Raw genomic sequence first — 56,424 nt, 5'->3', positions numbered from 1 at the left:
CCCGGCGATCAGCACGCAGACCGACCAGAGGTAGTGGTGCAGCAGCCGGGAGGCGGCCACGTGCGGACGCGGGGCCGTGGCGCCGCGCTCGGCGGCGAGCGGGGCGATCCGGGCGGCCTCACCGTCGAGCGCGTCGGCGAGGGCGGCCGGATCGGTCCCCAGCTCGGCGGCCGAGTACCAGCCCTGGGCGCGGGCCGGGGTGGGTTCGCCGGCTGCGAGCAGCCGGACCCGGAGCGCAGGGCAGAGGTTCAACAGCCTTTGGTAGGCGGCGTCCAGCGGGTTCCGGGCGCAGGCGATGGCGGCAGGCGCGGATGTCCCCGAGAAGATCATCGGCACTCCCGAGATCGCTTTAGGTGAGGCTAACCTTATAGGCACTCAGCAGCACGTTCGCGCCACCCCGGGCCGAGGTGCGCGGTATGGACCGACCTGATCAGGATTTGACGCGATTAGGCTTACCTAACCTAATATCTCGCCCCGTGCCCACCACCGATCCGCAGGCGTCCGCTCGCGAGGCTCCGGCGGCGCCGCGCCCCCTGCCGGCCCGGCTTCCGCTGCCGCCGGCCGCCGGGCCCTGCACGCTCCTGCCGGACGTCGCACCCGGCTTCGCACCGGGCTCACGGACTGCTCCTCCCACCACGGCACTCTCCGTCGTGACGAGACCTCAGCACGGCAGCCGGGCGCGCATCATGACGGTGGTTCGCGCTCCTCGGGCGCCCCTCGACCCGGCGACCGGTACCGCGCCCGGCCGGGACCGGCGGGATCCTGCCGAACCGGGGCACCCCGCTCCGGAGGACCTGGACTCCTGACGGCGAAGTGTCCACCATGCCGGGACGAGGCCAGGACGTCCGGCGGCGGCGTCCGGGTCGCCGGGGCGGTGCGCGGCGACCTCCCCGAGGCCACGGACATCGGCATCGGCATCGGCTCGACCGAGTACCGCACCTCCGGCCGGGGCCGGACGACATCGCGCCCACCCCGCCGCCCGCTCCCCACCAACCGGAGAGGACCCCGCGTCGCCATGCGGCTCTACCTGCTCGCCCTCAACCCCACCGACTCGGTGACCCTGGGATTCCTCCCGGCCGCCGACCGGCTCGGGCTCCCCGTCACCGTGCTCACGGACCGGGCCGAACCCCACCGGCTCGCCTACGAAGACCTGGAGTGCGCCACCGAGGTGCTGGAGTGCGAGGTCCGGGACTTCCGCGAGGTGGTGGGGCTGATCTCCCGGCACCGGTCGTCCGACCCGGCCGACCCGGCCGACGCCTCCGGCGGCCCGGACGCGGCGTTCGCGGTCTTCAGCAACAGCGACCACCTGCAGACCCAGACCGCCCTGGTCGCCGAGTACTTCGGGCTGCCGGCCAAGGACTGGAAGGCCACGCTCCGGGCCAAGAACAAGGGCGAGCTGCGGCGCCACCTCGCCGCCGCCGGCCTGGACACCGTTCGTTCGGTCGAACTCGCCCCCGGCCAGGACCCGTCCGGCCTGGGCGAGTTGGATCTGCCCTTCCCCCTGGTCGTCAAGCCGCGCGAGGGGGTCGCCAGCGAGGACGTCTCGCTGGTCGCCGACGGCGACGAGCTGGTGCGGCGCTGCGAGGAGGTCCGGCGCCGCCGGACGGACGCGGCCCTGGTCGTCGAAGAGTTCCTGGACGGGCAGCTGTGCACGCTGGAGACGCTCGGCGACGGACGGCGTCGGCACGTCCTCGGCGGGTTCCGGACGAGGATCTCCCCTCCCCCGCACTTCGTCGAGGAGATGCTGGAGTTCGTGCCCGCGCACCCGCCGGCCGTGGTCGCCCAGGTACTCGCCCAGCTCGACGCCCTCGGTGTCGGCCTCGGCGCCTGCCACACCGAGTTCGTCGTCCAGCCGGACGGACGCGCCCGTATCATCGAGGTCAACTACCGTGCCATCGGGGACCACTGCGATCTCATGCTGGCCGAGCTCCTCGGCATCCCCCTGTTCGAACACATCCTCGCCGTCCACCTCGGCCGTGAACTCCCCGCCGACCTCGGTGAGCAGTGCGCCGCCACCGCCCTGCGCGGCCGCAACGAACCGGTCTGCGCCGACCGCGCCGGCACCCTCACCGCCGCGCCCGGGCCGTCCGACGAGCGGCGGGACGGCGTCCGGCTCGCCTACCGACCGCTGCGCGCGGTCGGCGAGCGGCACGAGCACTACCGCACCAACCGGGACTACCTGGGCGTGATCTGGGCGATCGGCCCCGACCGGGCCGCCGTCGACACCGCCGTGGCCCGCTTCGTGGCCGCCAACCGCTGGGAGATCACCCCGTGAGCGAGCTCCCCCCGCACGAGGCCGCCGCAGCCGGACGCCACCCGCACGCCCACGGCGCGCCCGGGCACCGTTCCACCGGGCACCGTGCGGCCGACCGCCCCGGGCCTGCCCGTCCCGCAGACGCCGACCTGCCGGTCGCCGACCGGCTCGCCCTCCGGGTGCTCTCCGCGCTGCTGCGCGAGGACGTGCTCGGGCTCCGCACCCACGGCGCGGTGGAGCACCGCGCGGACGGCCCGTGGCTGGTGGCCTCCCGGCCCGCCGAGCCTCAAGCCCAACAGGCCCCACAAGACCCACAGGCGCCTCCGGCCGTCCTGGCCGTGCCGGTCACCGCCGAGGGCTTCCAGAGCGAGTACGCGGCCAGACTGCCCCTGCTCTCCCTCGACGGCCGCCCGATCGACGGGCTGGCGGACATCCTGGCCGCGCTCTCCGACCTCGCCGGCGCCGAGGACCGGCCCGGCTGGGCCGCCTTCGCCGAGGAGTGCCGGCAGACCCTCGCCACGATGGAGCTGCACGAACGGGTCCGGGACGACGTCCACACCGCCCTCACCGACCTGTACGGCGCCGACCCGGCCCACTGGACCGGGCCCGCCGCCGCGCTCGGCCACGACACCCTCGCCGCCTACCTCGACCACCCCGTCTACCCGACCGCACGCGGTCGCGCCGGCCTCGGCGACGCCCAGCTGCGCGCCCACGCACCGGAGTTCCACGCGGCCTTCGAGCTGCGCTGGCTCGCCCTGCCGGCCGGCACGCTCGTCCGGCACGGCGACCGACCGCTGCCCAGCTGGTGGCCCACCCCGAGCTGGCTCGGGCTCGTCCTGCCCGGCGGCGACCGGGCCTGGGAGACCCTCCCGGTCCACCCGCTCACCGTCGGAGCCTCCCTGGACGAGGCCCTGCGCGCCACCGGTCTGGCGGACCGTGCCGTCCTCGCGGACCGGCCGTACCTGACCGTCGTGCCCACGCTCTCGATGCGGACCGTCGCCGTCGCCGACGACCCCGCCCACCACCTCAAGCTCCCGCTCGCCACCGCCACGCTCGGCCGGCTCAACCGCCGCACCATCAAGCCCGGCACGCTGCTCGACGGCGCCGCCGGCCAGCGGCTGTTCGAGGCCGTGCTGGCGGCCGAACCCCGGTTCGCCGACCGGATCCTGCACACGGACGAACAGACCTGGGCGCACGCCGGCCACGAACTGCTCGCCGTGCTGCTCCGCCGCTACCCGGCCGGGCTGGACCGGTCGGTGACCGTCCCGCTCGCCGCCCTGCTCGCGCCCGCTCCGGGCGCCCCGGCCGGCAGACCGTCCGGCAACCCCTCCGGCGCCCCGTCCGGTCCGCGCGGCGGACGCCTCGTCGTCGACCACCTCGCGGACCGCTTCTTCGGCGGCGACCCCGTCGCCCTCTACGACGCGCTGCTGGACCTGCTGCTCGACTGGCAGACCACCCTCTTCGGGTACGGCATCGCCCTCGAATCCCACCAGCAGAACATCTCCCTCGTCCTCGACGAGGACGGCGGTCTGCGCCTGCTCTTCAAGGACGACGACGGCCCGCGGGTCCACACCGGCCGGCTCACCGCCCGGTTCGCCGCCGCCGGCGAACCCGGATCCGCAGCCGCGGAGTTCGACGACGCGAGGATCCGGGCCGCCGACGACGGGCCGCTCACCGACCTGTTCACCACCATCACCGCCCACCTCTGCACGGGCTCCCTCGCCTTCGGGCTCGCCGCCCACGGTCGCGCCGAACTCGGCTCACTGCTGGCCCTGCTGCGCCGACGGCTGACCGACGCCATCGACCGGATCGGCCCCGCGGGCCGACCGCTGCGCGCCGCCCTGCTGGACGCCGAGCGGCTTCCGGTCAAGGCGATGGTCACCGCGGGCACCCTGCTCAGCAAGCAGCGGTCGGGCGCCGCCGACATCAACAAGCACTACACCACCGGCCCCAACTACCTTCTTCCGCAGAGCTTCCCGCCCCCACGGGACAGCGGCAGATGACGGCCCGCCACCCCGGCGCCCCGGCCGCGGCGCCGGCCGGTCGGTCGGAGGGGCCGGACACCCGGGCGGACGGCCGGCGCCCTCGATCCCGCTGCCCGGGGTGACGCCGTGGCCGCCGCCGCACCAGCCCTCCCCTTCCGCCAGCGTTGGAGTCGCCCATGACCGACGAAATGCCCACCGCCGACCACGCGGTGGCCCACACCCTGCTCAACTGCCTGCTGCGCGAGGTCTCCGCGCCGGAACACCAGACCGCCGTCGCCGGCGGCCGTCTGCTGGTCCGCCTGCCCCGGCGCGGCACGTTACTGCGCGTGGCACTGCGCCGCACCTCCCTGCTCGGAGCACACCGGTTCACCGGTCCGGTCGAGGAGGAACACGCCGACGGCTGGCGCGCGTTGGACTGGCTCGACCTCGCCGGGTGCGTCCAGGACGAGCTGGAGCTGCGGACCGGCACGGTCAACGACGAGTTCCTCGACCAGCTGACCTCCAGCCACCGGGCGGTCACCGCCGGCCTGTCCGACCGAACCGCCCCCGGACCGGACCGCTACCTGGAGTCCGAGCAGGCCCTGCTCTTCGGGCACCGCTTCCACCCGGCCCCCAAGTCCCGCTCCGCGGAGAGCGGTGACTGGCGGGCCTACGCGCCGGAGGCCCGGGCGGTGTTCCGGCTGCGCCACCTCGCCGTCCGGGAGGAACTGCTCGCCGGGTCGTCCACCGACCCGGCCGCCACCGCCCTGCTGGACGGGCTCGGCGACGCCCCGGACGGCTACCGGCTGCTCCCCGCCCACCCCTGGCAGCACCGACTCGTCGGCGACCACCCGCTGCTGTCGGGCGCACTGCGGCGCGGCGACGTCCTCGACCTCGGCCCCGGCGGCGCGCCGTTCGCCGCCACCGCCTCGGTCCGCACCCTCTACGGCGCGGACGCGTTCCTCAAGTTCAGCCTCAACGTCCGGATCACCAACTGCCTGCGCAAGAACGCCGCCTACGAGCTGGCCGGAGCCGTCGCCCTGACCCGGCTGCTGGCCCCGGCCCTGGCCGACCTCGCCACCCGCTTCCCGGACGCGGTGATGCTCCGCGAACCCGCGTTCCGCACGCTCGCCCTGCCCGGCGCCGACGGCCGGCCCGACCCGTCGCTGTACGAGGGGTTCGGCCTGATCGTCCGCGACGGGTTCGGCGGACTGCTGCGCCCCGGCGTCACCCCGCTGCTGGCCGCCGCCGTGGCCGACGAGTACCCGACCAGTTCGGCGCACGTCTCCCGGCTGCTCGGGGGCTCCGCGGACGCCGGCCGGGCGCTGGACTGGTGGACGGCCTACCTGCGGCTGCTCGTCCCCCCGGTGCTCGCCGCCTACTTCGACCACGGCGTGGTCCTGGAACCCCACCTGCAGAACGTCCTGATCGGCGTGGACCCGGCCGGGCGGCCCGTCCAGGTGCTCTTCCGCGACCTGGAGGGCACCAAGCTCGTGCCCGACCACCACGCGGCGCCGCTCGCCGCCCTGCCGCCCGAGGTGGCCGGCCCGATGGCGTACGACGCCTCGCGGGGCTGGGACCGGGTGGTCTACTGCCTGCTGGTCAACCACGTCGCCGAGCTGCTCGCCGCGCTCGCCGATCTGCACCCGGAGGCGGAGGGAGCGCTCTGGGACGCCGTCCGCCGCGTCCTGGAGGAGTACGCCGCCGTCCACGGGCGGCCGCCCCGGCTGCGCGCACTGCTGGCCGGCGTGCCGCTGCCCGCCAAGGCCAACCTGCTGACCCGCTGGGAACGCAGGCGCGACCGCGAGGCCGGGTACGTCCGGCTGCCCTCGCCGCTGGCCCGCTCCGTCCTCGCGGAGGCGGCCCGCGTCCCGAACCCCGCCCAGGCCTCGCCCGTCACCGCCGGAAGGACCCGATGACCGCCACCGAGCGCGTCCGCCGCCACGTCGCCGACCTGGCCGCCGACCGACTTCCCTGCTACGTCTACGACCTCGCGGAGCTGCGGACGCACGCCGCCGGAGTCCGGGCCGCACTGCCCGAACGGGTCGAGCTGTACTACGCGGCCAAGGCCAATCCGGACGCTCCGGTGCTGGCCGCGCTGCGGCCCACGGTGGACGGCTACGAGGTCTCCAGCGCAGGCGAGTTGGCGCATGTCCGGGCCTCGGTGCCGGACGCCCCGCTGGCGTTCGGCGGGCCTGGCAAGACGCCCGACGAGATCGCCGCCGCCGTCGACGCGGGCGTGCACCGCTGGCACGTCGAGAGCGAACAGGAGCTGCGGCGGCTCGCCGTCGTGCTCGGCGACCGGCCGGACGCCTCGGTGGACGTGCTGCTGCGGGTGAACCTGCCGGTCGGCGCGGGCTCGCTGGGCTCGGCGGCGCTGGCGATGGGTGGCCGCCCGACACCGTTCGGGCTGGACCCGGACCGCGCCGAAGCCTGTGTCCGCCTCCTCACCGACCCGCTCGGCCCGCTCGGTCCGGTCCGCCGCCGCCTGCGGCTGCGCGGCGTGCACGCCCATCTGGCGAGCGGGCTCGCGGCCGCCGAACAGCTGGCCCTGGCCGGGCGGATCGTCGGCTGGTCGGCACGGCTCGCGGAGCGGCACGCGTTCCCCCTGGACGAGGTCAACGTGGGCGGCGGCATGACCGTCGACTACGCCGACCCGGCCGCCCGCTTCGACTGGACGGCGTTCGGCGAGGGCCTCGGCAAGCTGCTCGACCGGCACCCCGGGTTGACGCTGCGGATCGAGCCCGGCCGGGCGCTCACCGCGTACTGCGGCTGGTACGCGACCGAGGTGCTGGACGTGAAGCGGAGCCACGGCGAGGACTTCGCACTCGTCCGGGGCGGCACCCATCACCTGCGCACCCCCGCCACCCGGGGTCACGACCAGCCGTTCACCGTCCTGCCGGTCGACGCCTGGCCGCACGCCTGGCCACGCCCCGCCGTCACGGGCGGGCGCGCCACGCTGGCCGGTCAGCTCTGCACCCCGAAGGACGTCCTCGCGCACGCCGCCCCGGCCGCGGCCCGGCTCCGGACGGGCGACCGGGTGCTGTTCGACATGGCCGGGGCGTACGCCTGGAACATCTCCCACCACGAGTTCCTGATGCACCCGCGCCCCGGGTTCCACCATCTGGGGTGACGCGCACCGGCAGCCGGGCGGCGGGTGACGGCCGCCGGGTGACGGGCGACCGATCGGGCCGGCGACTTCCAGGTGACAGACTGCGGAATCCGTCACCCGAAAGTCGTCCGCGCCTTCCCACGGGGGGACGGCGCAGGCCGTCACCGTACTGACGTGCGAAAGTGGTAGCCGGTGAAGGGAGCGGATACGTGCTGATGGACAAGGTGGCGAAGATCCTCGTCGAGGCGTCGGCCGAGGTGGTGGAGCCCCGGTTCCGGGCGCTGGCCGCCGGAGAAGTGATGGAGAAGGCCCCCGGCGAGGTGGTGACCGTCGCCGACCGCGAGGCGGAGGTGATCATCGCCCGGCGGTTGCGCGAACTGCTGCCCCTCCCCGTGGTCGGCGAGGAGGCCGTCGCCGCCGACCCCGCCCTCGCCCTCGCCCTGCACTCCGAGCCCGCGGCCTGGCTCGTCGACCCGGTCGACGGCACCTCGAACTTCATCGCCGGCCGCCCCGAGTACGCCGTGATGGTCTCCCTGGTCCGTGACGGCCGGACCGTCGCCGCCTGGATCTGGCAGCCCGCCACCGCCACCTCCTACACCGCCGAACTCGGCGCGGGCGCCTGGCGCGACGGCCACCGCCTCACCCGCGCCCCGGCCGCCGCCGACCCCGCCAAGTGGCGCGGTTCGGTGAAGAGCCGCTTCCTGGACCCGGACCGCCGCCGCACGGTCGAGGCCAACACCATCGCCTTCGGCGAGATCACCGCCGGGCGCCACGCCGCCGGCATCGAGTACCCCGACATCGCCGACGGCGCGCTGGACTTCATCCTCTACTGGCGGACCCTGCCCTGGGACCACGCGCCCGGGTCCCTGCTGGTCAGCGAGGCCGGCGGGGTCTCCGCCCGCCTCGACGGCTCCCCCTACCGTCCCGAGGCCCCGGGTTGCGAGGACGGCCTCCTCGTCGCGGCCGACCCCGCCACCTGGGAGCGGACCCGGGACATCCTCCTCACCCGGTAGGACCGGGGGGCGGGCACCGCGGAGCCCGCGCCGGGCCTGCGCGGTCAGCCGCGCCACACCTCCCGGCCGGCCGAGACGACCTCACGCAGCAGACCGGCCACCTCCTCCGGGGTGGTGTGCGGGTTGAGCAGCGTCAACTTCAGCCGGACCCGGCCGGGCCCCTCGCCGGGCAGCTCGGTCCGCCCGACGACTGCCCGGCCCTCCCGCAACAGCACCCGGCGCAGCTCGGCGTTGGCCTCGTCGAGCGCCGCCGGCTCGCCGCCGGCGCCCGGCGGGCGGTAGCGGAACAGCAGGGCCGTGAGGACCGGTTCGGCGTGCAGCTCCAGCTCGGGTTCGGCCCGGACGGTGTCCGCGGCGGCCCGCGCGAGGTCGTGACAGGCGTCGACCAGGCGACCGAGGCCGGCCCGGCCGAGGGTGTGCAGGGTGACGGCGATCTTGAAGGCGTCGGCGCGCCGGGTGGTGCGCAGCGACTGACCCAGCAGGCTCGGGTAGCCGGCCCGTTCGTCGTCGGCCGGGTTGAGGTACTCGGCCCGGCGGGCGAGCGAGACGTACGACTCGGCGCGGCGGACCAGGAAGACACCGGCGGCGGCGGGCTGCCAGCCGAGCTTGTGCCAGTCCAGCGAGACGGAGTCCGCGCGGGCGATGCCGTCGAGGAGCGGGGCGAGCCGGTCGGAGAGCAGGGCGCCGCCGCCGTACGCGGCGTCGACGTGCAGCCAGGCCCCGTAGCGGGTTGCCAGGTCGGCGAGCGCGGGCAGCGGGTCGACGGCGCCGGTGTCGGTGGTGCCCGCGGTGGCGACGACGGCGATCGGGGTGTGCCCGGCCCAGCTCGCCCCGGCCAGGGCGTCCGCCAGCGCGGCCGGGTCCATCCGCAGGTCGCGGTCGACCGCGACGGGGACCACGGCCCGTTCGCCGAGCCCGAGCAGGGCGGCGGCACGCTGGACGGAGAAGTGCGCGGCCCGGGAGGCGAAGATCCGGGGAGTGGCGCCGGGCGGCAGGCCGTCCAGTTCGACGATGCCGTCGAGTCCCTGGTCGCGGGCGAGCATCAGGCCCATCAGGTTGGACTCGGTGCCGCCGGAGGTGAGGACGCCGGAGGCGTGCGCCGGGTCGTAGCCGACGAGGGCGGCGAGTTCGGCGAGCAGCGCGGTCTCCAGCGCGGTCGCGGCGGGGGCCTGGTCCCACGAGTCCTGGGAGGGGTTGAGCGCGCTGACGGCGAGGTCGGCGGCGACGGCCACGGCGAGCGGCGGGCAGTGCAGGTGCGCGGCGCAGTACGGGTCCGCGGGGTCGGCGGCGCCGTGGGCGAGCAGGTCGGTGAGCCGGGCGAGCGCGTCGGGGCCGGGCGCCGCGGCCAGCGCGGCGGTGACCCTGGCGGCGGTGTCGGCGGGGCGGCCGGCGGGCAGCGGCCCGCCCCGCCGGGTGGCTCCGGTCTCCAGCGCGTCCAGGACGGCGGCCAGCAGCGGGCCGAGCGCGGCCGGGCCGCCGACGCCGCCGGACAGGGCGTCGGCCGCCGGGCCCGGGGCGACGGGTCCGCCGCCGGCCCCGGGCCCGCCCTCCGCTCCGGCCGCGTTCACGCGGACCCCGCCACGCGCGGTCCCGCACCGGTGCCTGCCGCCGAAGCGGCGGAAGCCGCCGCGACGGCGTCCGCGAGCCGGTCCAGCACGGCCGCCACCTGCTCGTCGGTGATGGTGAGCGGCGGCAACAGGCGCAGCACGGCGTCGTGCCGCCCGCCGAGTTCGACGATCAGTCCGCGCGCCAGGCACGCCTCGCGGACCCGGACCGCCAGCTCGGGCGCGGCCGGGCGGGCCCCGCAGGCGTCCGGTTCGGCGGTGGGGTCGACCAGCTCGACGCCGATCATCAGCCCGCGTCCGCGGACGTCGCCGATCACCGGCAGCTCCCCGGCGAGCGCGCGCAGCCGTTCGACCATCCGCGCGCCGACCACCGCGGCCCGCTCCGCCAGGCCGTGGGCGGAGACGAACCGCAGGGTGGCCGCGCCGGCGGCCATGGCCAGGGTGTTGCCGCGGAAGGTCCCGGTGTGCGCACCGGGGCGCCAGCCGTCGTACTCCTCGCGGTAGACGACGACGGCCAGCGGCAGGCTGCCGCCGATCGCCTTGGAGAGCACCATCGCGTCGGGGACGATCCCGCTGTGCTCGACCGCCCACATCGCCCCGGTGCGGCCGACGCCGGTCTGGACCTCGTCGACGATCAGCGGGATGCCGCGTTCGGCGGTGATCCGGCGCATCGCCCGCAACCAGCCGTCGGGGGCGGGGACGACGCCGCCCTCGCCCTGCACGGCCTCCAGGACCATGGCGGCGGGCCGGACGACCCCGCCGGAGGGGTCGTCGAGCAGTCGCTCGACGTAGGTGGCCGACAGCTCGGCGCCGGCCTCGCCGCCGACCCCGAACGGGCAGCGGTAGCCGTACGGGTAGGGCAGGCGCGCGACCTCGCCACCGCTGGGCAGCGGCTCCTTGACGGCGACGTTGCCGGTGAGCGCGAGCGCGCCGGCGGTCATGCCGTGGTAGGCGCCGGTGAAGGCGAGGGCGCCGGAGCGGCCGGTGGCCGTCTGCATCAGTTTGAGCGCGGCCTCGACGGCGTCGGTTCCGGCCGGCCCGCAGAAGTGCACCCGGGCGCCGTCGGCGAACCCGGGCGGGAGGCTGTCGAAGAGGGCGGTGGTGAAGTCGTCCTTCTCCGCGGTCGCGAGGTCGAGCAGGTGCAGGGGCGCGCCGCTGTCCAGGGTGCGGCGGATCGCCTCCAGCACCACGGGGTGGTTGTGGCCGAGCGCGAGGGTGCCGGCGCCGGAGAGGCAGTCCAGGTAGCGGCGGCCGTCCGCACCTTCGACGGTCATGCCGTTGGCGCGCACCGGGACGATCGGGAACGACCGGGCGTAGGTGCGGGCGGCGGACTCGCGGACGCGCTGACGGCGCAGGACGGCCGCGGCGGCCGGTGCGGCGTCCGCCGCGGCGACGGCGGACGGTGCGGCAGGAGCGGTGGGTACGGGGACGGTGGGTACGGGGACGGTGGGGACGGTCGGACCGGTGGCGGGCTCGGCGGCGAGCGTCAAGGCGAACTCCCAGGAAGTTAGGTAAGCCTAACTTTAGAGCGGAGGCCGATCCGACCTCACCCTGGGGCCGTCAGAACCACCCGAACCGGTGACGGATCCCCCTCGGCCGGTGACCGCCCGATACCTCAACGACCAAGGCCGCCAAGAGGTTACGGGGACCCCCCGACGAAGTGCGGGCCCGACGGGCGAGGCCCCCCGGCCCGCCGGCGGCCCCGGGCCGCACGGTCACGAGTGCGCGATCGACGCGGCAGTCGCCGCCACCGCGACGGCACGGTCCCGGCCGCCCCGCGACGAGCGGGTCATGCCGATCCCGGCCCGATCCCCTCCCCGCCCCCGCCCCCGCCGGTCCAGCGGTAGCAGAGCTCCGGGCGGCCGACGGTGCCGTACCGGGGTTCGCGGGCGGCGAGCCCGGAGTCGACGAGGTGCTCCAGGTAACGGCGGGCGGTGATGCGGGAGACCCCGGCCGCGACACCGGCGGCGGCGGCGGACAGACCGGTGCGGGCCTCGCGCAGGACGGCGGCGACGGTGTCCAGCGTCGGGGCGCTCAACCCCTTGGGCAGCGCGGTGCGTTCGGGGGTGCGGAGCAGCGCGAGGGCCTGGTCGACCTCGTCCTGACCGGTGGCCTCGCCGGCCCGGGCGAAGGTGTCGCGGTAGCGGGCGTAGCGTTCCAGGCGGTCGTGCAGCGCGGCGGCGCCGAACGGCTTCAGCAGGTACTGGACGACCCCTGCGGAGACCGCCTGGCGGACCATCGCGAGGTCGCGGGCCGAGGTGACGGCGATGACGTCGGTGGTGTGCCCGGCCGCGCGCAGGGTGCCGCAGAGCTGGAGCCCGTGCCCGTCCGGCAGGTAGAGGTCGAGCAGGGTCAGGTCCACGGGCCTCCCCGCGGCGCGGGCGCGCTCCAGGAAGCGCAGCGCGTCGGCGCAGCCGTGGACGGCGCCGACCGCCCGGAACCCGGGTTCGCGTCCGACGTACAGGGCGTGGGCGGCGGCGGCCACCGGGTCGTCCTCGACCACCAGGACCGTGATCTCGGGCCGTCGGACGGGCCCGCCGGAGGGCCCGTTCGACGGCCTGCCCGACGACCTGCCCGACGACCCGCCCGACGGCCCGGCCGGTGGCGTCCGCGGGGCCGGGTTCACGGCGCCACCGCCGCGCGCGGCCGGGGCGGCCCGGGCTGCCGGACCAGCGGGAGCCGGACGGTGAGCACCGCGCCCCGGTCCCGGCCGACCTCGACGGTGCCGCCGTTGCGCCGGGCGGCCTGGGCCACCAGTGCGAGGCCGAGTCCGTGCCCGCGGACGTCCTGCTTGGTGCTCCAGCCGCGCCGGAACACGTCGTCCACGGCGGCCGGGTCGATGCCGGCGCCGGTGTCGGCGACCCGGAGCAGGAGGTGGCCGCCGTCGATCCGCGCGGTCACGGTGACCTCGGGCTGGACGGGGCTCTCGGCGGCGCCGGCGATCGCCGCGTCGACGGCGTTGTCGACCAGGTTGCCGAGGACGGTGATCAGGTCGCGGGCGGACAGCCCCGGCGGCAGCACCCCGTCGTCGATCGAGCTGTCCGCGGTGAGCGTCAACTCCACGCCCCGTTCGGCGGCCTGGGCGGCCTTGCCGAGCAGCAGGGCGGCCAGCACCGGCTCGCCGACGGCGGCGACCACGCGGTCGGTGAGCCGCTGGGCGAGGGCGAGTTCGGCGGTGGCGAACTCCACCGCCTCGCGGTGGCGGCCCAGTTCGATCAGCGAGACGACGGCGTGCAACCGGTTCGCGGCCTCGTGCGCCTGCGCGCCGAGCGCCTCGGTGAACCCGCGCACCGAATCCAACTCGCCGCTCAGCGCCTGCAGTTCGGTGTGATCCCGGAGGGTGAGGACGCGGCCGAGACCGGTACCGATGGTGGAGGTGTTGAGCACCACCACCCGCTCCGCGGTCAGGTGGACCTCGTCCCGCACCGGAACGTCCCCCAGCACCGCGGCGACGAGCGCCTCCGGCAGGCCGAGTTCCCCGATCGGCCGGCCGTCCAGGCTCCCGGTCAGGCCGAGGAGTTCGCGGGCCGCGTCGTTGCAGAGCACCACCCGGTGGCGGCGGTCGAGCAGCACGAGCCCTTCGCGCACCGCACGCAGGGTGGCCTGGTGGTACTCGTAGAGGTGGCTGAGCTCGGCCGGACCCATCCCGTGAGTATGCCGCCGCAGACGGGAGTTGGCGAGGTAGGTGCCGACCCCGCCGACCGCCAGCGCGGCCCCGGCGACCCCGACCAGGGCGAGCAGCGGGCCGCGCAGCCGGGCCGAGATGGACTGCACGGTGATGCCCGCACTCACCAGCGCGACCACCCGGCCCCGGTCGTCCAGCACCGGCGTGACCACCCGTACCGACGGACCGAGCGTGCCGGTGTAGGTCTCGCTGCGGGTCTCCCCGGCGAGCGCCCAGTCGATGTGGCCGAGGAAGGTCCGGCCGATCTGCTCGGGGAGGGGGTGGGTCCAGCGGACGCCCGCGGTGTCCATCACGGTGACGAAGGAGACCCCGGTGTCGACGCGGACCCGCTCGGCGTACGGCTGGAGGACGGCGGTCGGGTCGGGTCCGGAGACGGCGGCCAGGACGGCCGGCGAGTCGGCGACCGCACGGGCGACGGCGGTGACCTGGCGGCGGGCCGCGTCCTCGGTGCGGTCGGCGGTGAACAGGTAGGCGAGCACGGCTCCGCCGGCCACCACGGCGGCGACGATGACGACCTGGACGACGAAGAGCTGCCCGGCCAGGCTGCGCACCGGCCGGCGCGGCGAGGGGAGGGTGCGCGCGGACATGCCTGTCAGTGTGCACCACGGTCCGCGGGGGCCGGCCCGCACCCGGGCGCCGCCCCGGACCGGCGCCACGGCCCTCCCGGGCCTCCCGGCCCTCCGCCCGCAGCCCCCGGACCTCGACCGCCGCCCCGTGAACTCTATGAACGCAAACGTGACCCGCGTCACGCCCCGACCCCATAGTCGGAGCGGCCCACCACCCGGGGCCGCCAGGAACGCAGGGCACAGCTGGGCAAAGGAGCCGCAGATGTCGATCACCGGAGCAGGACAGCAGGCCGAGGCCGTCAGACGGAAGGACCGCACCCACGCCCTCTACCTCGCCGTGATCGTGGCGGTGGTGGCGGGGGTCGTGGTCGGACTGGCCGCGCCCGGCTTCGCGGTGGAGCTGAAGCCGATCGGGACGGGCTTCGTCAACCTGATCAAGATGATGATCAGCCCGGTCATCTTCTGCACCATCGTGCTGGGCATCGGCTCGGTCGCCAAGGCCGCGAAGGTCGGCAAGGTCGGCGGCCTCGCGCTCGCCTACTTCCTCACCATGTCGACCGTCGCACTCGCCATCGGTCTGGTGGTGGGCAACCTCCTGGAGCCCGGCGTCGGCCTCCACCTGACCACCGCGCTCGCCAAGTCCGGCCACGCCCAGGCCGCCGCCGGCGGCGCCCAGTCCACCGCCGACTTCCTGCTCGGGGCGATCCCGACCACCATGATCTCCGCCCTGACCGAGGGCAAGGTGCTGCAGACCCTGCTGGTCGCCCTGCTGGCCGGCTTCGCGCTGCAGGCGATGGGCCCGGCCGGAGCGCCGGTGCTGCGCGGCGTCGAGCACGTGCAGCGGCTGGTCTTCCGGGTCATGTCGATGATCATGTGGGTGGCGCCGATCGGCGCCTTCGGGGCGATGGCGGCGGTGGTCGGCGCGACCGGCACGGCCGCGCTGAAGAGCCTCGCCGTCATCATGATCGGCTTCTACGCGACCTGCGCCCTGTTCGTGGTCGTGGTGCTCGGCACGTTGCTGCGGCTGGTCGCGGGCGTCAACATCTTCACCCTGCTGCGCTACCTCGGCCGCGAGCTCCTCCTCATCGTCTCCACCTCCTCCTCGGAGAGCGCACTGCCCCGGCTGATCGCCAAGATGGAGCACCTGGGCGTCAGCCGCCCGGTGGTCGGCATCACCGTCCCGACCGGCTACAGCTTCAACCTGGACGGCACCGCGATCTACCTCACGATGGCCTCGATCTTCATCTCCGAGGCGCTGGACAAGCCGATGTCGGTGGGTGAGCAGCTGTCCCTGCTCGTCTTCATGGTGATCGCCAGCAAGGGCGCGGCCGGGGTCACCGGCGCCGGGCTGGCCACGCTCGCCGGCGGGCTGCAGTCGCACAAGCCGGCGCTGGTGGACGGGGTCGGGCTGATCGTCGGCATCGACCGGTTCATGTCCGAGGCCCGGGCGCTCACCAACTTCGCGGGCAACGCCGTGGCCACCGTCCTGGTCGGGCAGTGGACCGGCGAGTTCGACCGCGAGCGGGCGCGGCAGGTCCTGATTGGCGCGGTGCCGTTCGACGAGCGGACCCTGGTCGACACCCATGCGGGCCCCGCCGACGCAGCGGCCCCCGGCACGACGGCCCCGGGCGCGGTTCCCGCTCCGGTCGGCCCGCCCGAACCCGCCCCGACCGCCCACGGCACCCCGAGCGCGGCGACCGTCTGACCCTCGGTCCCGCCCTCCCGATGAGACTCCCCCGGCCCGGCGCCCCGCCCAACCCCCCGGAACGGCGCCGGGCCGGGGGTCCCCTTGCCCGGCCGACGACCGGGCCTCGCCGGAACCCGGACGGACCGACCACGTCGGCCGACCCGTCCACGGACTCGTTCTCAGATCTCCTCGGACCCGCTGACCGCCCAGCTCAGGCCGGTCGCCGGGTCCTCCAGCGCGAGGTGCAGGTGCCGCAGCCGGTCCGCCGGGTCGTCCCAGGTGAAGCAGCGCATCCGCGCGACCAGGGCGTTGACCTCCCCCCGGTCCGGGCGGTCCGCGCCGGTCATCGCGGCCAGCACCCGCCAGAGCGCCAGCCGCCCGTGGGCCGCACCGCGCGTCCGGTCCGCGACGCCCGCCTGGACCAGCGCCGGGCAGGCGAGCGCGAACGGCAGGTACCCGCCGGTCACCAGCCGCCCGGGCGCCAGCTGGGCGGCGGCGCACTGCGCGGTGCCCCGGACGCAGACCGCCACCGCCCAGCCAGCCAGCTCGGCCAGCGCCCGGGTGGCCGCCTGCCCGGGCAGGCGCGTCCCCGGCCCGGGGAGCTCCACCGGGCCGAGGCCCTCCCGGCTGGCGGGCAGGGTCAGCAGCGCACTGCGCGAACCGCCGCCCGGCAGGTACTCCCGGACGCGCACCCCCTCGCCCCAGCCCGCGGACTCCCAGGGCTCCAGGAGCAGCGGGACGCCCTCCGGGTCCGGTTCGGCGCCGTAGGAGAGGTCCTCGCCGAGCAGCACCCGGGTCTGCGCGACCAGCCGCCGCACCTCCACCGGGCCGAGCAGCGGGGCCAGCCGCCGCCAGGAGTGCCGGGTCGCCAGCACCTCCCAGAGCGGCCCGGCGTCGTGGTCGTCCGCACCGGCGGCGGTTCCGGGGCCGCCGTCCGCGTCGAACAGCCGGGCGGCCACCTCGGGCGGCGCCGCGTAGGCGATCAGGTGGCCGAGGGGCGCGGTCGCGGCGGCGGCCCGGGTCCGGGCGGCGCCGTCGAGCACGCGTCCGGCGCCACCGGGGCCGCCGGGCCCGTCCGGAGCGGCGCCCGGAGCGGCGTGGGCGCCGTATCCGCCGGGCCCGCCACCGCTCCCGCAGCTCTCGCAGCCGCCGCGGTCGTCGTAGCCGTCGTAGCCGTCATGACCGCCGTAACCGGCACGGCCGTCGAGCGCGATGGCGGCGGACCGGGCCTGCCGGTAGGCACCCAGCAGTTCGGTCCAGCGGCCGTCGTCGGCCAGGGAAAGGAGCCGGTGCTCCTCGTACGTGATCACGATTTTCAGCGTACGGGCCGATGCGCCGGACGAGCTGACTTGCCGTCAGTTCGGTGCGTCGGAACCGGCGGAGGCCGGACCGCCCGCCCCGTCCCGCGGTGCCGGCAGCCGCCCCGGGGGTGGTGCGCCCGACCCCGGACCGCTCTCCCGTTCGAGGACGGCGCGGAGCCGGGCGAGAGCCCGCCGCCGGGTGACGGCCAGGGTGGAGCGGTGCACGCCGAGCAAGCGGGCGGCCTCCTCCAGGCTGTACCCGTCGAGGTCGATCAGGAGCACCGCCCGCGCCTGCTTTACCGTCAGACAGCCCAACAGCCGGACCACCTCCCAGTGCGCCTGGAGCTCCCCCACGCCACCGCCCGACGCGTCGGCCCGTCCGGCCCGGCCCGGCCCGCCGTACGCGTCCTCGGCCGCCTCCGACAGCACCGTGCGGCGACGGTCGCGGCGCCACTCGTCGCGGAGGATGTTGACCATCGTCGTGAACGCATAGGCGTACGGCTGCGGATGGCGGAGGAATCGGTCGGGGCGGCGCGCTATTCGCAGATAGGCGTCGTGGACGACATCACCCGCGCCGAACGAATTTCCGGTCAGCTGAACGGCCGCCCGATGGAGCCTCGGCAGCAATTCCGTGAACACCCGATTGAAATCGGCCCGGTCGGCATCGGAACCGGCGTCCGGATCCGGTTCACCTCGACAGCCTGACGAGAACTCCATGCCGCTCCCCTCGGAAATCGGCACCCGAAAGACCAGGTGGCACGCACCGGCCACCCGGACTGTGACGCAGGTCACATCATAGTTCGTCACCCCACCGTGCGCAGTCATTCGTGTGCAATACGTCACCGTCCGGACGGCGCAAGGGAATTGGTTTTCCTCGCCGCCCGGCCGGGGCCACATCACATGAGCGAGGAGACAAACGCCATGACCGGTTGTATCGCCCGGAACATCGCCAGGCTCGGGATGGTGGCCGCCGCCGCCCTCGGCGTGCTCGGCACCACCACCCTCCCGGCCACCGCCGGGCCGACCGCCCACGCGCCGGCCGCCGAGCAGGCCCGCGCCGCCGACCAGACCATCACGGCCGGATCGGGCGTCGCGTCGCCCGCCGCGATCACCGCCTCCTACCACTGCGTCATCACCGCCGACTTCGGCTGGCGCTGGGAGGGCAACTGCCGGATCTACTCCGGCGAGCTGCGCACCATCACGTACTGCGCCAACGGCACGTCCAGCACCGGCCTCTGGATCGGCGCCCGGACCGAGCCGTGGGCGGTCTGGGGCAACTGCCCGGGCTCCAGCTGGACCCGGATCGCGTTCCAGTCGCGCGGCTGACCCGGCCGCGCCCACCACGACGGGGGTGCCGGGCCGCGAGGGCCCGGCACCCCTCCCGCCTGCCCGCAGCCCCCGGGCGGACCCCGGCGGACAGCAGGCGGCCCCGGGCGGCCCCGGGCGGACCCCGGCGGACAGCAGGCGGGCGAACAGCAGCCAGGCCGGTTGGCCGGCCGGCACGACCGAGCCATCGAACGCCGCGCAGCCGGGGTTCTCGGAGCGGTCGGACCCGCCGCAGGTGGGGTCCGGCCGGTCGGCCGACTGTGCGCACGGCGTCCGGGCAGGAGCCGCTCCGGCCTTTCGAGCCACGCGCGCGCCAAGGGGCTTCGCTCCCGCGGCGACCGGGCTTGCGTCTTCCGACAGCGGACCCGCCATCTTCGACCACCCTCGCCTGTGCGATGAGACAGGCGACTATCCACTCGCAATTGCGGCACTATAATCACCGAAATCGCCGCACCTGCGGTGAAGACCCCGCGCCCCTTCCGGCGCGCCCGGGAGGGGAAGCAAGGGACATGAACACCCGCAGACTCGCCGTCGCCACCGCCGCGGCCCTCGTCCTCGGCCTCGGAGCCACCGCGTGCAGCAGCGACGCCGGCAACGGTGGTGGCGCCGGGAGCCCGGGCACCACCGGCATCGCGACCACCGCGGGCGGCGCCACCGCCGGGGCTCCGAAGGCCTCCGGCTCCGTCACCGTCTTCGCCGCCGCCTCGCTCAAGGAGAGCTTCACCGAGCTCGGCAAGAAGTTCGAGGCCGCCAACCCGGGCGCCAAGGTCACCTTCAACTTCGCCGGCAGCTCCGCCCTCGCCGCCAGCATCAACTCCGGCGCCCCGGCCGACGTCTTCGCCGCCGCCAGCCCGGCGACCATGAAGACCGTCACCGACGCGGGGGGCGCCACCGGCGCGCCGAAGACCTTCGTGAAGAACACGCTCGCCATCGCCGTCCCCAAGGGCAACCCCCGGCACGTCGCGGGCCTGGCCGACCTCACCGCCCCCGGGGTGAAGGTCGCGCTCTGCGCGAAGGAGGTGCCCTGCGGCGCCGCCGCCCTGACGGCGCTCAAGGCCGCCGGCGTCGCCCTCACCCCGGTCACCCTGGAGCAGGACGTCAAGGGCGCGCTGACCAAGGTCGAACTCGGCGAGGTCGACGCGTCGCTGGTGTACCGCACCGATGTGAAGGCCGATGCTGCGAAGATCGACGGCGTGGAATTCCCCGAGGCCGCCCAGGCCGTGAACGACTACCCGATCGCCGCCCTGGCCAAGGCCCCGAACAAGGACGGCGCCGCCGCCTTCGTCGCCTACGTCCAGTCGCCCGAGGCTCAGCAGGTGCTCACCTCGGCGGGCTTCCAGGCACCGTGATCCGCCGTACCGCCCGCCCGTCCACCGGGGACGGCGCCCGACCGACCGCCGCGGGCGCGCCGGTCCGGGGCCCCCGCACGCCCCGGACCCGCCCGTGGCGGCGGGCGCACCGCGTGCCGCTCACGCTGCTGCTCCCGGCGCTGCTCGGCCTGGCGTTCCTGGTCCTCCCGCTGGTCGGGCTGCTGGTCCGGGCGCCCTGGAGTTCGCTGTCCGACCAGCTCACCAGCCCGCAGGTGTGGGAGGCGCTGCGCCTCTCCCTGGTCTGCGCGACGGCTGCCACCGGGGTGTCGCTGGTGCTGGGGGTGCCGCTGGCCTGGCTGCTGGCCCGGACCGAGCTGCCGGGCCGCCGGCTGATCCGGGCCCTGGTCACGCTGCCGCTGGTACTGCCACCGGTGGTCGGCGGCGTGGCGCTGCTCCTGGTGCTCGGGCGGCGCGGCATCGTCGGCTCGTGGCTGGACTCGGCCTTCGGCCTCACCCTGCCGTTCACCACCACCGGTGTGGTGATCGCCGAGGCGTTCGTCGCGATGCCGTTCCTGGTGATCAGCGTCGAGGGCGCGCTGCGGGCCGCCGACCCGCGTTACGAGGAGGCGGCGGCCACGCTGGGCGCCTCCCGGCTGACCACCTTCCGCCGGGTGACGCTGCCGCTGATCGCGCCCGGCATCGGCGCCGGCGCGGTACTGGCCTGGGCACGGGCGCTGGGCGAGTTCGGTGCGACGATCACCTTCGCGGGCAACTTCCCGGGCCGGACCCAGACCATGCCGCTCGCCGTCTACCTGGCGATGGAGTCCGACCCGGAGGCGGCGATCGCGTTGTCGCTGGTGCTGCTGGTGGTGTCGGTGGCCGTGCTGGCCGGTCTGCGCGAGCGCTGGATGTCCACGCCGTGAGCCCGGCCACCGCCCGGCGGCCCGCCCCGGCCCCCGCACCGGGCCTCGTCCCGCGCCTTCTGCCGCGCGTGGCCCGGCGTCCCTCGCCCCGCCCCTCCCCGGAACGCGCCCCGGGTACCACCCCGGGCCATACCCCTGGACCGCCCCGCCGATGACACCCGCCACCGACCCCGCCGCCCCGCCGCCCCGCCGGGACCCCGGCCCGGCTCCCGCTGCCGCCGGCCTCGACGCCCGCCTGCGGGTGGACCGCGCCTCCTTCACCCTGGACCTCGCCCTTTCCGCCGCCCCCGGCGAGGTGGTGGCCCTGCTCGGGCCGAACGGCGCGGGCAAGTCCACCGCCCTGCGCGCACTGGCCGGGCTGCTCCCGCTCACCGACGGCCGTCTGAGCCTGGACGGCCGGGTCCTGGAGGACCCGGCCCGGCGGCTGCACACCCCGGCCGAGGAGCGTCCGGTCGGCGTGGTCTTCCAGGACTACCTGCTGTTTCCGCACCTCAGCGCGCTCGACAACGTGGCCTTCGGCCCGCGCTGCCAGGGCCGCCCCAAACGGGAGGCGCGCGCCGAGGCCGCCGGCTGGCTGGACCGGATGGGCCTGGCCGAGCACGCCGAGGCCCGCCCGGGGCGGCTCTCCGGCGGTCAGAAGCAGCGGGTCGCACTCGCCCGCGCGCTGGCCGTCCGCCCGAGGCTGCTGCTCCTGGACGAGCCGCTGGCCGCCCTGGACGCCCGCACCCGGCTCGACGTCCGGGCTCAACTGCGGCGCCATCTGGCAGAGTTCGAGGCAGTTGCGGTCCTGGTGACGCACGACCCGCTGGACGCGATGGTGCTGGCCGACCGGCTGGTGGTGATCGAGGACGGGCACGAGGTGCAGTCGGGCAGTCCCGCGGAGATCTCCAGGCGCCCGCGCACCGACTACATCGCCCGGCTGGTCGGCCTCAACCTGTACCAGGGCGCCGCCGAGGGCCGTCGCGTCACGCTGGCGAACGGCACGGCGCTGGCCACCACCGAGGAGCTGTCCGGACCGGCCTTCGTGGCGTTCCCGCCGTCCGCCGTCACGCTGCACCGCGAACGGCCGACGGGCAGTGCGCGCAACGTCTGGGAACTGACGGTCACCGGGCTGGACCTGCACGGCGACCAGGTCCGGGCCGATCTGGCCGGCCCCGTCCCGATGGCCGCCGACCTGACTCCGGCCGCGGCGGCGGAGCTCGACCTCGCTCCCGGGGCGACGGTGTGGGCGGCGGTCAAGGCCACCCAGACGCACGCGTACCCGGCCTGACGCCCCGCCTCCTCCCGCCCGCCCGTCCGCCGGGTGGCGCCCGCCCGGCGGCGGCCATCGGCATCCGCGCCGGACCCGCGCCGGACCCGGGAGCACCTTCGGGTGGCTGCCGGGGACTGCCGGGGACTGCCGGGCGGCTACTCGGCGGGCACCACGAAGCCCGCCTCGTACGCGGCGATCACCGCCTGGGTGCGGTCGCGGGCGCCGAGCTTCGCCAGCACGCTGCTGACGTGCGTCTTCACCGTCTGCACCCCGAGGACCAGGTGCGCGGCGATCTCCCCGTTGGTCAGGCCGCGGGCCACCAGACGCAGCACCTCGGCCTCACGGTCGGTCAGAGCGGCGCGGGCCATCGTCTCGCGCGCCTCCCGGTTGCCCTGCCCGGCGGCGAGGCGGCGGATCTGGGCGGGGAAGAGCAGTGACTCCCCGGCCGCGACCAGCCGGACCGCCCGGGCGATCTCGGCCGGCCGGGTGCGCTTCAACAGGAAGCCGTCCGCCCCGGCGCGCAGGGCCTGGTAGACGTAGTCGTCGATCTCGAACGTGGTGACGACCAGGATCTTCGGCGCGTACCCCCCGGGGGCGGCCGCGTCGCGGACCAGCTCACGGGTGGCGGTGAGTCCGTCGACCCCGGGCATCCGGACGTCCATCAGCACCACGTGCGGACGCAGCCGGCGGGCCAGGGCGAGCGCCTCGGCGCCGTCGGCCGCCTCGCCGACGACCCGCAGGTCGCCCTGCGCCTCCAGGACGGCGCGCAGTCCGGCGCGGACCAGCTCCTCGTCGTCGGCCAGCAGAATGTCGATCATCACGCGCCCAAGCGTAGGGGCACGCGAACGGCCAGCACCCACTCGCCGGACTCCACCCCGGCCGAGGCCTCCCCGCCGAGCAGCACGGCCCGTTCCCGGATGCCGCGAAGTCCCTTGCCGCCCCGTCGCGGTGACGGCCGGACCGCCGTCCCGCCGCCCGTCCGGGAGGCGTTGACGCAGCGCAGCTCCAACCGGCCGTCCCGGACGGCGATCCGGACGGTGATCGGTTCGCCGGGCGCGTACTTGAGGGCGTTGGTGACGCCCTCCTGGACGATCCGGTAGCCCTCACGGGAGAGCACGCCGGGGAGCTTCGCCGGCGCCACGTCGATCCACGCCTCCACCGGGCTGCCCGCCGCCCGCGCGGTGTCGAACAGCGTGGGCAACTGCTCGATCCCGGGCCGTTCGCGCGCATCACCCCTGCTCCCGGCCTCGCCGGACCCGAGGGACCCGGGGGACCCGAGGGCATCACCTCCCGCCGCGGCCGCCTCCCCCGCCGCGCCCGGTCCGTCCTCCCGCGTGTCACGGAGCAGCGCGAGCGTCCGCTCCAGGTCGTCCATCGCCTGCCGCCCGGTCTCCTCGATGACTTCGAGCGCCTTGGCGACGAACGCCGGATCGCCGACCTCGCGCGCCGCCCCGGCCTGAAGGACCGTCACCGTCAGGGCGTGGCCGATGGAGTCGTGCAGCTCGCGGGCCAACAGGTTGCGTTCCAGCAGGCGTTCGGCGCGCAGCTCCGCGGCGGCCAGCCGCTCGGCCGGTGAAGGCCCCAGCAGCCGCACCGCCATGGCGAGTTGGAGCCGGCCCGCCCAGACGATCAGCCATCCGAGCCCGAACAGCAGCACCGGCGCCAGCAGCGGGTACCAGGACGGCCCCTCCAACGCGGGGAGCCGGACTCCCTGCAGATCCGGCGTCCTGGTGGTCAGCAGGTCGACGGCGGCGACCGGCACCAGCACCGACAGGGTGCCGACGGCCGTCCCGAGCCCGACCCGGCCGACCAGCCAGACCGCCGTCCGTCGACGGTCGGCCCAGGTGCGGGCGGGCTCGGCGGCGATGTCCCGCTCCCGGTCGGGGACGAGCAGCAGCCTCGCCTGCACCCCTTCCGCCCGGCGCATCGCGGGCACCAGCGCGGCCGCCACGAGCAGTACCGCGTCCACCGGCACGGCCCGGACCAGGAGTTCGGCCAGGCTCGGTCCGGAGACGCCCGGATAGACCATCAGGACGACGCCGGAGAACACGCACCCGATCACCAGATGCAGCCAGCGCGCGTACGTCACGGCGCTCAGCAGGGGCGCGAGTATCCGGGGCATGGCGCCATCCTGCCAGGTCAGCGCTGCGGGTGGCCTCCCTCTCGGGAGGGAGAAGCATCCCCTCCCGGGCGGGATCCGCCACCGGGGTCCGCCGCGGTCCCATGGAGACGTCGGAGCGGCGGACCGTCGGAAGCGGAGCCGCCGACGGTCCGCGACGAGCGGTGGAGAGGGGAAGGGCAGACGTGATCAAGGTGGAGGGCCTCACCAAGGAGTACGCCGGGGCACGCGTGGTGGACGGCCTCGACTTCGAGGTCCGGCCCGGGGTGGTGACCGGGTTCCTCGGGCCCAACGGAGCGGGCAAGAGCACCACCATGCGGCTGGTTCTCGGTCTGGCCCGGCCGACCGCCGGCCGGGCCCTGGTGAACGGCCGCCCGTACGCCGAACTGGACGCTCCGCTGCGGCAGGTCGGCGCACTGCTCGACGCCCACGCCCTGCACGGTGGCCGCACGGCGCGCGGCCACCTGCGCTGGCTGGCCGCCGGCAACGGCCTGCCGGACCGCCGGGTCGACGAGGTGCTCGCCCAGGTCGGCCTCGCCGACGCGGCCGGCCGGCGGATCCGGGGCTTCTCGCTCGGCATGCGCCAGCGCCTCGGCGTGGCCGCCGCCCTGCTCGGCGACCCGCCGGTGCTGATGCTCGACGAGCCGGTGAACGGCCTCGACCCGGAGGGCATCCGGTGGATCCGCACCCTGCTGCGGGGCCTGGCCGCCGAGGGCCGCACGGTGCTGGTCTCCTCGCACCTGATGACCGAGATGGCGCTGACCGCCGACCACCTGGTGGTGATCGGCCGGGGCAGGCTGCTGGCGGACTCCGCGACCTCGGAGTTCATCGACCGCCACGGCCGCACCCGGATCCGGGTGCGCGCGGTCGACCCGGTGAAGCTGGACGCCCTGCTGGGCGGCGCCGGCCTCGGCGCCCGTCTCGTCGGCGCCACCGCCGAACCGGCGGACGGCGGCGCCTGGGAGGTCAGGGGGGCGGCACCCGAGCAGATCGCCGCCTTCGCCGCCGCCGCCGGCGTGGTGCTGTACGAGATCGCGGTTCAACAGGATTCTCTGGAGGAGGCCTTCATGCGCATGACCGCCGACAGCGTCGAGTACCGGGCGGTGGCGGCATGAGCGCCCTCGCCACCCCCACCGCGCCGCCGACCGCCGCTCCGCCGACCACCGCGCCGCCGACCGCCACGCTCCGAGCCGCGCTCCGCGGCGAGTGGATCAAGCTCACCACCCTGCGCCCGCTCTGGATCACCCCGCTCGTCGCCGTCGCACTCACCGTCGGCCTCGGCACCGCCGTCGCCGCGACGCTCGGCGAGAAGGACGCCGGCCTCGCCGACGACCCCGGGGTGGGCATCCACTACGGCCTCAACTTCGGTCAGGCCGCCCTGGTCTGCTTCGGGGTGCTGCTGGTCGGGCAGGAGTTCCACACCCGCATGATCGGCGTCTCGCTCACCGCCGTCCCGCGCCGAGGCCGCCTCTACGCCGCCAAACTCGCCCTCGGCGCGGCCGTCGGCCTCGGCGCCGGGCTGCTCGGGAGCGCCGGCTCCCTCGCCGGCTACGCCGCCTTCGTGCCCGCCGGCTGGGACGGCCCCGGACTGGTCCGCAGCGCCGCCGCCGGGGTGCTCTATCCGGCGCTGCTGGTCGTGTTCTGCCTCGGCCTGACCGCCGTGCTGCGCAACCTCACCGCGGCGATGGGCCTGCTGGTGCCGACGGTCTTCCTGCTCACCCCGCTGCTGTCCGGCGTGCCGGTCGTCCGGCACGCCGTGCAGTTCCTCCCGGACCGCGCGGGCCAGTACGCGCTGCTCTACGTCGACGACCCGCAGGTCGCGTACGGGCACTGGACCGGCCTGCTGATCATGGCCGGCTGGGCCGCCGCCGCCGCGTACGGCGGCCTGCGGACCCTCCGCCGGTACGAGGTCTGACCCGGGCCCGCCCCACCCCCCGCCGCCACGTGCAACTCTGGAGTTGCACGTGGCGGCGGGGGCGTGCGATCCTCGGGCAACGGATCGGGGAGGTTCACGGCATGGTCACCGGCAGCATCGAACGCGAGATCGTCATCGCCGCACCGCGCGAACGGGTCTGGGAGGTGCTCACCCAGGCGGAGTTCCTGGGTGCCTGGTTCGGCGCCGAGGCACCCGCCGAGATCGACCTCAGGCCCGGCGGGCGGATGGTCCTCGACCACGGGCCGCGCGGCAGGCTGCCGGCCAGGATCGAACGGGTGGAGGGACCGGGCCGCTTCTCCTTCCGCTGGTCGCCGGGCGCGGCCGGAACGGGGGCGGCTGTGGCCGCGTCCGCGTCCGGCGAGGAGGCCGGAACGGGGGCGGCGGCAGGCGGATCGACCCTGGTCGAGTTCACCCTCACCCGGGAACCGGGCAACCACACCCGGCTGCGCATGGTGGAGAGCGGGTTCACCGCGCTCGCCCCGCTCACCGCCGACACCCGGACCCGGTGCGAGCAGGACGGGACGGACTGGACGTGGAAACTGACCGAGCTGGCCTGCCACACGGAGCGGATCACCGCCCGGCGACCTCGAATGACGGAAAACAGCTGACGGACGACAGGATCTGATACCTGTCGCCCGTCAGCTGCCGCAATTCGGCCGGTCGTCGTCACCGGTCAGCCCGCACCGCACGGGCCGGCACCGCACGGGCCTGCGCCGGTCGAGGCGGAGCCGGCCGCCAGCTCAGCCCCGCAGTGCCGGGTGGTCCGCGACAACGGTGCTGCTCCCCGGAGCGATCTCCGTGAAGCCCGCGTCCTGCACCAGCGGCAGACCGCTCGCCACCAGCTCCGCCCAGGCCTCGGGCCCGGCCGTCCGGACGGCGAGCGCGAAGCCGGACTCGGCCCACTCCTTGCGCTGCGCGTCGTCCAACCGCCACCAGGCGAGCTGGGCGGCGTGCCCGGTCTGGGCCATCGTCTTGCCGGCGCTCATCTCCACCTCAGGATTCAGCCAGAGCACCGGCACCCCGGGCGCCGCGGCGTCGACCGGGCCGCTCTCCTCCAGTTCGGTGCCGGACACCTGGAGCTTGGCGAGCTCCTTGGGCCAGCCGTCGAGCGGAACCGGCGGGAACACCCGCACCTCCGCCTCCCGCCCGGCCACCGTGATCCCCGGCAGCTCGCCCGCCCGGTTCCACTCGCCGCCCCGCGCCCGCCGGACCACCTTGCGGATCCGCGCGTCCTCCCACGCCTCGACCAGCTCCGTCCACTCGCCGTCCGGCTCGGTCACCCGGCGGTCGCTCAGCAGCGTCAGCACGGCCCGCGCCGAGGTCTCCAGGGCATCGGTCCGGCCGGGCGGCGCGGTCCGCTCCAGCCGGACGACCAGCGGCAGCACGTACTGCGGCCGGGCATCGCGGTCCTCGGGCGTCGGGTCGGGGACGGGGGCGTCGAACGGAGAAGTCACCGGTCCAGCATGCCAGCCCCCGCGGCGCCGAGATCACCGCGGTGCCCGCCGCGGCACACCGGTCGGCACCGCTCGGCACCGCTCGGGGCCGGCCAGGGCCCGTCAGCGCCGGAAGCCGCGCTGCGGGTCGCGCTCCTCCGCGTCCTCGTACGTCAGGAACCAGCCCTCGGGGTGGGTGGCCGCGAGCAGCAGCTCGGCCCGCTGCTCCGCGTTCAGCTCCGCGTCGCCGTCGTCCGGCCCGTAGACCCCGAACAGCTCGTCGTGGCAGCCGTCCCAGTCGTAGTCGTACAGGTCGGCCGGGAGGTCGCCCATCATGTCGGCGACCGACTCGGGCTGCGCACCGAGCAGCGTCCGGGCGTCGACCAGGGCCAGCCGCAGCGCGATCTCCTCGGCCAGGCACCGCGGCAGCGGCCACTCGCCGAGCGCGAGATCGTCGGCGAGGTCGTCGAAGGCCCGGGCCATCGTGCGGCGCCAGGCCCGGTGCAACCGCCAGGTGCGCTGCGGCAGCCGGCTGAAGACCGTCCAGTCCGTCTCCTCGCCGTCGACGACCGGCTCGTCCTCGTGCTCGTCGAAGTCGTCGTACGCGGCGTCGGCCAGGCCGATCAGCTGGGCGTGCAGCAGGCAGGCCGTACGGGGCGTCAGCGTCCAGTCGCCGGACGAGCCGCCGTCCTCCTCGTCGCCGTCCAGCGGGAACAGCTCGGCGAAGTCCGGTGCGAAGTCCTCGGTGACGCTGATCTCCAGCGTCCCCCCGAGTGCCTCGACGCCCGGGATCGCCGCCACCAGCCGGTCCGGGTGCAACAGCGCGCCGAGCGCCGCGTTGGCGTCCTCGGCCACCTCGCGCAGCAGCTCACGGCGCTGCCCGGCCGGATCGATGCCCTCGAAGTCCAGTTCCTCCACCGCCGCGATCGCCGCAGCCCGCAGCGCGGGCCAGTCGCTGATCCGCAGACCCAGCACCACCGTCGCCTCGATCTCCTGCGCGCCGGAGTCCTCCGCCGCGCCCGGCCCCTGTGGATGATCGCTTCGCTCGCCCATGGGGCTACGGTACGGCCTTTCGGGCCTTCGATCACCGGTCTGTTCCGGCTACCCTACGCGTTCTCGCCGTCACCGGGCCGCCCCGCGGCGAGTCCGGGCCGCGCGCCTCTGTGCCGGGAGGGCCGCCCGCCCACAGGATGAGCCCATGGCAAACATCGACGAGTACGGCGGCGGGCAGCACCCGGACGCCCAGGTCCTGGTAGTGACCACCAACGACATCCCCGGCTTCCGGGTCGACCACGTGATCGGCGAGGTCTTCGGCCTGACCGTGCGCAGCCGGCACATCGGCAGCCAGATCGGCGCCTCGCTGAAGTCGCTGGTCGGTGGCGAGCTGCGGGGTCTGACGAAGACCCTGGTGGAGAGCCGCAACGAGGCGATGGCGCGGCTGGTCGAGCAGACCAAGGCACGGGGCGGGAACGCGGTGCTGATGTTCCGCTTCGACGTCACCGAGGCCGCGGACGTGGGCACCGAGGTCTGCGCCTACGGCACGGCGGTGGTGATCTCCCCCGCCGTCCCGTAGGCGGCGGACGGTTCCTGCGCCGGGACGCCGGCCCGGTGGCGACCCTCGGGACCGAGGCCCGCCACCAGGGCGGGCAGGCGGCGGGCGACAGGCGGCGGGCCTCGGGCGACAGGCCGCGGGCGGCGGGAACACGAGCCGCCCCACCGATGTTTCACCGGCGTGACTGTTTACGGTGCAACCAACCCGGGCGAGGTACGACACGTCGACGTCCTGGTGGTGGGCGCGGGCCAGGCCGGTCTGTCAGCCGCCTACCACCTGCGCCGCCGCGGCTTCGCCCCCTCCCCGACCGGCACCGGCCAGGAGGGCGGGTTCGTCGTCCTGGACGCCGACGCGGCCCCCGGCGGTGCCTGGGCCCACCGCTCCCCGTCGCTGCGGATGGCCACCGTGCACGGCTTCCACGACCTGCCCGACTTCGAGCTCCCCGAGCCGGACCCGGAGGCGCCCGCCCGCGAGGTCGTACCGGGGTACTTCGCGGCGTACGAGGCGAAGCACGCGCTCCCGGTGGTGCGCCCGGTGACCGTTCGGGCCGTGCGGGCGGAGTCCCCGAGCCCGGACGCCCGGCTGCTCGTCGAAACCGACACCGGCACCTGGTCGACGCGGGCCCTCATCAACGCCACCGGGACGTGGACCCGCCCGTTCCTCCCGCACTACCCGGGGCACTTCGCCGGACGCCGGCTCCACTACGCCGACTACCGGGGGCCGGAGGAGTTCGCCGGCCGACGGGTGCTGGTGGTCGGCGGCGGTGCGTCGGCGATCCAGGTGCTCTCGGAGGTGGCGGCCGTCGGCGAGACGGTCTGGGTCACCCGGACCCCGCCCGTCTACCACGAGGGACCGTTCACCTCCGAGTACGGCCGCGAGGTGGTGGCCAAGGTCGAGGAACGGGTCCGCCGGGGTCTGCCGGTGCGCAGCGTGGTGAGCGTGACCGGGCTCGGCCCGTCGGTCGCCTACCGCCGTGCCGAGGAGCTGGGCGCGCTGCACCGTCGCCCGATGTTCGACCGCCTCACCGAGCACGGGGTGGCCTGGGGCGACGAGGAACTCGCCGTCGACGCGATCGTGTGGGCGACCGGCTTCCGGCCCGAGGTCGGCCACCTCGCCGGCCTGGGCCTGCGCTCCCCCGGGGGCGGCATCGCCCTCACCGGCACCCGCGCCACCGCCGACCCGCGGGTCCACCTGGTCGGCTACGGCCCGTCCGCCAGCACGATCGGCGCCAACCGGGCCGGCCGGGCGGCGGTCAACGAGATCGTCACGCTGCTCGGCGACCCGGCCGGGGCCGACGCCGCGGTCGCCGGCTGAGCAGCCGCCCGGCCGTGAGCCCGCCCCGCCGGCCAAGTTCCTCGCAGCGCACCGGGCCGAGCTGCTCGGCGGTCGAGCCGCTCAGCGGTCGTAGTCGACCGTCACCCGGTCGGTGACCGGGCGGGCCTGGCAGGTGAGGACGTAGCCGGCCGCCAGTTCCTTCTCCTCCAGGGCGAAGTTGCGCCGCATCTTCACCTCGCCCTCGGTGACCAGGGCGCGGCAGGTGCCGCAGACCCCGCCCTTGCAGGCGAACGGCAGGTCCGGGCGGGAGCGCTGCGCACCGTCCAGGATCGACCGGTCGCGCGGCAGGGCGAGCGTGCTGCCGCGCCCGTCGAGGACGACGGTGACCTCGCTGCGTTCCCCTTCGTCCGGGCCCGGCCCGTCCTGCACGCGCTCGGCGATCGGCTCGTCCTCGGCGTGGAAGAGTTCCTGGTGCACCCGCGCGGCCGGCACGCCCAGCCCGGCCAGCAGTTCCTTCGCCCCCGCGACCATCCCGAACGGCCCGCAGAGCCACCAGTGGCCGACGGCCTCCACGTCGACCAGCGCCTTGAGCAGGGCCCCGACCCGTTCGGGGTCGAGCCGGCCGCTGAGCAGTTCGGCGTCCCGGGTCTCCCGGGAGAGCACGTGCACCAGTTGGAGCCGGCCGAGGTAGCGGTCCTTCAGGTCGGCCAGCTCGTCGGAGAACATCACGGTGTCGCTGCGCCGGTTGCCGTAGAGGAGGGTGACGGTCGAGGTGCGGTCGGCGGCCAGGACGGAGGCGGCGATGGAGAGCATCGGCGTGATGCCGGAGCCGGCCGCCAGCAGCACGTGCTCGGCGGGTTCGGCGAGGTCGGGGCTGAAGAGACCGGACGGCGTCAGCACCTCGACCTCCTCCCCCGGGCCCGCGTCGCGCACCAGCCAGCGGGAGAACAGCCCGCCGGGCACCTCCCGGACGGCGATCCGCAGCGGACCGCCGGCGGGGGCGCAGATCGAGTACGAGCGGCGCTCGTCGACACCGTCCACCACCCGGCGCAGCGTCAGCGTCTGCCCCGGCCGGAACGCGAAAGCGTCCGTGAGCCCGTCCGGCACCGCGAAGGTCACCGCGACGGCGTCCTCGCAGAGCCGCTCCACCGCTGCGACCCGCAGCAGGTGGAAGGTGGGGCGGCGGGCGGGCAGGACGGCGGCCATTCAGATCTCCTTGACACGTTCGAAGGGCTCACGGCAGTCGCGACAGCGCCACAGCGCCTTGCAGGCGGTGGAGCCGAACCGGGACAGCTCCTCGGTGTCGGCGCAGCCGCAGAGCGGGCAGACGACGGGGGCCGCGGGGGCGACGTGGCCGCGCACGGCAGCGGGCCGCGCGCCGGCGCCCGTCCCCGCGTCCGGCGCGTCCGACCGGTCCGCGCGCCGGGTCGGACCGAGGCTCAGCAGACCCGGCCCCGGGCCGCCGCCGGAGGCCGCGGCGCCCGGACGGGGCGGGGCGACGCCCGCCTCGACGAGCTTGCGGCGCCCCTCGGCGGTGATCAGGTCGGTCGACCAGGGCGGGTCGAGCCGCAGCCGGACCCGGACGTCCGCGTACCCGGCCGCGCGCAGCCGCCGGTCCACGTCCGCGGCCATCTCGGCGACGGCGGGGCAGCCCGAGTACGTCGGGGTGAGCCACGCCGTCACGGCGCCGCCGTCCACCTCGACCTCGGACAGCACGCCCAGGTCGGCGAGGGTCAGCATGGGCAGCTCCGGATCGGGCACCTCCAACGCGACCTCCCACGCCCTGCCGCGGGCGACCGTTCCGGCCGCGGTCACCACGTCGCCCCCGGGTGTGCCCGGGCCAGCACCTGGAGCTCGGCCAGCAGCAGGCCCAGCGCCTCGGTGTGCACCCCGTCCCGGCCGGCCCGGCCGCCGACCGCCGCCAGCCCGGGGACGTCCGGCACGGCCAGCCCGGCCTCCGCGAGCACGCCCGCCAGCGAGGCCAGCACCGGCTCGCGCAGCGTCGCCGGGTCCGTACCGACCCGCAGCTCGACCGGATGCGCCGTGAACAGTTCCTCCAGCAGCGGCCAGGCCGCGTCCACCCCGGCCTGCATCCGCCCGGCCGAGTACGGCGTCCCGTCGCCGAGCCGCAGCGTCCAGGCCGTCGCGTACTCGCGGTGGTAGGCGAGCTCCTTCACGCCCCGCGCGGCGACCGCCGCCAGCACCGGGTCCGCGTGCCCGGCCAGCGCCTCGTACAGCGCGCCGCGCGCCGTGGAGAAGAGCAGCAGCCGGGCGATCGAGAACGCGAAGTCCCCGTTCGGCGCCTCGACCAGGCGGACGTTGCGGAAGTCGCGCTCCTCCCGCCAGTACGCCAGGTCGTCCTCGGTGCGCCCGGACCCGTCGGCCTGCCCGGCCCGGGTGAGCAGCTGGCGGGCCTGGCCGAGGAGGTCGAGGCCGAGGTTGGCGAGCGCGACCTCCTCCTCCAGCTCCGGGGCCCGGGTGCACCACTCGATCAGCCGTTGGGAGAGGACGAGCGCGTCGTCGCCGAGCATCAGGCAGTAGGCGGCCAGGTCGGTGCCGTCCAGCCCGGGCGGCACGGTGGTGTCCACCCCGAGCAGCGGGTCGGCGAAGCCCGTCCCGTACGCCCAGCGGCCCTCGCCCTCGGGCTCGGGGGACGCCTCGGCGAGGCTCAGGTACACGTGGTCGTCGGTCATGGTTCGGCTGCTCCCGGTCAGATGTGCGGGACATCCTCGGGGATGTCGTAGAAGGTCGGGTGGCGGTAGACCTTGTCGCCGCTGGGCTCGAAGAAGGGGTCGCGCTCGTCCGGGGTGGAGGCGGTGATCGCGTCGGAGCGGACCACCCAGAGACTGACGCCTTCGTTGCGGCGCGTGTAGAGGTCACGGGCCGCGAGCAGGGCCATCCGGTCGTCGGCGGCGTGCAGCGAGCCGACGTGGACGTGGTTCAGGCCGCGCCGGGGGCGGACGAACACCTCGTAGAGCGGCCAGCCGGCCTTGGACTCGGTCACTTCCCGTTCTCCTCTTCCGCTTGCTGCGACTCCGCAGGCCGCTCCGCCTGCTGCGGCTCCGCCGGGTGGCGGGCCTCCGCGCGACGCTTCGCCGCGTAGGCGACGGCCGCCTCGCGGACCCACGCGCCGTCCTCGTGGGCGGCCCGGCGGCGCTCCGTCCGCTGGGCGTTGCACGGGCCCTGGCCGTGGATGACCCGGGTCAGCTCGGACCAGTCGGGCTCGCCGAAGTCCCAGCTGCCGCGGTCCTCGTTCCAGCTCAGGCGGGAGTCGGGAAGGGTGACCCCGAGGTGCTCGGCCTGCGGGACGGTCATGTCGACGAAGCGCTGCCGCAGCTCGTCGTTGGTGTGCCGCTTGATCCGCCAGGCCATCGAACGGGCGGTGTTCGGCGAGTCGGCGTCCGACGGGCCGAACATCATCAGCGACGGCCACCACCAGCGGTCGACCGCGTCCTGGACCATCCGGCGCTGCGCCTCGGTGCCGCGCATCAGCGTCATGAGCAGTTCGTAGCCCTGGCGCTGGTGGAACGACTCCTCCTTGCAGATCCGGACCATCGCGCGGGCGTACGGGCCGTAGCTGCACCGGCAGAGCGGGACCTGGTTGCAGATCGCGGCGCCGTCGACCAGCCAGCCGATCACCCCGACGTCGGCGAAGGTCAGGGTCGGGTAGTTGAAGATCGACGAGTACTTCTGGCGGCCGGAGATCAGCTTCTCGGTCAGCTCGGCGCGGTCCACCCCGAGCGTCTCGGCGGCGGCGTAGAGGTAGAGGCCGTGACCGGCCTCGTCCTGGGCCTTGGCGAGCAGGATCGCCTTGCGGCGCAGGGACGGCGCCCGGGTGAGCCAGTTGCCCTCGGGCTGCATGCCGATGATCTCGGAGTGCGCGTGCTGCGCGATCTGGCGGATCAGGGTGGCCCGGTAGGCGTCGGGCATCCAGTCCCGGGGCTCGATCCGCTGCTCGGCCGCGATGACCGCTTCGAACAGCTCCTCCGGCGTCTGCCGCTCCGAGCCGGGCCCGCCGGTTCCGTGGGCCCGGCCCGCCTCGTCCGCCGGGCTCGCCGCGTCCGCCGGGCTCGTGCCGGGCGACTGCCGGGCGTGCTCGGGGACCGGCTCGGCCACCTCTGCTGTCACCGCGGTCCCCTCTCTCCTGTCCGTGTACCGCTGCCCTGGTGCGTCGACGACCTGCCTCGACCACCGACCGAGCAACCGACTGACCGTTCGGTCGGTACCATTGTGCGCGGTGAGGCGGCAGCATGACAAGGGACATCGACGGCACGGCACGGCGGAAAGCGGGAACGGGCCGTCACGGCAGGTGACGGCCGGCGAGCGCTCCGGGCGGCCGGTGACTGGTGGCCGGCGACCGGCGACCGGCGACCGGCGACCGGCGGATCCTGGAATCCGCCGACCGCCGACCTCGGCCGCCGGCCCTCGACCCACTACCGGCGGCTGCCAGCCTCGGCCGCCACCCCCGCGGTACGGCCGTCGCCGCACCGCGGGGGTGACGCTCAGCCCTCCGAGCGGTCGCGCAGGCGCGGCAGCGGCACGGCGAGGAGCGCCGCCAGCAGCGCGATCCGCGGCGCCAGCTGGTCGATCCGGATGTGCTCGTGCCGCGCGTGGGCTCCTCCGCCGACCGCGCCGAACCCGTCCAGCGTCGGCAGCCCGCGGGAGCCCGGCAGGTTGGTGTCACCCGCCCCTCCCGCCGGACCGCCGTCCAGCTGCTGGCCGAGCACCGCCGCGAGCGAACGGACGTGACGCAGCAGCGGATTGCCGGACCGTTCCGGCCACGCGGGACGGCTGGACAGCACCTCCGTCCGCACCTTCGCCCCGGCCCGGAGTGCGGTCAGCCGGGCGAGACCGTCCAGCGTGCCGCGCTGCGCCTCGGTGGTGGAGAACCGCAGGCCGAGCTCGGCCTCGGCCCGGCCGGCCACCACGTTGGCACGACTGCCGCCGCTGATCCGGCCCGCGTTGAGCTCCGTGCCGGGCTGGTTGACGAGGCCCCGTACCGCGACCAGCTGGTCGACCAGTTCGTCCACCGCCGAGACGCCCTCGGCGGCGTCGTTCCCGGCATGCGCCTCGCGCCCGGTGACGGTGAGCCGCACCCGGGTCGAGCCACGGCGGGCGGTCTTGAGCCGACCGTCCGGGTGCGGCGGTTCGAGACCCAGCACGGCAGCCGCGCCGCGCAGTTGACGTTCGACGACGCGGCGGCCGTCCGGACTGCCGACCTCCTCGTCGGAGACGACGACCAGGCGGACGGTGCGGTGCGGCTGCTGGCCGAGGTCGGCGAGCAGCGCGAACGCGCCCTCCAGAGCGGCGAGTCCGCCCTTCATGTCGACCACGCCCGGCCCGCTGAGGACGCCGTCCTGCTCGGTGACCGGCCAGTCGGCGAGGGTGCCGACGGGCCAGACGGTGTCGTGGTGTCCGACGACCAGGAGGTGCGGCAGCGCCTCGTCCCGACCCTCCCACTGGAACACCAGGTGATCGCCTGCCGGGCCGGGTTCGCGCCGGAAGGTCGCACCGGTGGCCCGGAAGCCCGCGGCCAACTCCTCGGCGAGGGCGTCGAGTCGGGGCGCGTCGCCGCTGGGGGACTCGATCCGTGCGAGGTCGGCGCAGCGGCGGCGGACGGCGCCGGCCAGCGTCCGGGCCCGGGTGGTGAGGGCCTGGGGCAGACCGGGAAGCGCGGCGGTGGGACCGGTCTGGCCCTCGCCTTCGGGAACGGCCGGAGTGTGGGGGGCCGCTGCGGGGGGTGGTGCGGCGGCGGGTGCGGGGGTGGCCGGAGCGAGGGCGGTTCGGGCGTTGACGGCGGTTCCGGGCCCGGTCACGCCGGGTGCGGCGGCGGTCCTGGTCGGCTCGGCCGTGGTGACGGCTGTGTCGACGACCGTGTCGGTGGAGGTGGCGGCAACGGTCGTTGCGGCAACGGCCGCACCGGTCGTGGCGGTTTCACCGGCCGGGCCGGTCGTACTGGTCGTACTGGTCGTACTGGTCCTGCCGGCCTTGCCGGTCGTACTGATCTTGTCGGTCGGATCGGTCGCGCCGGTCGGGTCGGCGGTGACAGCGGTGACGGTCGGTGCGGCGGACGGCCGGACGGCTTGAGGACTCAACGCTCGCCTCCCCGGCCGCCGCCGGTATACAGCGGCCGGTCCGGACGGCCCGGCCGGCCGGGCTGCCCGGCCCCGACCTGACCGGCAGAACCGGCGGGACCGGTGGGAACGGCGGCCCGTCGGAACGGTCCGTCCGGTCCAAGTGCGCTGGAACGGCTGGGCGGCATGCTTGGCATTTCGTCCTCCTCGCTCGATCCGGCGGCCCCGGTCGTCCCGGGGCCCCCGGTGGACATCGGCATCGACCACGGCGGGCGCAGACACCTGCACCACCACAGAGAAGCCGAGATGTGAGCCTAGAAGAACCGTTCGGTTTCCTGCGAGGTGGCCCTGCTCCCAGAGTGCCGGGACGGGGCCCCACCCCGAACGTCCGACCGCGGAACGACAGTCGGCGCACGGCGTGCGGGCCTGACTCGACGCACGGACGCGGTCGCCGGATCGCGCCCACCTCCACCATGGACCCGACGCCGGGGTTCGGCAGCGCAAGACGCCAAGGCTCGTCTTTTCCAGGCCAGATGGGTGACACCGACTCGGCCGACAGTACTGGCCGACAGTGGTCGGGAACGCCCGGTACGAACGGATCAGGACGGAACGAACCAGGGTGAACCGTGCTGAATCCCCCGGAGCTGAACCGGGCGGCCGGACGGACGGTCGGGGACCGAACGAACCGGGCGAGGGATCAGGACGGGGGGCGGGAGGGGCGCCCGCCCACCGACCGGCCCGGGCGCCCTCGGCCTCGATTCCATGACGGTGGATCAGCTCCGGGCCGACCCCTGCTTCCGCACAGGCCCCCACCCCCGCCCGTTCGTGTGCCACCCCGCCCACGTGCCGACGGAGGTGTCGGCGGAGCGTCCCGACGGAAGGTGCCGGGGCGGCGCCGAGCAGGGCGGCGACATCCGCTCGATGGTGGATCGAGCCGCCGATTGACAAATGACAGATGACAGATTTTGAATTCTGTCAGAACCCATGCCATAGTCGAACCGGGCCACCCTCCCTCCGGCCCGTCCCCTCCCCCACCCCGCCAGGAGTCGCGCATGTCCGCCACCGCCCACCCGGTCCCCCGCCGCACGCTCGGCGCCACCGGACCCACCACCTCCGCCCTCGGCCTCGGCTGCATGGGCATGTCCGACCTCTACGGCCCGGCCGACGAGGCCGAGAGCATCGCCACCATCCACGCCGCGCTCGACGCCGGCATCACCCTGCTCGACACCGGCGACTTCTACGGCATGGGCCACAACGAACTGCTGATCCACGAGGCGCTGCGCGGCCGTGACCGCGAGGAGGTCCGGATCAGCGTGAAGTTCGGCGCCCAGCGCGGCCCGGACGGCCAGTGGCTCGGCTACGACGCCCGCCCCGCCGCCACCAAGACCGCCCTCGCCTACACCCTGCGCCGCCTGCGCACCGACCACATCGACGTCTACCGCCCGGCCCGGCTCGACCCGGCCGTGCCGGTCGAGGAGACCGTCGGCGCGATCGCCGACCTGGTCAAGGCCGGCTACGTCCGCCACATCGGCCTGTCCGAGGTCGGCGCCGACACCCTGCGCCGCGCCGCCGCCGTCCACCCGATCAGCGACCTTCAGATCGAGTACTCGCTGATCTCGCGCTCCGTCGAGGCCGAGATCCTGCCCACCGCCCGCGAGCTGGGCATCGGCGTCACCGCGTACGGAGTCCTGTCGCGCGGCCTGCTCAGCGGCCACTGGCAGAACGACCGCGCGCTGTCCGGCACCGACTTCCGCGGCCACAGCCCGCGCTTCCAGGGCGACAACCTGACCCACAACCTCCGGCTCGTCGAGGCGCTGCGCGCCGTGGCCGCCGAGCGGGGCGCCAGTGTCGCGCAGGTCGCGATCGCGTGGGTGGCCTCCCGCGGCGAGGACGTCGTCCCGCTGGTCGGCGCCCGCCGCCGGGACCGGCTCACCGAGGCGCTCGGCTCCCTGGACGTGACCCTCACCGACGCCGATCTCGCGGCGATCGAGGCGGCGGTCCCCGCCGGGTCGGCCGCCGGGGACAGGTACGCTGCCGCCCAGATGGCCCATCTCGACAGCGAGCACTGAACCGCGGGGGCGCAGGCGTCCGCCGCGACCGCAGTACGCTGCCGGAAAAGGGCCGTCCGTACCCGCACCGCCCGCCGGTACGGGTACGGACACCCCCGTCAGCCCGACGTCCGCCCGCCACCCCGCGGGCGGACGCACCACCCGTAAGGACGTACCGCCCCCGTGGCCACGGACAGCGCACTCACCGCCGAGCAGATCCTGAGCGCGACGGAGGACGCCCTCAGGCGCTTCGGCCCGGCGAAGGCCACCGTCGTGGACGTGGCCCGCACCCTCGGGGTGAGCCACGGCAGCGTCTACCGGTTCTTCCCGAGCAAGGCGGCGCTGCGCGAGGCCGTCACCCAGCGGTGGCTGGACCAGGCCCACCACGACCTGCAGTCCGTCGCCGCCGAGGCGGGCCCGGCCTCCGAGCGCCTGCACCGCTGGCTGGTGACGCTGTTCGCCGCCAAGAGGAAGAAGGCGCTCGACGACCCGCAGCTCTTCGCCACCTACATGACGCTGGTCGGCGAGAACAGCAGCACCGTCGAGGCCCACGTGGAGACGCTGATCCGCCAGATCGGCCAGATCGTCCGGGACGGCGTCGAGGCCGGGGAGTTCCGGGACTCCGGGACCGGTTCGACCGCGCGCGCGGTGTTCGAGGCGACCGCGCACTTCCACGACCCGGCGTACGCGGGCGAGTGGTCCGACCCGGCGGCCCAGGAACGGTTCGAGGCGCTCTGGGGGCTCGTCCTCGGCGGCCTGGCCGCCAAACCCTGACGACAGCGGGCGCCCGGGCGCCCGTCGACCGTCCGGGGCAGCCCCGGCGCCGCTACTTCTCCGACTGCGTGATCCGCACCGTGTTGCCCGAGGGGTCGCGGAACGCGCAGTCGCGCGGGCCCCAGGCCTGGTCGACGGGCTCCTGGAGGACCTCGGCCCCGAAGGCCCGGACCTTCTCGAAGGTGGCGTCGAGGTCGTCGGTGCGGAAGACGAACATCGGCAGCACGCCCTTCGTCAGCAGCGCCTGGAGGGCGTCGCCGTCCGCCTGGGAGCGGCCGGCGTGCGGCTCCGAGAGCACGATCTCCAGGCCCGGCTGGGCGGCACTGCCGAGGGTGACCCAGCGAAAGTCGCCCGAGGCGACGTCGTTCCGCACCTCAAGACCGAGCGCGTCGCGGTAGAAGGCGAGCGAGTCGGTCAGGTCGTTGACGGTGATGTTGCAGTACTTCAGTGCGATGTCCATGCGAGTCACGCTAGGCGGCAGCCGGGTCACCCGCTTCTCGAATCCTGCTCGATCCGTAGACCGGACCGTCGCCCGGCCCGTCGCGCGGGTCGGCCCGGTCAGTCCCGTGCATGCACGACGAGCCGGTTCCGCTCCCCGTCGAAGGTGGCGCCCAGGGCCCGGGCCTCGCGTCGGCCGCCCGCGAAGAGGCCCTGCCGGTCGACGTGGACGGTCAGGAGGTCGTGGTCGTCGATCACCTCGGAGATGCCCCGGGTGTCGATGGTGTCCGCCCAGGCGTCCAGGTTCCGGCCGAACCACACCGGCAGGCCGCACGGACCGGCGACCGCGTCCCAGAAATCGTCGAGGGAGTCGATCGGCCGGCCCCTCAGGTTGACGATCAACTCGCTGTGCGTCATCACAGCAGGGTAGCCCGACCCGGGCGGACCCGGCGGCCGGCCCGGGAGGCACCCGGCGGTCAGTCCCTGGAGTGCCCGAAGAAGATCCGGTAGAGGAGCAGCAGCACCAGCGCGCCGCCGATCGCCGACGCCCAGGTCGCCAGGTCGAAGAACTGCGTCGTCACCGGCCGGTCCAGGAAGCGTGCGGAGATCCAGCCGCCGACGAACGAGCCGGCGACGCCGATCAGGGTGGTCACCACCAGGCCCCCCGGGTCCCGCCCCGGCAGCAACAGCTTGGCCAGGGCTCCGGCCACCAGGCCCAGCACGATCCATGCAACGAAGCTCATGCGTCCTCCCGCCCTCATGTCGGCTCGGCGGCCCGCGCCGGCCGTCCTGCCCGGAGGGACGCCGCCGTGCGCCCCCGTGGTTCCGGTGCGCCGGGCGTGGCACCGGCCGCACCGCCCGGCACCACCGGGATACTTCCGCCATGCGCATCCTGATCGCCACCGCCGGCTCACGCGGCGACGTCGCCCCCTTCACCGGGCTCGGAGCGCGGCTGCACGCGGCCGGCCACCAAGTCGCCGTCGCCACCCACACCACCTTCGCGGACACGGTCCGGTCCGCCGGCCTGGAGTTCTGGCCGCTGCCCGTCGACCCGCGCGCCGAACTCGCCTCCGAACGGGGGCAGAACCTCCTCCGGACCGGCACCGGCCCGCTCGGCATCGTCCACCTCACGCGCCTTGCACGGTCGTTCATGCCGGGGCTCGGCGACGCCATCGCGGCGGCCACCTCGGCCGGCGCGGACCTGCTGCTCACCACCGGCACCACGGCCGCCCTCGGCCAGGTGGTCGCCGAGGCGGCCGGGATCCCCACCCTGACACTCCAGCTCCAACCCATGGCCCCGACCAGGGAGTTCGCCCCGGTGGTCACCGGGACCCGGTCGCTCGGCGCGGCCGGCAACCTGCTCGCCGGACACGCGGTCCAGGCCGCCGTCGACCACCTCTTCGCCCCGGCCGTACGCGGTCTCCGCCGCCAACTCGGCCTTCCCCAGCGGAGCGTGGCGCACGCGAGGAGCTCCCACTCGGTCCTGCACGGCTTCTCGCCGGTCGTCGTCCCGCGGCCCGCCGACTGGCGCCCCGGGCTCGCCGTCGCCGGGTACTGGTGGCCGCACACCGATCCCGGCTGGCAACCTCCGCAGCGGCTCCTCGACTTCCTCGCCGCCGGGCCTCCGCCCGTCTACGTGGGCTTCGGCAGCCTGGTCGTGCCCGACCCCGAACGTCTCACCCGGACGGTCCTCGCCGCACTGCGCGCCGCCCGGGTCCGCGCCGTCCTGCAGTCCGGCTGGAGCGGCCTCGTCACCGCCGACAGCGACGACGTCCTCACCATCGGCGACACCCCGCACGACTGGCTGTTCCCCCGCGTGGCCGCCACCGTCCACCACGCGGGCGCCGGCACCACCGCCGCCACCCTCCGCGCCGGCACACCGACCGTCCCCGTCCCGGCCCAGCTCGACGCCCCGTTCTGGTCCACCCGCCTCACCCGCCTCGGCACCAGCCCCGGCCCCGTCCCCCTCCCCCAGCTCACCGCCGCCCGCCTCGCCACCGCGATCCGCCGGACCCTCGACACCCCCCACCACCGCAACTGCGCCCGGGCCCTCGCCACCGCCCTCACCGCCGAGGACGGCACCGCCAAGGTCCTCACCGCCATCGACCGCCTCACCGACTCCCACTCCCGGTAACCTGACGGCCGGATCCCGCCGACGGCCCAACTCGCCCCGAACGACCGAAATGACCGAACCCCAGCAACTTGCTCGAACCACCCACCACCCCTGACAACCCCCCAGCTCCCGAACTCTGCTCCCCGCGCCTGCGGGGATGTTCCCGCGAACCCGAAACGCCGGTGGGCCAAGGCGTCCTGCTCCCCGCGCCTGCGGGGATGTTCCCTGCCAGCCCTCCGCCCTGCGCTTCCCCTCGACCTGCTCCCCGCGCCTGTGGGGGTGTCGCCTTCGCCGTCTGCCGGCGCCGTGCCGCCTTGGGCGCCGCGGGCCATGTGCGGGAGATCGCCCGCCTGTCCGGCCGGCCATGGAGAGTGGCGTACCGGCCATCCTGCTTACCCTTCCTTGCAAATGTTCATGCCAATCGACAGGCTGTACGTGTCCGTACGGCTGCCATACCGACCGGTCACCGCCCCACCGTGGACGCCGACAGTTGGCCCTACGGCCGGTCCGACCACCGGTCCGACGTCCCGCGAACGGCACCAAGGCGCACCGGAACCGTCCGAGAAGAGATGAGGAAGAAGCATGCGCAAGATCGCGATGGCCATGACCGCCCTGTCGCTCGCCGTGGGAACGGGGATCGCCGCAGCCCCCGGTGCCGTGGCGGCGACGACGTGCCCGAGCGGGGCGGTCTGTATCCGCGAGTTCGGCGGAGACATCCTGAGCAAGAACATCTTCTACAGCTACGGTGCCCACAACCTCGACAACGTCACCGGGTACCACATACTCGCCAACAGCCAGACCGGCGGCGCGGGCTTCGAGCTCTGCCGGGGCTACAACGGCACGGACTGCTCGATCACGTACCGCACCACGGGTGACTACCCCTCGATCGACTTCACGCCGATCAACTCCATCCTCCTCGTGCCGTAGTCGGGCGTAGTGGGCCACCGGCCCGCGGCCGCTCGCCCGCCGACCTGTGGTGCTCCGTCCGGTCTTCCCGATCCGTGGTCGACTGGCGGGAGACGGCTGGTGCTGCGGGCGGCCCGTTGGCGCGGTAGGCGCCCTCCCCGCGCGCCTGCGAAGTGGGTTCCGGGGGGTGGTGGCGCCGGCGGCCGGGTTACGGCAGGCGCGGGATGAGGTCGGTCCCGTAGGCGTCGATGGTGGACTCGACGGCGTCGTGCATGGCGTAGATGGCGAACTGGTCGACGCCGAGGGAGCGGAGCTGTTCGAGGCGGGCGAGGTGGGCGTCGGGCGGGCCGATGAGACAGAACCGGTCGACGATCTCGTCGGGGACGAAGGCGGTGTCGGGGTTCCCGGCGCGGCCGTGGTGGCTGTAGTCGTAGCCCTGCCGGTCCTTGATGTAGGCGGTGAGGGCTTCGGGGACGAGGTCGGAGTGCTCGCCGTAGTGGGTGACGAGGTCGGCGACGTGGTTGCCGACCATGCCGCCGAACCAGCGGCACTGTTCGCGGGCGTGGGCGAGGGCGGCCGGCGAGTCGTCGGCGGTGACGTAGGCGGGCGCGGCGACGCAGACGGTCACCGCGTCGGGGTCGCGGCCGGCCTCGGTGGCGGCCCGGCGGACGGCCTTGACCATGTACTCGGTGAGGTAGGGGTCGGCGAGTTGGAGGATGAAGCCGTCGGCCTGGCGCCCCGTCAGGGCGAGGGCCTTGGGCCCGTAGGCGCCCATCCAGACCGGCAGGGCGGCGCCTTCGCCGACCCACGGCAGGTGCATCTCCGTGCCGTCGACCTCAGCGGTACGGCCCTCGGCCAGCTCCTTGATGGCGTGCATGGCCTCGGACAGCCGGGCGAGGGTGGCGGGATGCCGGCCGGCGACCCGCATCGCGGAGTCGCCGCGCCCGATGCCGCAGACCGTGCGGTTGCCGTACATGTCGTTGAGGGTGGCGAAGAGGGAGGCGGTGACCTCCCAGGTCCGGGTGGAGGGGTTGGTGACCATCGAGCCGACCTTGAGCGTGCTGGTCTCGGCGAGGATGCGGCTGTAGATGACGAAGGGCTCCTGCCACAGGACGCAGGAGTCGAACGTCCATCCGTGACTGAAGCCGGCCCGCTCGGCGCGGACCATGCGGTCGACGAGCAGGCTGGCGGGCGGGTCGGTCTGCAGCACGAGGCCGATGTCCATGGCGGGCTCCGGAGGTCGGGAGGAGGGGGAACGGGAACCCGCCCGGGCCGTGACCCGGGCGGGCGGAGGAGCAAGGACGGCCGGAGGCCGGGGAGGTGGGCCCGGACGGGCGGGGCTCAGTCCAGGTACCGGCAGGTGTCCCGGCGCAGGAAGGTGCCGTGGCCGGCCCGCCCGAGCCAGGTGCCGTGGTCGAGGACGACCGTGCCCCGGGAGAGGACGGTGCGGGCGCGGCCGGTGAGCGTGCGCCCCTCGTACGCCGAGTAGTCGACGTTCATGTGGTGGCTCGCCGCGGAGACAATCTGGACGGCGTTGGGGTCGTAGACGACCACGTCGGCGTCGGCACCGGGGGCGATGGTGCCCTTGCGCGGGTGCAGGCCGAACATCCGGGCGGGCGTGGTGCAGGCGATCTCGATCCAGCGGCGGCGGCTCAGTCGCCCGTCGACCACGGCCTGGTGGAGCAGGTCCATGCGGTTCTCCACGCCGGGCAGACCGTTGGGGATCTTCGAGAAGTCGCCGCGGCCGAGCTCCTTCTGCCCGGTGTAGCAGAACGGGCAGTGGTCGGTGGAGACCACCTGGAGGTCGTTGGTCCGCAGGCCGCGCCAGAGCGCCTCCTGGTGCTCCCGGGGGCGCAGCGGCGTGCTGCACACGTACTTGGCCCCCTCGAAGCCGTCGGCGCCCTCCTCGGCGAGGTTGTCCGTGGAGAGGAAGAGGTACTGGGGGCAGGTCTCGCCGAAGACGGGGAGGCCCTCGTCGCGGGCCCGGGCGAGTTCGGCGAGGGCGGAGGCCGCGGAGACGTGGACGACGTAGAGGGGGCTGCCGGCGACCTGGGCGAGCTTGATGGCGCGGTGGGTGGCCTCGGCCTCCAGGAGTTCGCGGCGGACCTCGCCGTGGTACCGGGGGGCGGTGCGGCCGGCGGCGAGGGCCTGTTCGACGAGGACGTCGATGGCGATGCCGTTCTCGGCGTGCATCATGATCAGCCCGCCGTTGGCGGCGCCGCGCTGCATGGCGCGCAGGATGCGGCCGTCGTCGCTGTAGAAGACGCCGGGGTAGGCCATGAACAGCTTGAAGGAGGTGGACTCGCCGGAGTCGACGAGGGCGTCCATCTCCTTGAGGACCGCGTCGTTGACGTCGGAGACGATGGTGTGGAAGGCGTAGTCGACGGCGCACGTGCCGTCGGCCTTGGCATGCCAGGCGTCGAGACCTTCGCGGAGGCTGCCGCCGACGGGCTGGACGGCGAAGTCGACGATGGTCGTGGTGCCGCCCCAGGCGGCCGCGCGGGTGCCGGTCTCGAAGGTGTCGGAGGCGTGGGTCCCACCGAACGGCAGTTCCATGTGGGTGTGGGCGTCGACGCCGCCCGGGATCACGTAGTGGCCGGCGGCGTCGATCAGGGTGTCGGCGGTCCAGGCGAGGGCGGCCTCGCTGCCGGTGGTGGCGAGGGCGACGATGCGCTCGCCCTCGATGAGGACGTCGGCGCGGAGTTCCTCGGTGGCGGTGATGACGAGGCCGCCGCGGATGACGGTGCGGGTGGTCATGGTGTGGTCGTCCCCCTCACGCCTCGGCCAGCGGCCCGTACGCGTCGGGGCGGCGGTCGCGGTAGAACGCCCACTGCTGCCGGACCTCCTCGATGAGGCCCATGTCGAGGTCGCGGACGACGAGTTCCTCCTCCTTGTCGGAGGCGACCTCGCCGACGAACCGGCCGCGCGGGTCGACGAAGTAGGAGGTCCCGTAGAAGTCGTTGTCGCCGTACTCCTCGGTGCCGACGCGGTTGATGGCGGCGACGAAGTACTCGTTGGCCACGGCGGCGGCGGGCTGTTCGAGCTGCCAGAGGTACGCGGAGAGGCCGCGGCTGGTGGCGGAGGGGTTGTAGACGATCTGCGCGCCGGCGAGTCCCAGGGCCCGCCAGCCCTCGGGGAAGTGGCGGTCGTAGCAGATGTAGACGCCGACCTTGCCGACGGCGGTGTCGAAGACGGGCCAGCCGACGTTGCCGGGCTTGAAGTAGTACTTCTCCCAGAAGCCCTTGACCTGCGGGATGTGGTGCTTGCGGTACTTGCCGAGGTAGCTGCCGTCGGCGTCGATCACCGCGGCGGTGTTGTAGTAGACGCCGGGCTGCTCCTCCTCGTAGACGGGGACGACGAGGACGAGGCCGAGTTCCCGGGCGAGTTCGGCCATCCGGCGGACGGTGGGTCCGTCGGGCACGGGCTCGGCCCAGCGGTAGTGCTCGGGCTCCTGGACCTGACAGAAGTACGGGGCGTTGAAGACCTCCTGGAAGCCGAGGATCTGCGCGCCCTGCGCGGCGGCCTCGCGGGCGTACCGCTCGTGGAGGGCGATCATGCTCTCCTGGTCGCCGGTCCACCGGGTCTGGACGAGGGCGGCACGGACGATCTGCGACATGGGTACCTCCGCAACTCCGCGGTCCGTCCGGGGGTCGGGCCTGCGGTCTGAGGGTTGACGGGGCGGTTCTGCCTGCGGCACCGCGGACGGCACCGCACTACGGGCCACGTGGAGCGCCGCGCACGGCTCCGCGCGCCGGCGCGTTCCGGCACGACCGTGCACGGTGTCTACGTGCGTAGAAAGTTGGTGCGTCGACCGTAGGCCCGGCCTCGGTCGCCTGACAATACGTCGGACGTAACGCGCCCGGGGCGATCCTGTTACCCGGACACGCGGGGTCTCGTAGATGGGATGAAACGGTCATCTACCCCGACAGTGCTCGCCTTACTCATTCGGGTGAATCGTGTGCGAGGTGGTGCGGGTCCGGGCAAGAGGGTTGATGATGCTGCTCCGGTCCGTCGCCGGGCGGTCGCCGACGGTGAGCCACCGCAGGTCCCCGGCGTTCGGTCGTTCACGCGTGTGCAGGGGGAGGTGGACGTGACGGCTGTACCCGAGGAGGGCGGAGGCCCCGCGCACCCGGCCCGCTCGTACCCGGTGCCTCCGTACCCGGTGCCTCCGTACCCGGCGCCTCCGTACCCGGCGCCTCCGCACCCGGCGCGCCGACGCCCGGTACCGGCGTGGGCCGGAGTCCTGCTCGGGCTCGTCGTCCCGGTACCGGCCGCCCTCGGGTGGCTGCTCTTCGCCCGGTGGACGGCGGACGGCCAGGGCGCCCGGGACATCCGCCTCCAGCTGGCCGGCTCCCGAGCCGCCGCCGCGGCCGTGGTCGCCGACCGGGCCGCCGACTTCCGCGCGTCCCTGGACGCGGACCTCTGGCTGGTCTGCGGCTACTCGGTGACGCTGACGGCCGCCGGGATGCTCGGCGGATACGTGTTCACGCGGCCGCACTGGCGGCTGGTCGCGCTCGTCGCCGGCCTCGCGGGCGTGCTGGCGGGTGCCTGTGACCTCGCCGAGGACCTCCTGCTCGACGCCGGGCTGGGCGGGGGCGGTCCCGGACCGGCGGGCGGTGACACACCCTTCCTGGCGGCGGCCGCGTTCGCCACCGTGAAGTGGCTGCTGCTCCTGCCCGCGGGGGTGGTCGGCACGGTGGTCTGCTCCGCCACCGTCCACCGGGCCGCGCGCGGGGTGCTGCGGCGGCCTGCGGAGGAGACGGCCGGCGGTCCGAACCGCGGGCCGAACGGCGGGACGAGCGGCGCACCGGAGGACGGGCCGAGCGCCGTCCACGGCGACGAACCGGACGGCGGACCGGATCACGGACCCGACGACGGACCCGACGGCGGACCCGACGCCGAACCGGACCTCGGACCGGAGCTGATCCCCCCGTGGCCGGTGGCGACGGCGCGGGGCGGACGGTGGCCACCCGGACCTCGGACCCACGGGCCGCTCACCCGACAGGCCCGCTGGCGCAACGCCGCCCGGGTCCCGCCCGGCCGCGAGCACGCCCCGCTCGGTTTCTGCGTCTCCGGCGGCGGCATCCGCTCGGCCTGCGTCACCCTCGGGGCCCTCCAGTCCCTGCGCCCGTGGCTGAAGCAGGCCCGCTACCTGGTCTCCGTCTCCGGCGGCGGCTACACGGTCGGCGCCATGCAGCTGGCGCTCAGCGACTCCGCGCCGGCCTGCCCCGTCCGGGCCGTCTCCGGTCTGACCGCCGACACCGTGCTGGAGCCCGGATCCCCCGAGGAGGACCACCTCCGACGCCACGCCAAGTACCTGGCGGACGGCGCGGGCGAGTGGCTGGTCGCCCTGGGCACGCTGCTGCGCGGCCTCGTCGCGGCGCTCGCCCTGCTGCTCGCCTCCGTCCTGGTGATCGGCCTGGGGCTGAGCCGCTTCTACCACCTCGTCCCGCTCACCGACCTGGACGCCCTGGCCGCCGTCGGCCTGCACCCCCAAGGCCCGGTCACCGGGGGCGGCGTCGGCGGGCCCGGGCTCGGCCCGCTCGCCCTCCGCGCCCCCGCCCTGCTCACCCTGGTCGGGCTGCTGACGGCGGCTGCCCTGGGCTGGCTGCTCTGGCTGCTGACCTTCTCCTGGCTCGGCTGGGACACCCTCCTGCCGCGCGTCCTGCGCCGGTTCTCGCAGGCCGCACTCGCCGTGGCGGCCCTGGTCACGCTCGGCGTCCTGGCCGTACCCGGGCTGGCCTGGGGCGCGGTCCGGCTGCAACAGGCGCTCGCCGTCGGCGCACGGCAGACCGGCGCCGGCATAAGCGCCACCGTGCTGCTCAGCTACCTGGCCCTGCTGCTCGGGATCCTCTGGCACGGCCGGCACGCCATCGGACAAGGGGCGGCGGTGCTCGGCGGGCTGGTCCGCGGCACCCGGCGGATCGGCGGCAGCCTCACCGGGCGGATCGCCGAGTACCTGGTGCTCTGGTCGGCGCTGGCCGCGCTCACCGCGGGCGCGCTGCTGGCGCTCGGCTGGGCGGTGGCCACCGGGCACGCCTGGCCGCCGGCCGCGCAGCTCCTGCTGCCCCTGGTCCTCGGCACCGTCGGCCTCAACCTCGACCAGACCTGGATGGGCCTGCACCCCTTCTACCGTCGGCGCCTCGCCGCCGCGTTCGCCGTCCGCCGCTCGGTCGAGCGCGGTGACGGCGGCCAGGACGGTGCCAGTGCCAGTGCCAGTGCCGGTGACCGTGACGGCGGGGAGGTGCTCGCCCGGCCGTACCACTTCTTCCGCGAGCAGACCCGCCTCAGCCACTACGGCGCCCGGCACCCCGACTTCCCGCAGGTGATCTTCGCCGCGGCGGCCAACCTCTCCGGCAACGCGCGCACGCCGCCCGGCCGCCGGGCGGTCTCGTTCACCTTCTCCTCCGACTACGTGGGCGGACCGGACGTCGGGTACGCCCGCACCGACCTGCTGGAGCGACGCACCCGGCGGCACATCGGCCGGGACCTCACGGTGCAGTCCGCGATGGCCGTCTCCGGCGCGGCGTTCTCGTCCGCGATGGGCCGTCAGTCGCGCGGCTACCAGGGGCTGTTCGCGATCACCAACGCGCGGCTCGGGACCTGGCTGCCCAACCCGGCGGCGCTCGCCCCGCTCTGGGCCGCCGACCGGGACTGGCGGTACGCGCCGCAGCCCGCCGTCCGCCGGCTCCCCTACCAGCTGCGCGAGGTCTGCGGCCGGTACCCGATGGACGCGCGGTTCCTGCTCACCACCGACGGCGGCCACTACGAGAACCTCGGACTCGTCGAACTCCTGCGGCACGGCGTGCGGACGGCGGTCTGCATCGACGCCAGCGGCGACTCGACCCTCGCCGCCACCCTGGCGGCGGCGATCACCCTGGCCCGCGAGGAGCTGGGCATCACCATCACCCTCCGCGAACCGGACCTGCTGATCCCGGGCAGCGCCGGGACCGCGGGCGCCGCCGGGGACGGCCCGCACGGGAGCCCCTCCTCCGACGGGGCCGGGCACCCGCCACTGCGCGGCCTGGCGGCGCGGCTGGCCGACCGGCTCTCCGCCCGGGCGGTGGTCGTCGGTGACATCGAGTACCCGTGGCCGCTCGACCTGGACGGCGGCTGCTCCGCGGACGGCGCCGATCCGTCGGCCGCCCGGCGGGGCACGCTGATCGTCGCCCAGGCCGCCCTCACCGCCGGCATGCCGTACGAGTTGCACGCGTACGCGATGACCGACGCGTCCTTCCCGAACGACAGCACCAGCGACCAGTGGTTCGACCACCGGCAGTTCGACGCCTACCAGACCCTCGGCCGGTACCTCGGCGAGCAGGCCGAACCCGCGGTGAAGGCGGCCCTGTCCGGCGCCGGGCCGAGAGCCACGTCCGGGACCCGGGCCGGTTCGGGCTCCGGAACCGGGACCGGGACCCCGGCCGGGACCGCCGCCGATACCGCTTCCGGGGCCGCCCCCGGCACCGGACCGGCGCCCCCGCCGGGGGCCGCGTCGGTTCCTCTGCCCGGGCCCGCTCCGGCGCCGGACGCCGAGGTGGCGGGCGGTCCGCCGACCGGTCCTCCCGCCCCGCCCGATCGGGCGCGCGGCCCGCGACCATGAGGGTGCTCGCTTGACTCGTGCCCGTTCCGTCGGGAAGGATCCGGCGCATGGACTCCGGCACCACTCTGGTCTGCCGCCTGCACGTCGATCTCCGACGCCAGGCGAGTTCCATCTGTGCCTGTTGACCCTGTCCTTCCCCGCCGGCCCCTCCCTGTGACACTCCCCAGGACCCGCGCCGCGCACCCGCTCTCCTGACACGCCTCCCCGTGTGACCCGCCTCCGGCCGCCCCGTCGGCCCGGCGCACCGCACCCGGGCACGGCCGTACCGCCGCCGCACGGCACCACCCAGCGCCCGCCTTCCCCGAGGACACCCACATGAGCCTGGACCTCGCCACCGACACGCTCGCCTCCGCCGTACCCGTCGCATCCGCCGCCGCCACCTCGGCTGCGGCGTCCCCTGCCACCGCCTCCCCGGCCGCGTCCGCCCCCGGCGCCCCCGTCACCGGCGCCCCCGTCACCGGCACCTCCACCGCCGGCGCCGACGCTCCCGGCGCCAGCGCGACCGGGAGAGCGACCGGCACGGCGGCCCCGACCGGGTCCGGCACCGTCGTCACCGAGGAGGGCCGGGTACCGCTCACCCCGAGCGCGCTGCGGGCCGTCGTCCGCGAGCTGGCCGAGCAGCCCGACCAGTGGATCCACCACGTCCGGCTCTCCACCGAGGAGCGCTGGTACCGGCGGCTGGTCGCCGACGACGACCACGAGGTCTGGCTGATCAGCTGGCTGCCCGGCCAGTCGACCGGGTTCCACGACCACGGCGGCTCGCGCGGCGCGTTCACCGTGGCGCTGGGCGAGCTGGAGGAGCTGTCGCTCGGCGGCCCGGAGCAGGGCCTGCTGATCCGCCGGATCCAGTCCGGAACCACCCGCGCGTTCGGGCCCGAGTACGTGCACGACGTCCGCAACACCGCGTCCGGACCGGCGGTCACGCTGCACGCGTACTCGCCGCCGCTCAGCTCCATGGCGCACTACGAACTGCGGGCCGGCGGCCTGGTCCGCACCTCCGAGGAAGGACCCGAACAGTGGTGACCACGATCGACGACCTGGTGGCGCGCTCCCGTGAGGGGGTCCACCGGCCGGGGGCCGAGGAGGCCTACCGGGCCCAGCTGGACGGCGCCCTGCTGGTGGACATCCGGCCGGCGGCGCAGCGGGCGGCCGAGGGGGAGATCCCGGGCTCGCTGATCATCGAGCGGAACGTGCTGGAGTGGCGGCTCGACCCGACGGGCAGTCACCGGATCCCGGAGGCCGCGGGACACGACGTGGCGGTGGTCGTGGTCTGCTCGGAGGGGTACGCGTCGAGCCTGGCGGCCGCCTCGCTGCGCGAGCTGGGTCTGCACCGGGCGACCGACCTCGACGGCGGTTTCGTCGGGTGGGCCGCCGCCGGACTGCCGACGCGTCAGGGCGGCTGATCCCGCGCCAGGACCGTGAAACCGGCGCCGCAGGACGCCGCCGATCCGCCGGCCTCGACGCCGCTGGATCGTCCGCCGTCCTGCGGCGGCCGGGAAATCAGGGACAGGAGGTTCATGAGGTCATAGGCTGATCGGAGTTTCAGCCGGTTCGATACTGGGCAGCCGCGCGGGCGGAGGAACGCCCGGGCAGACGACGACGTCACACGCCGCAGTTTGTCGACAAAACGCCACCGACCCGACCGTCCGTCACTCTCCCACCGCCTATCGACCGACCTACACCACCATCGGCGCCGCCACCGGGGGCCGCCGAGACGAGGAAACTCCCCGTGATCAGATTCGACGGCGCGGGCAAGCGCCACCCCGACGGCACCATCGCCGTCGAGGGCCTCGACCTCGACGTCCCCACCGGGCGCACGACCGTACTGGTCGGCCCGTCCGGCTGCGGCAAGACGACCCTGCTGCGCATGGTCAACCGCATGGTCGAGCCGACCTCGGGGCGGGTCCTGCTGGACGGGGACGACGTCGCCCGCCTGGACCCGGCCAAACTGCGGCGCGGCATCGGGTACGTGATCCAGCAGGCCGGGCTGTTCCCGCACCGGCGGGTGATCGACAACATCGCGACGGTCCCCTACCTGCTCGGCTGGGACCGGAAGAAGGCCCGCGCCAGGGCGGCCGAGCTGCTCGACCTGGTCGGGCTCGCGCCCGAGACCGCCAAGCGGTACCCGTTCCAGCTCTCCGGCGGCCAGCAGCAGCGGGTCGGCGTCGCCCGGGCGCTGGCCGCCGACCCGCCGGTCCTGCTGATGGACGAACCGTTCAGCGCCGTCGACCCGGTGGTGCGGGCCGGGCTCCAGGAGGAACTGCTGCGGCTCCAGTCCGAGCTCCACAAGACCGTCCTGTTCGTCACCCACGACATCGAGGAGGCCGTCCGGCTCGGCGACCAGGTCGTGGTGCTGCGCGAGCAGGGCCGGATCGCCCAGCTCGCCGACCCGCACACGCTGCTCACCGCGCCCGCCGACGAGGACGTCGCCGCGTTCCTCGGCCGTGACCGGGGCCTGCGCGGGCTCGGCCTGCGCTCCGCACGCACCGTCGCCGTGCACCCGGTCCACGACGGGCCGAGGTACGGCGGCTGGGAGCTGGCGCTGGACGACGAGCGCCGGCCGATCGGCTGGATCGACCGGGACGCGGCCTCCGCCGTCCTGCACCCGGCGCCCGGGTTCCACCCCGAGGCCGACACCCTGCGCGGCGCACTGGACGCCGCCGTGCTGTCCCCCTCCGGGGTCGCGGTCGCACTGGACGCCGACGGCCGGGCCACCGGCACGGCGGACCGGGAGGCCGTCCTGGCCGCGCTCGCCGGGGCGCCGACGGTGACGGTCGGACGATCCGCCGGGCCCGGCGGGCCGGACGTGGCCACGCGCGCCGGCGGCACCGGAGCAGGCGAGGCACGAGCGGGCGAGGCCGGCGCCGGAACCGGAACCGGAAGCGACGCGGACGGAGCCGGCGGTGGACGATGAACCGATCATCCGCTGGTACTGGATCGGCGACCATCTCGGCTACCTCGGCGACCTGCTGGCCGACCACGCCGTCATCGCGCTGCTCCCGGTGCTGATCGGCCTGCTGCTGGCGATCCCGCTCGGCCTCGCCTGCACCCGCTTCCCCCGCCTGTACCAGCCGCTCGCCGCCGTCTTCAACATCGTCTACGCCCTGCCCTCGCTGGCCGTCTTCGTGGTGCTCATCCCCTACACCGGGCTGGCCACCCAGGCCACCGTGATGATCCCGCTCACCTTCTACGCGGTCGCCGTCCTGCTGCCGACCACCGTGGACGGCCTGCGCGCCGTCCCGGACGCGGTCCGGCAGGCGGCCACCGCCATGGGCTACGGGCCGTGGCACCGGCTGGCCGCCGTCGAGCTGCCCGCCTCCGTGCCGTACCTGGTGGCCGGCCTGCGGGTCGCCGCGGTCTCCAGCATCTCGCTCGCCTCGGTCGGCGCCCTGGTCGGCCGCGGCGGGCTCGGATACCTCTTCATCGACGGGTTCCAGCGCACCTTCCCGACGCCGATCGTGGCCGGCATCGTACTGATCGCCGCACTCGCCCTGGCCGTGGACCTCGTGCTCGTCGGCGCCCGCCGCGTGCTCGCGCCCTGGGCCGTCCGGGAGAAGGGGGCGGGCCGGTGAACTGGCTCAGCTGGCTGGGGGACTTCTTCTCCGCCCCGGACCGCCGGAGCGGTCCGAACGCGATCGTCCACCGGATCGCCGAACACCTGCTGCTCTCCGGCGAGGCGCTGCTGTACGCCGCGGTGCTGGCCGTCCCGCTCGGACTGCTGATCGGCTACACCGGACGGGGCGTCACCGTGGTCACCGCGATGGCCGGCGCCGCCCGCGCCCTGCCGACGCTCGGGCTGGTGACGCTGGCGGTGCTGCTGGCGGGGGTCGGCGACACCGCCGTCCTGTTCCCGCTCGTCGCGCTGGCCGCGCCGCCCCTGCTGGTCGCGGCGGTCGAGGGGGTGCGCGGCACCGACCCGGACGTCCGGGACGCGGCGCGGGGCGTCGGGCTGACGCACCCGCAGGTGCTGTGGCAGGTCTGCCTGCCGTCCTCCCTCCCCACCCTGCTGGCCGGCTTCCGGACGGCGACCGTCCAGGTCATCGCGACCGCGACGGTGGCCGCCTACGTCGGGCTCGGCGGGCTCGGCCGGTACGTCATCGACGGCCTGGCCACCCGGGACTTCGCGATGACGATCGGCGGCGCGCTGCTGGTCGTGCTGCTCGCCGTCGCCGCCCAGTTGTTCTTCGCCCTGCTCGCCCGGTACGCGCTGCCTCCCGGCCTGCGCGCACAGCAGCGGGCCGCGTCGCGGCAGCCGTCGTGACGCCGGACGGCCACCGGAGCGCCCGGGAGGACCGGGCCCTCCGGGCGTTCCGTGCCGCCCGGGGCGCGCCGCGACAGCTCCGCGTTCCGGCCGCCCCGGGCCTCCCGGGGCGGCCGGAACCCCCACGTCCTCAGACTCCCGACGCACCTGACACCCGACACGTACATCCCGAAAGGACCCGTATCACCATGTCGACATCCGTGCCGCGCAGAGCAACCGGCCACCGGGCCGCCGCCCTCGCCGCCCTGGCCGCACTCGCCCTCACCGCCACCGCCTGCGGCTCCTCCGGCGGCGACCCGCTGGCCGCCGCACCCTCGACGGCCGGCGGCTCCGCCGCGACGGGCGCGGGGTCCGGCGGCACGGTGGTGGTCGGCTCGGCCAACTTCCCCGAGAACGTGCTGCTCGGCTCGATCTACTCGCAGGCGCTCAAGGCCAAGGGCGTCAAGGTCGAGGAGAAGTTCAACATCGGCAGCCGCGAGGTGCTCTACGGGCAGCTGCAGAACGGCAGCCTGACCGTCCTGCCCGAGTACAACGGCGCCCTGCTCGCCTACCTCGGCGGCAAGACGGCCGAGCCCACCAAGGACGCGGTCAACGCCGAGCTGGCGAAGACGCTGCCGGCCTCGCTGGCGATCCTCGACTCCTCCCCCGCCGAGGACAAGGACACCCTGAGCGTCAGCCAGGAGAGCGCCGACAAGTACGGCCTCAAGAGCATCGCCGACCTGGCCGGAAAGGCGGGCGAGTTCACCATCGGCGGCCCGCCGGAGTTCAAGTCGCGCCAGGAGCAGCCGCTCAAGGACGTCTACGGGCTGACCTTCAAGGAGTGGAAGCCCACCGGCGAGACCACCGCCAACGCCGTGAAGGACGGGTCGATCCAGGTCGGCAACGTCTTCTCCACCGACCCGAAGATCGCCCAGCTGAAGCTCGTCGCGCTCACCGACCCGAAGAACCTGTTCGGTGCGCAGAACGTCACCCCGCTGGTCAACAAGGCGAAGGTGGACGCGACGTCGTCGGCCGCGCTCAACGCGGTGTCGGCCAAGCTGGACACGGCCGGCCTGCTGGCGCTGATGAAGAAGGTCGCGATCGACAAGGAGGACCCGTCGGCGGTGGCCAAGGACTGGCTGAAGAGCAACGGGCTCGGCTGACACCGCGTCGCGCGGGGCCGGTCGGGAGGACGGCCCCGCGCGCGGGCGGATCACCCTTGCGCGGACACCTCCGGGGCGAACACCCGGCGCGAACACCCCGGCGCGGACACCCCGGCGCGGACCTCTCGCGGCCGGACCGCGCCTGCCGCCCTGCCACCCCCAGCCGTCCCCAGTCGCCCCCTGCCGTCCCTCGCCGTCGAGCGCCGATCGGAGGACCGCCCGGAGCCGTCCGGAGCTCCACCCGGAGCCGCCGGGTGACCACCGCCCGACCGGGCCGGTGACCTGGATCTCCGGTTCGGCAGATCTTCCCCTGAGCGGCGCGGACATGACAGTGTGACGACATGCGCACTCGTCTCCTCGCCGCCACCCTCACGGCATTCACCGCGGTGAGCCTCGCCGCCTGCTCCGGCTCGGAGTCCGGCACCACCGCGGCCGGCGCCTCCGCATCCGGCACCCCCGCCACGTCCACCGGCGACACCCCGACCGCCACCGCGTCCGCCCCGGCCCCGACCGCCACCGGCGCGACCACCGGCGGGGGCACGTCCGGAGCCCCGAACGGGTCCGCGACCGGCGCCCCGCCCACCCCCGCGGCCACCCCGGTCGCCCCCCCCCCCACCCCCCCCCCCCCCACAACCCCGCGCCCACCCACCCACCCCCCCCCGCCCTCAGCCGGCCCCCAACACCCTGGACGGCCCGCTGTCCTGACCTCCGGGCCGCCGTCGCCGCGCCCGTCTACCAGCGCCCGACCACGGCACCCGCAGGCCCGGCGCCCGCACGCCCGCCGTCAGCGGGCGG

Annotated in this window: 52 protein-coding genes (1 of these 52 only partly in view); 29 read left to right on the top strand and 23 right to left on the bottom strand. The window is 75.0% G+C overall.

Annotation, left to right across the window (positions count from 1 at the left end):
- Positions 1-330, bottom strand: partial view of a (2Fe-2S)-binding protein gene (locus PUR56_RS24555; protein WP_329950480.1) — the beginning only. The gene continues 651 nt to the left of window position 1, outside the view; only the first 330 of its 981 coding nucleotides appear in the window; it begins with the start codon at positions 328-330; its stop codon lies off the left edge, out of view.
- A 685-nt stretch (positions 331-1,015) separates the two neighbouring features.
- On the opposite strand from PUR56_RS24555, the gene PUR56_RS24550 reads away from it, so the two are divergent.
- From PUR56_RS24550 to PUR56_RS24530, 5 genes are all read left to right on the top strand, one after another.
- Complete coding sequence (locus tag PUR56_RS24550; protein WP_329950526.1) at positions 1,016-2,275, top strand: ATP-grasp domain-containing protein; 1,260 nt, start codon at positions 1,016-1,018, stop codon at positions 2,273-2,275.
- Entirely contained in the window at positions 2,272-4,257 is a 1,986-nt protein-coding gene (locus tag PUR56_RS24545; protein ID WP_443034557.1) for an IucA/IucC family protein, read from the top strand. Before PUR56_RS24550 ends, PUR56_RS24545 begins: the two co-directional genes overlap by 4 nt.
- A gap of 158 nt (positions 4,258-4,415) precedes the next feature.
- Positions 4,416-6,137: an IucA/IucC family protein gene (locus PUR56_RS24540; RefSeq protein ID WP_329950479.1), complete on the top strand. Its 1,722-nt coding sequence runs from the start codon at positions 4,416-4,418 to the stop codon at positions 6,135-6,137.
- Entirely contained in the window at positions 6,134-7,351 is a 1,218-nt protein-coding gene (locus PUR56_RS24535) for a type III PLP-dependent enzyme (protein ID WP_329950478.1), read from the top strand. Before PUR56_RS24540 ends, PUR56_RS24535 begins: the two co-directional genes overlap by 4 nt.
- Positions 7,352-7,545: 194 nt before the next feature.
- The gene (locus tag PUR56_RS24530) at positions 7,546-8,343 is read left to right on the top strand and encodes an inositol monophosphatase family protein (protein ID WP_329880663.1); all 798 of its coding nucleotides are present in this window, start codon (positions 7,546-7,548) and stop codon (positions 8,341-8,343) included.
- A 44-nt stretch (positions 8,344-8,387) separates the two neighbouring features.
- Here the strand turns inward: PUR56_RS24530 and PUR56_RS24525 are convergent, their stop codons facing one another.
- From PUR56_RS24525 to PUR56_RS24510, 4 genes are all read right to left on the bottom strand, one after another.
- Positions 8,388-9,836 carry a pyridoxal phosphate-dependent decarboxylase family protein gene (locus PUR56_RS24525; protein WP_329950524.1) on the bottom strand — a complete coding sequence of 483 codons (1,449 nt, stop codon included), beginning with the start codon at positions 9,834-9,836 and terminating at the stop codon, positions 8,388-8,390.
- Between the two features lie 71 nt (positions 9,837-9,907).
- The gene (locus tag PUR56_RS24520; protein WP_329950477.1) at positions 9,908-11,398 is read right to left on the bottom strand and encodes a diaminobutyrate--2-oxoglutarate transaminase; all 1,491 of its coding nucleotides are present in this window, start codon (positions 11,396-11,398) and stop codon (positions 9,908-9,910) included.
- A 299-nt stretch (positions 11,399-11,697) separates the two neighbouring features.
- Complete coding sequence (locus tag PUR56_RS24515) at positions 11,698-12,411, bottom strand: response regulator (protein WP_443034556.1); 714 nt, start codon at positions 12,409-12,411, stop codon at positions 11,698-11,700.
- Between the two features lie 119 nt (positions 12,412-12,530).
- Positions 12,531-14,180 carry a sensor histidine kinase gene (locus PUR56_RS24510; protein WP_329950476.1) on the bottom strand — a complete coding sequence of 550 codons (1,650 nt, stop codon included), beginning with the start codon at positions 14,178-14,180 and terminating at the stop codon, positions 12,531-12,533.
- 241 nt (positions 14,181-14,421) lie between these two features.
- On the opposite strand from PUR56_RS24510, the gene PUR56_RS24505 reads away from it, so the two are divergent.
- Positions 14,422-15,864, top strand: a complete 1,443-nt coding sequence (locus PUR56_RS24505) for a cation:dicarboxylate symporter family transporter (protein WP_329950475.1) — start codon at positions 14,422-14,424, stop codon at positions 15,862-15,864.
- Positions 15,865-16,025: 161 nt separating this feature from the next.
- On the opposite strand, the gene PUR56_RS24500 is transcribed toward PUR56_RS24505, so the two are convergent.
- Positions 16,026-17,156 carry a hypothetical protein gene (locus PUR56_RS24500; protein ID WP_329950474.1) on the bottom strand — a complete coding sequence of 377 codons (1,131 nt, stop codon included), beginning with the start codon at positions 17,154-17,156 and terminating at the stop codon, positions 16,026-16,028.
- A gap of 45 nt (positions 17,157-17,201) precedes the next feature.
- The gene (locus tag PUR56_RS24495) at positions 17,202-17,741 is read right to left on the bottom strand and encodes a sigma-70 family RNA polymerase sigma factor (RefSeq protein WP_329950522.1); all 540 of its coding nucleotides are present in this window, start codon (positions 17,739-17,741) and stop codon (positions 17,202-17,204) included.
- Between PUR56_RS24495 and PUR56_RS24490 the strand changes: the two genes are divergently transcribed.
- From PUR56_RS24490 to PUR56_RS24470, 5 genes are all read left to right on the top strand, one after another.
- Entirely contained in the window at positions 17,655-17,852 is a 198-nt protein-coding gene (locus tag PUR56_RS24490; RefSeq protein ID WP_329950531.1) for a hypothetical protein, read from the top strand. The two genes, PUR56_RS24495 and PUR56_RS24490, sit on opposite strands and share 87 nt — an antisense overlap.
- 216 nt (positions 17,853-18,068) lie before the next feature.
- Positions 18,069-18,473: a hypothetical protein gene (locus PUR56_RS24485; RefSeq protein ID WP_329950473.1), complete on the top strand. Its 405-nt coding sequence runs from the start codon at positions 18,069-18,071 to the stop codon at positions 18,471-18,473.
- A gap of 509 nt (positions 18,474-18,982) precedes the next feature.
- Entirely contained in the window at positions 18,983-19,822 is an 840-nt protein-coding gene (gene modA / locus PUR56_RS24480) for a molybdate ABC transporter substrate-binding protein (RefSeq protein ID WP_329950472.1), read from the top strand.
- Positions 19,822-20,706 carry an ABC transporter permease gene (locus PUR56_RS24475; protein WP_329950521.1) on the top strand — a complete coding sequence of 295 codons (885 nt, stop codon included), beginning with the start codon at positions 19,822-19,824 and terminating at the stop codon, positions 20,704-20,706. Before modA ends, PUR56_RS24475 begins: the two co-directional genes overlap by 1 nt.
- Before the next feature lie 151 nt (positions 20,707-20,857).
- The gene (locus tag PUR56_RS24470; RefSeq protein ID WP_329880601.1) at positions 20,858-21,976 is read left to right on the top strand and encodes an ABC transporter ATP-binding protein; all 1,119 of its coding nucleotides are present in this window, start codon (positions 20,858-20,860) and stop codon (positions 21,974-21,976) included.
- A gap of 137 nt (positions 21,977-22,113) precedes the next feature.
- Here the strand turns inward: PUR56_RS24470 and PUR56_RS24465 are convergent, their stop codons facing one another.
- Both PUR56_RS24465 and PUR56_RS24460 read right to left on the bottom strand, forming a co-directional pair.
- Positions 22,114-22,776 carry a response regulator gene (locus PUR56_RS24465; RefSeq protein ID WP_380358698.1) on the bottom strand — a complete coding sequence of 221 codons (663 nt, stop codon included), beginning with the start codon at positions 22,774-22,776 and terminating at the stop codon, positions 22,114-22,116.
- Positions 22,776-24,080 (bottom strand): sensor histidine kinase, encoded by a 1,305-nt coding sequence (locus tag PUR56_RS24460; protein ID WP_329950470.1) that lies wholly within the window; start codon positions 24,078-24,080, stop codon positions 22,776-22,778. Before PUR56_RS24460 ends, PUR56_RS24465 begins: the two co-directional genes overlap by 1 nt.
- Before the next feature lie 182 nt (positions 24,081-24,262).
- On the opposite strand from PUR56_RS24460, the gene PUR56_RS24455 reads away from it, so the two are divergent.
- The 3 genes from PUR56_RS24455 to PUR56_RS24445 all read left to right on the top strand — a co-directional run bounded on the left by PUR56_RS24455 (position 24,263) and on the right by PUR56_RS24445 (position 26,621).
- The gene (locus tag PUR56_RS24455) at positions 24,263-25,192 is read left to right on the top strand and encodes an ABC transporter ATP-binding protein (protein WP_329950469.1); all 930 of its coding nucleotides are present in this window, start codon (positions 24,263-24,265) and stop codon (positions 25,190-25,192) included.
- Positions 25,189-25,992, top strand: coding sequence for an ABC transporter permease (locus tag PUR56_RS24450; protein ID WP_329950468.1), 804 nt, complete (start codon positions 25,189-25,191; stop codon positions 25,990-25,992). Before PUR56_RS24455 ends, PUR56_RS24450 begins: the two co-directional genes overlap by 4 nt.
- A 101-nt stretch (positions 25,993-26,093) precedes the next feature.
- Positions 26,094-26,621, top strand: a complete 528-nt coding sequence (locus PUR56_RS24445; protein ID WP_329950467.1) for an SRPBCC domain-containing protein — start codon at positions 26,094-26,096, stop codon at positions 26,619-26,621.
- Between the two features lie 132 nt (positions 26,622-26,753).
- Here PUR56_RS24445 and PUR56_RS24440 read toward each other — a convergent pair whose 3' ends face one another.
- Complete coding sequence (locus PUR56_RS24440) at positions 26,754-27,467, bottom strand: aminoacyl-tRNA hydrolase (protein ID WP_329950466.1); 714 nt, start codon at positions 27,465-27,467, stop codon at positions 26,754-26,756.
- Positions 27,468-27,569: 102 nt separating this feature from the next.
- A complete protein-coding gene (locus tag PUR56_RS24435) occupies positions 27,570-28,499 on the bottom strand; it encodes a hypothetical protein (protein ID WP_329880612.1) in 930 nt (309 codons plus the stop codon).
- A gap of 145 nt (positions 28,500-28,644) precedes the next feature.
- On the opposite strand from PUR56_RS24435, the gene PUR56_RS24430 reads away from it, so the two are divergent.
- Positions 28,645-29,019 (top strand): YbjQ family protein, encoded by a 375-nt coding sequence (locus PUR56_RS24430; RefSeq protein ID WP_329880614.1) that lies wholly within the window; start codon positions 28,645-28,647, stop codon positions 29,017-29,019.
- A gap of 159 nt (positions 29,020-29,178) precedes the next feature.
- Entirely contained in the window at positions 29,179-30,312 is a 1,134-nt protein-coding gene (locus PUR56_RS24425; RefSeq protein ID WP_329950465.1) for an NAD(P)-binding domain-containing protein, read from the top strand.
- A gap of 81 nt (positions 30,313-30,393) precedes the next feature.
- On the opposite strand, the gene paaE is transcribed toward PUR56_RS24425, so the two are convergent.
- The 6 genes from paaE to PUR56_RS24395 all read right to left on the bottom strand — a co-directional run bounded on the left by paaE (position 30,394) and on the right by PUR56_RS24395 (position 36,368).
- Positions 30,394-31,479, bottom strand: coding sequence for a 1,2-phenylacetyl-CoA epoxidase subunit PaaE (gene paaE, locus PUR56_RS24420; RefSeq protein ID WP_329880617.1), 1,086 nt, complete (start codon positions 31,477-31,479; stop codon positions 30,394-30,396).
- Positions 31,480-32,088: a 1,2-phenylacetyl-CoA epoxidase subunit PaaD gene (paaD, locus tag PUR56_RS24415; RefSeq protein ID WP_443034555.1), complete on the bottom strand. Its 609-nt coding sequence runs from the start codon at positions 32,086-32,088 to the stop codon at positions 31,480-31,482.
- Complete coding sequence (paaC, locus tag PUR56_RS24410; RefSeq protein ID WP_329950463.1) at positions 32,085-32,966, bottom strand: 1,2-phenylacetyl-CoA epoxidase subunit PaaC; 882 nt, start codon at positions 32,964-32,966, stop codon at positions 32,085-32,087. Before paaC ends, paaD begins: the two co-directional genes overlap by 4 nt.
- Before the next feature lie 17 nt (positions 32,967-32,983).
- Positions 32,984-33,277 carry a 1,2-phenylacetyl-CoA epoxidase subunit PaaB gene (paaB, locus tag PUR56_RS24405; RefSeq protein WP_030056311.1) on the bottom strand — a complete coding sequence of 98 codons (294 nt, stop codon included), beginning with the start codon at positions 33,275-33,277 and terminating at the stop codon, positions 32,984-32,986.
- A complete protein-coding gene (gene paaA, locus PUR56_RS24400; RefSeq protein WP_329880671.1) occupies positions 33,274-34,254 on the bottom strand; it encodes a 1,2-phenylacetyl-CoA epoxidase subunit PaaA in 981 nt (326 codons plus the stop codon). Before paaA ends, paaB begins: the two co-directional genes overlap by 4 nt.
- Before the next feature lie 521 nt (positions 34,255-34,775).
- Positions 34,776-36,368, bottom strand: a complete 1,593-nt coding sequence (locus PUR56_RS24395) for a M20/M25/M40 family metallo-hydrolase (RefSeq protein ID WP_329950462.1) — start codon at positions 36,366-36,368, stop codon at positions 34,776-34,778.
- Positions 36,369-36,533: 165 nt separating this feature from the next.
- Here PUR56_RS24395 and PUR56_RS24390 point away from each other — a divergent pair, with 165 nt between their 5' ends.
- From PUR56_RS24390 to PUR56_RS24380, 3 genes are all read left to right on the top strand, one after another.
- Positions 36,534-36,659 carry a hypothetical protein gene (locus tag PUR56_RS24390; protein WP_329880624.1) on the top strand — a complete coding sequence of 42 codons (126 nt, stop codon included), beginning with the start codon at positions 36,534-36,536 and terminating at the stop codon, positions 36,657-36,659.
- A 740-nt stretch (positions 36,660-37,399) separates the two neighbouring features.
- Positions 37,400-38,416, top strand: coding sequence for an aldo/keto reductase (locus tag PUR56_RS24385; RefSeq protein ID WP_329950461.1), 1,017 nt, complete (start codon positions 37,400-37,402; stop codon positions 38,414-38,416).
- A 162-nt stretch (positions 38,417-38,578) separates the two neighbouring features.
- Complete coding sequence (locus PUR56_RS24380) at positions 38,579-39,169, top strand: TetR family transcriptional regulator (RefSeq protein WP_329880626.1); 591 nt, start codon at positions 38,579-38,581, stop codon at positions 39,167-39,169.
- A 52-nt stretch (positions 39,170-39,221) separates the two neighbouring features.
- Here the strand turns inward: PUR56_RS24380 and PUR56_RS24375 are convergent, their stop codons facing one another.
- The 3 genes from PUR56_RS24375 to PUR56_RS24365 all read right to left on the bottom strand — a co-directional run bounded on the left by PUR56_RS24375 (position 39,222) and on the right by PUR56_RS24365 (position 40,350).
- Positions 39,222-39,629, bottom strand: coding sequence for a VOC family protein (locus PUR56_RS24375; RefSeq protein WP_329950460.1), 408 nt, complete (start codon positions 39,627-39,629; stop codon positions 39,222-39,224).
- 98 nt (positions 39,630-39,727) lie between these two features.
- On the bottom strand, positions 39,728-40,024 hold the full coding sequence (locus PUR56_RS24370; protein ID WP_329880630.1) for a barstar family protein: 297 nt from the start codon (positions 40,022-40,024) through the stop codon (positions 39,728-39,730).
- Between the two features lie 59 nt (positions 40,025-40,083).
- Positions 40,084-40,350: a GlsB/YeaQ/YmgE family stress response membrane protein gene (locus PUR56_RS24365; protein WP_329950459.1), complete on the bottom strand. Its 267-nt coding sequence runs from the start codon at positions 40,348-40,350 to the stop codon at positions 40,084-40,086.
- 140 nt (positions 40,351-40,490) lie between these two features.
- Between PUR56_RS24365 and PUR56_RS24360 the strand changes: the two genes are divergently transcribed.
- Complete coding sequence (locus PUR56_RS24360) at positions 40,491-41,741, top strand: glycosyltransferase (protein ID WP_329950458.1); 1,251 nt, start codon at positions 40,491-40,493, stop codon at positions 41,739-41,741.
- Positions 41,742-42,302: 561 nt separating this feature from the next.
- Positions 42,303-42,647 carry a hypothetical protein gene (locus tag PUR56_RS24355; protein ID WP_329879537.1) on the top strand — a complete coding sequence of 115 codons (345 nt, stop codon included), beginning with the start codon at positions 42,303-42,305 and terminating at the stop codon, positions 42,645-42,647.
- Positions 42,648-42,834: 187 nt separating this feature from the next.
- Here the strand turns inward: PUR56_RS24355 and PUR56_RS24350 are convergent, their stop codons facing one another.
- The 3 genes from PUR56_RS24350 to PUR56_RS24340 form a co-directional block, all read right to left on the bottom strand.
- Positions 42,835-43,851, bottom strand: coding sequence for a TIGR03842 family LLM class F420-dependent oxidoreductase (locus tag PUR56_RS24350; protein WP_329950457.1), 1,017 nt, complete (start codon positions 43,849-43,851; stop codon positions 42,835-42,837).
- 116 nt (positions 43,852-43,967) lie between these two features.
- The gene (gene hydA, locus PUR56_RS24345) at positions 43,968-45,383 is read right to left on the bottom strand and encodes a dihydropyrimidinase (protein WP_329879535.1); all 1,416 of its coding nucleotides are present in this window, start codon (positions 45,381-45,383) and stop codon (positions 43,968-43,970) included.
- A gap of 16 nt (positions 45,384-45,399) precedes the next feature.
- Positions 45,400-46,242 carry a nitrilase-related carbon-nitrogen hydrolase gene (locus PUR56_RS24340; protein WP_329950456.1) on the bottom strand — a complete coding sequence of 281 codons (843 nt, stop codon included), beginning with the start codon at positions 46,240-46,242 and terminating at the stop codon, positions 45,400-45,402.
- Positions 46,243-46,716: 474 nt separating this feature from the next.
- Between PUR56_RS24340 and PUR56_RS24335 the strand changes: the two genes are divergently transcribed.
- From PUR56_RS24335 to PUR56_RS24305, 8 genes are all read left to right on the top strand, one after another.
- Complete coding sequence (locus PUR56_RS24335) at positions 46,717-50,226, top strand: hypothetical protein (RefSeq protein WP_329950455.1); 3,510 nt, start codon at positions 46,717-46,719, stop codon at positions 50,224-50,226.
- Between the two features lie 47 nt (positions 50,227-50,273).
- Positions 50,274-50,351: a putative leader peptide gene (locus tag PUR56_RS43565; RefSeq protein ID WP_101948289.1), complete on the top strand. Its 78-nt coding sequence runs from the start codon at positions 50,274-50,276 to the stop codon at positions 50,349-50,351.
- Positions 50,352-50,541: 190 nt separating this feature from the next.
- Entirely contained in the window at positions 50,542-51,249 is a 708-nt protein-coding gene (locus PUR56_RS24330) for a cysteine dioxygenase (protein WP_329950454.1), read from the top strand.
- Positions 51,243-51,629, top strand: a complete 387-nt coding sequence (locus PUR56_RS24325; protein WP_329950453.1) for a rhodanese-like domain-containing protein — start codon at positions 51,243-51,245, stop codon at positions 51,627-51,629. Before PUR56_RS24330 ends, PUR56_RS24325 begins: the two co-directional genes overlap by 7 nt.
- Positions 51,630-51,955: 326 nt before the next feature.
- Entirely contained in the window at positions 51,956-53,140 is a 1,185-nt protein-coding gene (locus PUR56_RS24320; RefSeq protein WP_329950452.1) for an ABC transporter ATP-binding protein, read from the top strand.
- Complete coding sequence (locus PUR56_RS24315; RefSeq protein WP_329879529.1) at positions 53,130-53,798, top strand: ABC transporter permease; 669 nt, start codon at positions 53,130-53,132, stop codon at positions 53,796-53,798. The genes PUR56_RS24320 and PUR56_RS24315 overlap by 11 nt, the downstream gene beginning before the upstream one ends.
- Complete coding sequence (locus tag PUR56_RS24310; RefSeq protein ID WP_329879528.1) at positions 53,795-54,487, top strand: ABC transporter permease; 693 nt, start codon at positions 53,795-53,797, stop codon at positions 54,485-54,487. The genes PUR56_RS24315 and PUR56_RS24310 overlap by 4 nt, the downstream gene beginning before the upstream one ends.
- 188 nt (positions 54,488-54,675) lie before the next feature.
- Positions 54,676-55,629 carry an ABC transporter substrate-binding protein gene (locus tag PUR56_RS24305; RefSeq protein WP_329879527.1) on the top strand — a complete coding sequence of 318 codons (954 nt, stop codon included), beginning with the start codon at positions 54,676-54,678 and terminating at the stop codon, positions 55,627-55,629.
- Positions 55,630-56,424: the final 795 nt, after the last annotated feature.

Origin of the sequence: Streptomyces sp. BE303 (assembly GCF_036290945.1) — a bacterium.
Taxonomy (GTDB): Bacteria; Actinomycetota; Actinomycetes; order Streptomycetales; family Streptomycetaceae; genus Kitasatospora.
The sequence above is the reverse complement of the archived record's forward strand: the minus strand, read 5'-3'. Positions and strand labels throughout refer to the sequence as shown.

What these genes read in the sequence shown, in the direction of transcription:
- PUR56_RS24550 (WP_329950526.1), top strand. Translation starts at nt 1,016, where the DNA reads ATGCGGCTCTACCTGCTCGCCCTCAACCCCACCGACTCGGTGACCCTG.
- PUR56_RS24540 (WP_329950479.1), top strand. Translation starts at nt 4,416, where the DNA reads ATGACCGACGAAATGCCCACCGCCGACCACGCGGTGGCCCACACCCTG.
- PUR56_RS24535 (WP_329950478.1), top strand. Translation starts at nt 6,134, where the DNA reads ATGACCGCCACCGAGCGCGTCCGCCGCCACGTCGCCGACCTGGCCGCC.
- PUR56_RS24530 (WP_329880663.1), top strand. Translation starts at nt 7,546, where the DNA reads ATGGACAAGGTGGCGAAGATCCTCGTCGAGGCGTCGGCCGAGGTGGTG.
- PUR56_RS24510 (WP_329950476.1), bottom strand. Translation starts at nt 14,180, where the DNA reads ATGTCCGCGCGCACCCTCCCCTCGCCGCGCCGGCCGGTGCGCAGCCTG.
- PUR56_RS24505 (WP_329950475.1), top strand. Translation starts at nt 14,422, where the DNA reads ATGTCGATCACCGGAGCAGGACAGCAGGCCGAGGCCGTCAGACGGAAG.
- PUR56_RS24490 (WP_329950531.1), top strand. Translation starts at nt 17,655, where the DNA reads ATGGCGGAGGAATCGGTCGGGGCGGCGCGCTATTCGCAGATAGGCGTC.
- PUR56_RS24485 (WP_329950473.1), top strand. Translation starts at nt 18,069, where the DNA reads ATGACCGGTTGTATCGCCCGGAACATCGCCAGGCTCGGGATGGTGGCC.
- modA (WP_329950472.1), top strand. Translation starts at nt 18,983, where the DNA reads ATGAACACCCGCAGACTCGCCGTCGCCACCGCCGCGGCCCTCGTCCTC.
- PUR56_RS24470 (WP_329880601.1), top strand. Translation starts at nt 20,858, where the DNA reads ATGACACCCGCCACCGACCCCGCCGCCCCGCCGCCCCGCCGGGACCCC.
- PUR56_RS24465 (WP_380358698.1), bottom strand. Translation starts at nt 22,776, where the DNA reads ATGATCGACATTCTGCTGGCCGACGACGAGGAGCTGGTCCGCGCCGGA.
- PUR56_RS24460 (WP_329950470.1), bottom strand. Translation starts at nt 24,080, where the DNA reads ATGCCCCGGATACTCGCGCCCCTGCTGAGCGCCGTGACGTACGCGCGC.
- PUR56_RS24450 (WP_329950468.1), top strand. Translation starts at nt 25,189, where the DNA reads ATGAGCGCCCTCGCCACCCCCACCGCGCCGCCGACCGCCGCTCCGCCG.
- PUR56_RS24445 (WP_329950467.1), top strand. Translation starts at nt 26,094, where the DNA reads ATGGTCACCGGCAGCATCGAACGCGAGATCGTCATCGCCGCACCGCGC.
- PUR56_RS24435 (WP_329880612.1), bottom strand. Translation starts at nt 28,499, where the DNA reads ATGGGCGAGCGAAGCGATCATCCACAGGGGCCGGGCGCGGCGGAGGAC.
- PUR56_RS24430 (WP_329880614.1), top strand. Translation starts at nt 28,645, where the DNA reads ATGGCAAACATCGACGAGTACGGCGGCGGGCAGCACCCGGACGCCCAG.
- paaE (WP_329880617.1), bottom strand. Translation starts at nt 31,479, where the DNA reads ATGGCCGCCGTCCTGCCCGCCCGCCGCCCCACCTTCCACCTGCTGCGG.
- paaC (WP_329950463.1), bottom strand. Translation starts at nt 32,966, where the DNA reads ATGACCGACGACCACGTGTACCTGAGCCTCGCCGAGGCGTCCCCCGAG.
- PUR56_RS24390 (WP_329880624.1), top strand. Translation starts at nt 36,534, where the DNA reads ATGCTTGGCATTTCGTCCTCCTCGCTCGATCCGGCGGCCCCGGTCGTC.
- PUR56_RS24385 (WP_329950461.1), top strand. Translation starts at nt 37,400, where the DNA reads ATGTCCGCCACCGCCCACCCGGTCCCCCGCCGCACGCTCGGCGCCACC.
- PUR56_RS24375 (WP_329950460.1), bottom strand. Translation starts at nt 39,629, where the DNA reads ATGGACATCGCACTGAAGTACTGCAACATCACCGTCAACGACCTGACC.
- PUR56_RS24370 (WP_329880630.1), bottom strand. Translation starts at nt 40,024, where the DNA reads ATGACGCACAGCGAGTTGATCGTCAACCTGAGGGGCCGGCCGATCGAC.
- PUR56_RS24365 (WP_329950459.1), bottom strand. Translation starts at nt 40,350, where the DNA reads ATGAGCTTCGTTGCATGGATCGTGCTGGGCCTGGTGGCCGGAGCCCTG.
- PUR56_RS24360 (WP_329950458.1), top strand. Translation starts at nt 40,491, where the DNA reads ATGCGCATCCTGATCGCCACCGCCGGCTCACGCGGCGACGTCGCCCCC.
- PUR56_RS24355 (WP_329879537.1), top strand. Translation starts at nt 42,303, where the DNA reads ATGCGCAAGATCGCGATGGCCATGACCGCCCTGTCGCTCGCCGTGGGA.
- PUR56_RS24350 (WP_329950457.1), bottom strand. Translation starts at nt 43,851, where the DNA reads ATGGACATCGGCCTCGTGCTGCAGACCGACCCGCCCGCCAGCCTGCTC.
- hydA (WP_329879535.1), bottom strand. Translation starts at nt 45,383, where the DNA reads ATGACCACCCGCACCGTCATCCGCGGCGGCCTCGTCATCACCGCCACC.
- PUR56_RS24340 (WP_329950456.1), bottom strand. Translation starts at nt 46,242, where the DNA reads ATGTCGCAGATCGTCCGTGCCGCCCTCGTCCAGACCCGGTGGACCGGC.
- PUR56_RS43565 (WP_101948289.1), top strand. Translation starts at nt 50,274, where the DNA reads ATGGACTCCGGCACCACTCTGGTCTGCCGCCTGCACGTCGATCTCCGA.
- PUR56_RS24330 (WP_329950454.1), top strand. Translation starts at nt 50,542, where the DNA reads ATGAGCCTGGACCTCGCCACCGACACGCTCGCCTCCGCCGTACCCGTC.
- PUR56_RS24305 (WP_329879527.1), top strand. Translation starts at nt 54,676, where the DNA reads ATGTCGACATCCGTGCCGCGCAGAGCAACCGGCCACCGGGCCGCCGCC.